Origin of the sequence: Streptomyces sp. NPDC002232 (assembly GCF_042890295.1) — a bacterium.
Lineage (GTDB): Bacteria > Actinomycetota > Actinomycetes > Streptomycetales > Streptomycetaceae > Streptomyces.
On record NZ_JBIARV010000002.1, the window covers coordinates 1,244,126 to 1,294,595 of the forward strand.

The window sequence follows — 50,470 nt, forward strand, 5'->3', positions numbered from 1 at the left end:
CGGCGTAGATCCGCTCGCCGGCGAGACGGGCGAGCGGCACCTCGGGCAGGGCGGCGAGGGGGTGGTCCTCGGGGAGGATCACGGCCATCGGCTCGTACCGGACGAACTGCGCGTCGAGCCGCGCCCTGAGCGCCGCGTCGAGTCCTCCGTACCGGCCGAAGGAGGTGTCGATCCGGCCGGCCAGGATGGACTGCGCGGCCCCGGTCAGTCCGCTCTCGTAGCGGGCCATCAGCTCCTGTTCCGGGGCGAGTTCTCGGGCCCGGAGGAGGACGCGCTCATGGACGAGGTCGGGGCTGTTGAGGTCGACGAAGAGCGGCCGGGGCGCGGCCCGGAAGGCCTCGGTGAGCTCGTCGTGGGCGGCCAGGACGCGGCGGGCGTACGGGAGGAGACGTTCGCCGTCGGGGGTGAGGGCGACCTGCCGGGTGGTCCGTACGAACAGCTCGGCGCCCAACTCCCGCTCCAGGCGCCGGATGTCCCGGCTGAGGGCCTGCTGGGCGACGTACCGCCGGGCGGCGGCGCGGGTGAAGTGCAGCTCCTCGGCGACGGCGGTGAAGGCACGCAGCAGGCGGGGGTCGGCGTCGTACGAGGAGGTGGTCACCGCGGCATTCAACAACACAGGTGCGTGAACGACCACCACGGCCTTCCGCGGCACGGGGGCGTGGACGACCACCACGGCCTTCCGCAACACGGAGGCGTGGACGGTCACCTCCGCCTTCCACACCACAGGTGCGTGAATGGCCGCCGCTCAGGTGTTGGACCGGCGGGATCGTGCCGACCCACCCTTGATCCATGCCGCAACCGGACCTCACCCTCACCCCGGCGGGCCCGGCCCTCGCCCCCCGCTACCGCGACCGCGCTCCCCGCGCGCTTCCCGCCGGCCCCTACCGCAGGCTCTTCGCGCACCCCGGCACCCGCGCCTTCACCGCCGGGAACCTGATCGCCCGGCTGCCCATGGGCATGTTCGGCGTGAGCGCCGTGATCATGATCTCGGCGGCGTACGGCTCGTACGCCCTGGCCGGCGCGGTGACCGCCACCGGCCTCGCGGTGGGCTCCGTGACCGGCCCGCTGATCGCCCGGCTCGTCGACCGGTACGGCCAGGCCAGGATCGCCGTCCCGGCCACCGCCCACGCGGTCCTCGGCAGCGTGGTCCTGGTGCTCTGCGTCCACGCGAAGGCCCCGGTCTGGGCACTGTTCCTCACGACCGCCCTCACCGCCACCACCCCCAACACGGGCGGGATGTCCCGGGCCCGGTGGGCGCACCTCCTCCGGGACGACCCGGACGCGCTGCACACCGCGAACGCCTTCGAGCAGGCCGCCGACGAGCTCTGCTACATGCTCGGCCCGGTGATCGCCGCCGTGCTCTGCTCGGCGCTGTTCCCGGAGGCCGGCACGCTCACCGCCGGCGCGCTCTTCCTCGGCGGCGTCCTCCTCTTCGCCGCCCAGCGCTCCACCCAGCCGCCGGTCGCCCCGCGCACCGCGGCGGGCTCGCCGCTGCGCACCCCCGGCATGGCGCCGCTGCTGGCGGTCTTCCTCGCCACCGGTGCGGTCTTCGGTTCCATGGAGGTGGTCACCCTGGCGTACGTGGACGGTCCCGTCGCGGGCCCGGTCCTCGCCCTCCAGGCGGCCGGCTCCTTCGCGGCGGGGCTGCTCTACGGCCGGGCCCGGCGCACCGCCCGGCTGCGCACCTGTCTGGCCGCGATGGCCGTCCTGATGGCGATGCCGCTGCTGGCCGCGTCGACCGGCTCCCTGGTGGCGCTGGCCGCCGGGCTCCTGGTGGCGGGGACGGCCACGGCCCCGACGATGGTGACGGGCATGGGCCTGGTCCAGCGCCTCACGCCCGCGGCGCAGCTGAACGAGGGCATGAGCCTCGCCGTGACGGCCCTCCTGGGGGGCATCGCGGCCGGTTCGGCGTCCGGCGGCTGGGCCGCCGACCACGCCCCCTTCGCCGCGTTCGGCTTCCTGATCCCGGTGACGGCGGCCACGACGGCCCTGGCCCTGTGCACGGCGACGGGCGTGGGCCGCCGGGCGTGACGCGGCCGTGCGGGACGGGCGCCGGACATGACAGAGGCCCGGCGGTCGCTCGCGCGACCACCGGGCCTCTGCCCACATGGGATGAGTGGAGATGGCGGGAATCGAACCCGCGTCCAACGGTGCGGAATCAGGGCTTCTCCGTGTGCAGTCTGGTGCGATTTTCTCAGCCCTCCGGATCACCCAGACAAGTCCGGAACGGGCTCAGTCACTGTTTGATTTCCCTCCTACCCCCGTGACCGGGGCAGGAGGTTTAGATCCCTGAATGACGCCAGGATCCGGGTCGGGACCACCCCCGGGCTGACGCTCCTCACAGAGGCTTCTTGTCGTTACCTAAAATTAGGCAGCGAGGGCGAAGCGGGAGTTATCGCTCTTGGTGTTGGCGATTATTGGTTGCGACATATGGTTTACGAGATCATTGCCGCTTCCTCGACACGCTTCCCACTGCTTCGACATCCGCTGTCGAAACCGATCATCCCCATGTTGTTTTTCAAAGGTCGCACCCTCGTCGGGGTGCGGTCCCCATCGTACGTGACCGACGGGTGCCGTCGCCAGCGTATTACCGGAGCTAGGCGCTCTGCGCCGCCCGCTGCTTCCGCTTCGCCGCCGCGATCGCCCGGTTCGTCTCGCGCGTGTCCTGCTTCTCCCGCAGGGTCTGCCGCTTGTCGTACTCCTTCTTGCCCTTGGCGAGCGCGATCTCGCACTTCACCCGGCCGTTCAGGAAGTACAGGGCGAGGGGCACGATCGTGTGACCCGTCTCCTGCGACTTCGACTCCAGCTTGTCGATCTCGGCCCGGTGCAGCAGCAGCTTGCGCTTCCGCTTCGCGTGGTGGTTGGTCCAGCTGCCCTGCATGTACTCGGGCACGTGGATGTTGTGCAGCCACGCCTCGTGGCCGTCGATCTGGACGAAGCCGTCGACCAGCGAGGCCCGGCCCATGCGCAGCGACTTCACCTCGGTGCCCATGAGCACCACACCGCACTCGTAGGTGTCGATGATGTGGTAGTCGTGCCGCGCCTTCTTGTTCTGCGCGATGAGCTTGCGCTCCGGCGCCTTGTCCTGGTTCTTCTTGGCAGGCTTGCCCTGCACGTTCACGAGTCCCTTTGCCATAGTGCGCTCATTTTCGCACTACGAGGCCCCTCCGAGGCCACTCAATACCGTTCTCGCCCGCTCCTCGGCCCCCGCGTCCGCCGTCAGGTCCGGCGTGATGCCCCGGCCGTCGACGGCGTGCCCGGCGGGGGTGCGGTAGTGGCCGACGGTCAGCTCGGCGACGGACCCGTCGGGCAGGGCGCTCGGCATCTGGACCGAGCCCTTGCCAAAGGTCCGCGAGCCGACGGTGACCGCCCGGCCCCGGTCCTGGAGGGCGCCCGTGAGCAGCTCGGCCGCGCTCATCGTGCCCCCGTCGATCAGCGCCACCAGGGGCCTGCCGGTGTCGCCGCCGCCCTCCGCGTACACGGCCCGCTCCTCGCCCGCCACGTCGTACGTGGCGACGAGACCGCCGTCGAGGAAGGCGGAGGCGGCGACGGCCGCCTCCGCGACCAGGCCGCCCGCGTTGCCCCGCAGGTCCAGGAGGACGCCGGCGCCGGCCGGGGCGGCCCGCACGGCGTCCCGCACGCGCGTGCCCGCGCCCTTGGTGAAGGCGGTGACCCGGATCAGCACGGCCCCGTCGTCGAGGCGGCGGACGGTGACCGGGTCCGTCGTCAGCCGGGCCCGGCGCAGGGTCTGCGTCCAGGCCGCGCGGCCGCGCTCGACGCGGAGGGCGACGGACGAGCCGGGAACTCCGTCGCCGCGCAGCAGCGCGACGACCTCGGAGATGGAGAGTCCGTCCACCGCGCGCCCGTCGACGGACACCAGCCGGTCGCCGGCCCGCAGCCCGGCCCGCTCCGCGGGTCCCCCGGGCCGCACCCGCGTCACCCGCACCCCGTCCGCCCCGGCCCGCCCGGCGGAGAGGCCCACCCCGGTGTACGTGCCGCCGAGGGCCTGCTCGAACTCCTCGTACTCCTTCTTGTCGTACACCGCGCCCCAGCGGTCCCCGCTGCGGCTGACGAACTCCTCGGCGGCCTTCTTGCCCGACTTCCCGTCGGCCATGGCCGCGGCGGCCGCCCGGCTGAGCGCGGCGCTGTCGACGGTCCCGCCGTCCGGAGCGGCCTGCGCGGGCCGCTCCGGACCCGGACGCTCCTGCCGGGGCAGCGCGCCGGTCGCGGCCGCGGTGGCCAGGACCCCGGTGAAGACCAACGTCAGAACGGCCCCGCGGACGACTCCGCGGGGCCGGATACAGAAGGGTGCGGGCCCGGCCGACATGCCGCCCACTCTAGGACAAGGCGATGGCGCCGCACGGGCTTTGGCCGCACGACGCCATCGGACGCGAGTGGTCTCTTCTCACACCTTGAGGTACTTGCGCAGCGCGATGAAGGCGGCCACGGCCGGCATGAGCAGGCCGATGGCGATCACCAGCGGCAGCTTGGCGAGGACGGCGTCCCATCCGATGAAGTTGACCAGCTGCATCTTCTCGGCGAGCGCGATGCCGTGGTCGATGAGGAAGTACCGGCCGACCAGCAGCAGCACACAGGCGACGCCGCCGCCGAGGAGTCCGGCGAACGCGGCCTCCATGATGAACGGCATCTGGATGTAGAAGCTGGACGCGCCGACGAGCCGCATGATGCCGGTCTCGCGGCGGCGGCTGAAGGCCGAGACGCGCACGGTGTTGACGATCAGCATCAGCGCGATGATCAGCATCAGGCCCATCACGCCGAGGGCCGCGATGTTCATGCCGTTCATCAGGTCGAAGAGGTTCTGCAGGATGTTCCGCTGGTCCTGCACCGACTCGACGCCGTCACGGCCGGCGAAGGCCGTGGCGACGACCTTGTACTTCTCCGGGTCCTTGAGCTTGACCCGGAAGGACTCCTGCATCTGGTCCGGCGTCACCACGGAGGCGATGGCGGTGTCGCCGTACTGCTCCTTGTAGTGCTTGAACGCCTCGTCGGCCGTCTCGTGCTGGACGGACTCGACGATGTCCATCTTCTTCAGATCGGCCTCGATCTGCTGCTTCTGCTGGCCCGTGACCGCGCCCTTGGAGCACTTGGCCGCGGTGGCCGCGTCCGCCTTGTTGCAGAGGAAGATGGAGACGTTGACCTTGTCGTACCAGTAGTCCTTCATCGTGCTGACCTGCTCGCGCATGAGCAGCGCGCCGCCGAACAGGGCGAGCGAGAGGGCCACGGAGACGATGACGGCGAAGGTCATCGTGAGGTTGCGCCGGAGACCGACACCGATCTCGGAGAGCACGAACTGAGCGCGCATGGTGTTCTGGTTCCCCCGCCGTCAGTGCTGGTATCCGTAGACGCCGCGCGCCTGGTCACGGACGAGGCGGCCCTTCTCGAGCTCGATGACGCGCTTGCGCATCTGGTCGACGATGTTCTGGTCGTGGGTCGCCATGACGACGGTGGTCCCTGTCCTGTTGATCCGGTCGAGCAGCTTCATGATGCCGACGGAGGTCTGCGGGTCGAGGTTGCCGGTGGGCTCGTCGGCGATCAGCAGCATCGGCCGGTTGACGAAGGCCCGGGCGATGGCGACGCGCTGCTGCTCACCACCGGAGAGCTCGCCCGGCATCCGGTCCTCCTTGCCGCCCAGCCCGACCAGGTCGAGCACCTGCGGCACGGCCTTGCGGATCTCGCCGCGCGGCTTGCCGATGACCTCCTGCGCGAAGGCCACGTTCTCGGCGACGGTCTTGTTGGGCAGCAGGCGGAAGTCCTGGAAGACGGTGCCCAGCTGGCGCCGCATCTGCGGCACCTTCCAGTTGGAGAGCCGGGCGAGGTCCTTGCCGAGGACGTGCACCTGCCCCTGACTGGCGCGCTCCTCACGCAGGAGCAGACGCAGGAAAGTCGACTTTCCGGAGCCGGAGGAGCCGACGAGGAAGACGAACTCCCCCTTCTCGATCTCCAGGGAGACGTCCCGGAGCGCGGGGCGGCTCTGCTTCGGATAGGACTTGGAGACATTGTCGAATCGGATCACGGATGCACCACGGTCGGCCGGGAGTAGGTGTGCGTGACCTTACGCGACCGGGGATCACCCGCGCAGTCGCGGTCCTGGCTTGCGACGTTTATCCTTTTCGCCCCGCGGGACCGAAGGCGGGCAATCCGGCGGGGCGCGCCGAAACGCCGCGGAGCTGGCACAGTGGTAGGGGGAACGTCCGGACCCCTCCGGGCGTTGTCCCGGGTGTGGACCCCAGTGCGGGAGGAGGAGAGCGCATGACCTACGACCGACTGGTGTGCGCCCATTGCGCGGCCCCGGTCGCCGAGGGCCGTTGCCCCGTCTGCCGCGCGAACCGGGAGCGTCTGACCCCCCAGGGGCCGTCCCCCGCGATGCTGCTGACGCTGGCGATCGCGCTGCTCGCGGCGATCGCCCTGCTCGCCGCCTTCCAGGCGGCCTGACCGGCGGAGGGCGGCCGGAGCCCACGCGGGCCTCACGCATGCGAAAGGGCCGGGGAGCGGACTCCCCGGCCCTTCGCCATGCGTCTACGCGGGTGCGTCAGACGGCGGCGCGGCCACCGCCGACGAGGCGCGGCAGCATCCGGAAGCCGATGCCACCGGCGATCATGGTCGCGGCACCGATGATCAGGAACGAGGTCTCGGCCGCACCGGTCTCGGCGAGCTCCTCCTTCGCCTGACCCTGCTGGACGGGCTGCGAGCCGGCCTGGTCGGTGTCGGTGTTGTTCGGGGTGTCCACGCACTCGGCACCGTCGAGGTCGACGGTGCAGGTGCCGCCGTCGGTGGACGAGCCACCGCCGGTGGCGGTGGAGCCGCCGGTGGTCGAGCTGCCGCCGTCGGTGCTGCTGGAGCCACCGGTGGTGCTGGAACCGCCCGTGGTGGTGGAGCCGCCGGTGGTGCCGGTCGAGCCGGAGCCGTTGGAGCCCGAGCCGTTGGAGCCGGAGCCGCTCGACGAGTTGCCGCCGTCGGTGGAGTTGCCACCGTTGGAGGAGTTGCCGCCGTCGGTGGAGTTGCCACCGTCGCTGCTGTTGCCACCGTCGGAGGAGTTACCGCCGTCGGAGGAGTTGCCACCGTCCGAGGAGTTGCCACCGTCGGACGAGTTGCCACCGTCACTGCTGTTGCCACCGTCGGCGGACGCACCACCGTCGGCGGCGGCACCACCATCGGCGGCGGCACCACCATCGGCGGCGGCACCACCGTCGGCAGCCGCACCACCATCGGCGGCCGCGCCACCGTCGGCGGCCGCGCCACCGTCGGCAGCGGCACCACCGTCGGCAGCCGCACCACCGTCAGCGGACGCGCCACCATCGGCAGCCGCACCACCGTCGGCAGCCGCACCGCCATCGGCCGCGCCACCGTCGGAGGCGCCGCCGGAGATCCCGCCGAGGATCGTGTTGCCGCCGTCGGTCTCACCCACGGACTGGACGCCGACCTCGGCACCCTGCGTCTGGTTCGAGTCTCCGAATCCGCCGACGGCCTGCGCGGCACCGGCCGCCGTCAGGGACGCACCGGCGATGATCACGGCACTGGCCGCGACCCGCACCAGGCGGACTCGCGTCTTGTTGGTCATCTGGCTGCTACCCCCAGTAGCTCATCTCGTCATGGGGCAGCGCTCGGGCACCTCGCGCAGCCGGGGTGCGTCACGACTGGACCGGCCCCCGTTCACACGCGTCCCAGAGAAGCGCATGCCAGTACGTCACCCTTCCGAGTTTCCGATGAGGCGTCAAGGTCGTTGCGCGTGCGATGCCCGAAAGATCACCAGGTGTCCGGCATGCGCTGATGCAACTGTGACGTAAGCCGGAACTCCGGGCCCTGAGGGGGCAGTTCCCTTGTCGACAAAGCGCTCCGACGGCCTCGCTTCCGCTTGCGTCAGCGAATGCGCGGGAATCCCGGAACGGCGTCGGGCCCCGCACCGAGAGGTGCGGGGCCCGACGCGTACGACCGGGGGGACTACTTGTCCTGCTGCTTGCGCCAGCGGATGCCAGCCTCAAGGAAGCCGTCGATCTCGCCGTCCAGGACGGCCTGCGGGTTGCCGACCTCGAACTCCGTACGGAGGTCCTTGACCATCTGGTACGGGTGGAGGACGTACGACCGCATCTGGTTGCCCCAGGAGCTGCCGCTGTCCTTGAGGGCGTCCATCTTGGCGCGCTCCTCCTGGCGCTGCCGCTCCAGGAGCTTGGCCTGGAGGACGTTCATGGCGCTCGCCTTGTTCTGGATCTGGGAGCGCTCGTTCTGGCAGGAGACGACGATGCCGGTCGGAAGGTGCGTGATGCGCACGGCCGAGTCGGTCGTGTTGACGCCCTGGCCGCCGGGGCCCGAGGCGCGGTACACGTCGACGCGCAGGTCCGACTCCTCGATCTCGACGTGGTCCGAGGACTCGACGACGGGCAGGATCTCGACGCCGGCGAAGGAGGTCTGGCGGCGGCCCTGGTTGTCGAAGGGCGAGATCCGGACGAGCCGGTGGGTGCCCTGCTCGACGGAGAGCGTGCCGTAGGCGTACGGGGCCTTCACCACGAAGGTGGTGGACTTGATGCCCGCCTCCTCCGCGTACGAGGTCTCGTAGACCTCCGTGGAGTAGCCGTGCCGCTCGGCCCAGCGCAGGTACATGCGCTGGAGCCGCTCGGCGAAGTCGGAGGCGTCGACGCCGCCGGCCTCGGCGCGGATGTTGACCAGGGCCTCGCGCTCGTCGTACTCGCCGGAGAGGAGGGTGCGGACCTCCATCTCGTCGAGGGCCTTGCGGACGGAGGTCAGCTCCGTCTCGGCCTCGGCGAGGGTGTCCGGGTCGTCCATCTCCTCGGCGAGCTCGAAGAGCACCGCGAGGTCGTCGATCCGGCCGCGCAGGGTCTCGGCCTTGCGCACCTCGGCCTGGAGGTGCGAAAGCTTGCTCGTGATCTTCTGCGCCGCCTCCGGGTCGTCCCACAGGGACGGGGCCGCGGCCTGCTCTTCGAGCACGGCGATGTCGGCCCTCAGCTTCTCGAGGTCCAGGACGGCCTCGATCGACCCCATGGTCGAGGAGAGGGACTTCAGCTCTTCGGATACATCGACGACTGCCACGCGTCCAGCGTAACGGCTCGCCGCCGCTCCTACGGCAGGGAGGACTGCTTGGAGTCCTGCGGCGGGGCGTCCGAGTCCCCCGAGACCGCCAGGTAGCCGCCCGCGCCGAGCGCCCCCGCGACGACGACCGCCGCGACGGTGAGGGTGATGCGGCGCTTGCGGACCGCCTTGTGGCGGGCCGAGCCGGGGCGGCGCGCACCGGCGGGGCGCGGGGCGCGGGCGGTGCCGAGGGGGCCGCCGGAGAGCTCGTCGGGAGCCGGGACCCTCATCGAGGTGTGGGTGTCGCGGTTGGAGTCGGCGGAGGCACCGGGGACCAGCGGGACGGCGGCGCGGCGCGGGCCGGGCTCGCCGGGGCCCGCGGCGGTGGCGTACGTGTCCTCCTCGTACGGCTCCGGGGCCGGCTCCGCGTCGGGCTCGTCGACGTCCAGCGGCGGGATGCCCTTGAGGAGCGGCAGGACGTCCCCCAGGCGGGCGGCGAGCTCGGAGGCGCGCAGCCGGGAGGCGGGGGCCTTGGCGAGGCACTGGACGATCAGCTGCCACAGCTCCTCGGGGATGCCGGGGAGCGGGACGACGGTCTCGGTGACGTGGCGGCGCAGGACGGCGCCGGGGTGGCCGCCGCCGAAGGGGGTGAAGCCGGCGAGCAGCTCGTAGAGGACGGTCGCGAGGGCGTAGATGTCGACGGCGGCGCGCGGCGGGAGGCCCTCGACGATCTCGGGGGCGAGGTAGTCGGGGGTGCCGATGATCCGGGTGGCCTTGGTGCGGCCGGGGGTGTCGATCAGCTTGGCGACGCCGAAGTCGGTGAGGAGGGCGGGGTGGGCGCCGGCGGGGCCGAGCGGGCCCTCCATGTCGAGCAGGATGTTCTCCGGCTTGACGTCCCGGTGGACGATGCCGGCCTTGTGGGCGACGGCGAGGGCCTCGGCGACGTCCTTGACGATCGCCACGGCGGCCTCGGGGGCGAGGCGGCGCTCCCGGTCGAGCCGGGTGCGCAGGTCCGTGCCGCGGACGAGGTCCATGACGAGGGCGAGGTCGTTGCCGTCGACGACGAGGTCGCGGACCTTGACCACCCGGGGGTGGTCGAGTCCGAGCAGGGCGGTCCGCTCCTGGACGAAGCGGCCGACGAGCTCCTGGTCGGAGGCCAGGTCCTCGCGCAGCAGTTTGACGGCGACGGGCCCTTCGGGTCCCTCGCCGAGCCACACCGTTCCGGCGCTGCCCCGCCCGAGGATCTGGTGGGCGGTGTAGCGGCTGCCGATGTTCCGTGCCAAGACTGCTCCCTCAGCGGCTGCGGTTCTCGACAAAGCTACGCGTCCCCGGCCGCCGGTCTCGACCTCCGAGGGGAAATCACCCCTCGGAAGTCGACAAATCGGCAGCGTTACTGCCCCGTACCGCCGGTAGTACCCCCGGAACCGGTGGAATCGGCGAGCGAGGAGACCCAGTCGGTGAAGGACGAGATGCCGTCGCCGATGGCCTCCCAGTAGCCCTTGCCCTGGGCGACCCAGTCCTGGAGCGGGGTGAGCTCCCAGACGAGCCAGCCGGCGACCACGAAGAGCACGATCATGATCAGGCAGCCCTTGAGGCAGCCGAGGCCGGGGATCCGGACCGGGTTGGCGCTGCGCTGGCGCGGCGGGCGCGGCTCGCGCGGCGCCGGGGCCTGGGGCGGCGGCTGCGGCGGCGTGTACTGCTGCTGGGGCGGGGCGTACTGCTGCTGGGGCGGCGGCGGGGGCGCGTACTGCTGCGGCTGCTGCTGGTACGGCTGCGCGGCGGGGCGCTGCGGGGCCGGGCGCTGCTGCTGGTAGGGCGGCGGCTGCTGCCCCTGCTGCTGGCCGTACGGGCCGGGCTGCTGCTGCGGCTGCTGGGGCCTGCGCTGCGGGCGGCGGCGCAGGGGGTCCTCGCTCGGGTCCAGGTACTGCACCTGGGTCTGCTCGTTGCGGTCGCGGACCTGGCGCAGCTGGCTCTGCCAGGGATGCGGGTCCTCGGCCGGAGGGTTCTGCGGCACGGGGGGCATGACGGCCGTCGGGTCGGCGGCGCCCGGGCCGCCGGTCGGCATGACGCTGGTCGCGGCGCCGGGATCGTACTGCGGGGGCATCCCGGCGGCGGCGCCGGTGGGCAGCACTTGGGTCGGGTCGGCGGCGCCGACCGCCGGGGCCTCGGGGGTGCCGGGGACCGGCGCGGGGTCAGGGTCCGGAGCGAGGAGCGCCCCGACGCCGTCCGCGGCCTCGATCTGGGCGGGGGTGGCGTGCACGCCGATGCCGGCGGCGACCGCGCGCAGGCCCCGGGCGAGGTTCACGGCGCTGGGCCGCCGCTCCGGGTCCTTGCTGAGGCAGCGCTCGATGACCGTCCAGAGCGGTCCGGGCACGGTCGAGGGGCGCCGCGGCTCCTCGCTGAGGTGCCGGTGCAGGACCTCCAGGGCGGTGCCGCCGGCGAACGGGGGCCGGCCGGTGACGAGCTCGTAGAGGAGGATGCCCGCGCCGTAGATGTCGACGGCGGAGGTCTGCGGGCGGCCCTCGGCGGACTCCGGCGCCACGTACGCCGGCGTGCCGACGAACTCGTGGGTGCGGGTCAGGCCCGGGGAGTCGGCGAGGCGCGCGATGCCGAAGTCGGTCAGCATCGGGTGCATCTGGCCGCCCTGCTCGGCGAGCAGCACGTTGGCCGGCTTGAGGTCGCGGTGGACGACGCCGTCGGCGTGGCTGGCGGCGAGCGCGTCGGCGATCTGGGCGGTGAGGAGCGCGGCGGCGACCGGGGTGAGCGGGCCGCTCTCCCGGATGTACCGGTGCAGGTCGGGGCCCTCGACGAGGTCCATGACGAGGGCGAGGACATCGCCCTCGACGACCAGGTCGCGGGTGCGCACGATGTTCGGATGGGTGAGCCGCAGCAGCACGGACCGCTCGCGCAGGAAGCGCATCACGATGTCCGCGTCGTTGGCCAGCTCCTCCTTGAGGACCTTGATCGCGACGGTCTCGCCGGGCTGGCCGGGCACGGCCGCCTCGGCGCCCGCCGTCTCCCGCTGGCGGGCTCGCCAGACGGTGCCCGTGGCGCCGCGTCCGAGCGGCTCCTCGAGCAGGTACTTGCTGCCGATAGGCCGCACGTCACGCGCTCCCTGCTGATCGTTGGTCCTGGGGTGCTTCCCGATGTGTCCCCGCGGTCCCTGTCCTCTGTTGTGACCCGTCCGGGTGTCCGACCCACTTTAGTGCCGCCGAACGGGTCACCGGCCGGTCGTCCACAGCCCGGTCCCGATGCCGTGCGGGCGCCCCTCCGGGCGCCCGGAGCGGGCGGGAACCGTCGTGAACTTGTCCGGAAGAAGACGCTCCACGGGGGACGACGGTTGCCACGCATGCTCCGAAGGCATGCCCAACCGGGCTATTTCTCGCCCACGGCCGACCATTCAAGATCACTTGTGACCGACCCGCGGGCGTGTTGTCGGCGGCAGGTGCGAGGATGCCTCCAGCACGTCGCGTCGACGGGGTCGGGAGCCCCCGTGCCGCCGTGCCGACCTGTACCGGGCGACGCGCGTCCGTGCCGGGTGGGGGGAGACACAGGGCGGTTCCCTCCTGCCGGGCCATCTCGCGCAGAAGGGACCGCTGACGGCGATGCAGATCCGGCTGACCGTCCTCGCGCCGTACGCCGGCCACGGCGCCGGGCGCACCTGCGACGTGCTCGTCACGGCGCCCGCCGGGACGGCCCTCGCCGCCGTGGCCTCGAACCTCGCCGCCGCCGTCACGGGACCCGACACCTCCGCCTCGGGCACGACCGTGCTCTACGCGGGCGCGGAGCGGCTCGACGGCCGGCGCTGCGTCCTCGGCGAACCGCCGCTGGTCGACGGCGCGGTCCTCTCCCTCCAGGTCCCGGGCCCGGACGACCGGTCCGACGAGACGGCCTCCGCCCGGCTGCACGTGGTCGCGGGCCCCGACGCGGGCGGCGTCCACCTGCTGCACGGCGGAGCGATCAGAATCGGCCGTTCCGTCGACGCCGACGTGCCGCTCGACGACCCGGACGTCTCCCGCTCCCACTGCACCGTGACCGTCGCCGACGACGGCCGCGTCACGGTCGCCGACCACGGCTCGACGAACGGGACGACGCTCGACGGCGCGCCCGTCGGCGACCGCCCCGTCCCGCTCCGCCCGGGCGCCCTGCTGCGCCTCGGCGAGTCCGCCCTCCGCCTGACGGGCCCCGGCGGCGCCCCCGGCGGCACGGACGTGGTGGCGACCGCCCCGGACGGGGAGGGCCATCTCCGGGTCGCGCACGCCACGGACCTGCCGGACCGGACCGACCGGGTCGGGCCCTCCGAGGACGCCACGCACGGCGGCGCGCGCGGGATCGCGTTCGGCGAGGTCCCCGAGGACGGGTACGCGCACGCGGGGCAGCCGGGCGGGACACACCCCGGCCACGACGACGCGCCGGACGCGACCCCCGGCCGGGGCGACGCGCCCGCGCCGCCCGTCCCGCCCGCGCGCGGCGGCAGGCGCGGGCTCGGGGCCTGGGCCAGACGGCTGGCCGGCGGGCGCGAGGAGCTCCCCGCCGAGGACGTCCGCGCCTTCCCCGACGCCCCGGACACCCACACCGGGATCCGCCCAGACTCCGGCGCCGGGGACGGCGCCCCCGGTGCCGTCCCGGCCCCCGGCACCTGGCCCGATCCGGCCACCGTCCTGCTCACCGCCCTCGGCCCCGGCCCCCGGCTCTGGGAGCGGGCGGCGGACCACCCCGAGGCGCTCGTCGTGCGGCTCGGCACGACGGACCGCGCCGACCTCTCCGGCGTGCCCGTCACCGTCGGTCTCCGCGAGGCCGGCTCCCTCGGCCTGGCGGGCCCCGGCGACCGGCTCACCGGGCTCGCCCGCTCGGTCGTGGCCCAGCTCGCCGCCCTGCACTCCCCCTCCGACCTGGAGATCGTGCTCATCAGCGCCGACCGGAACCGCTCCCTGGAGGAGCGGCGCCGGGCCTGGGGCTGGCTGGGCTGGCTCCCGCACGTCCGCCCGGCCCACGGCCAGGACTGCCGGCTGCTCCTGGCGTACGACCGCGAGCAGGCCCAGGCCCGCACGGCCGAGCTGACCCGCCGGCTCGACGACGGCCCGCTCGGGCCCGGCTGGCCCAGCGCCGACCGTACGTCCGTCGCCGAGGCGGCCGCCCGCCACGACGGGCCGACGACCGTCGTGGTCGTCGACGGCGACCCCGGCTCGGCGGCGCTGCGCGAGACGGTCGCCCGGCTCGCGGGCGTGGGCGCGGCGGCCGGCATCCACCTCCTGTGCCTCGCCGAGGCGCCCGCCGCCACCCCGGACTCGCCGGTGGCCGCCACCTACGAGGCCGCCTGCGCCGCCTCCCTCGCCTTCCGCGAGTGCGGCGCCGCCGCGCTCCTCAGCGGTGACGTGGCGACGGCGCTGCGGCTGCTGCGGACGGCCGGCGGGCGGCTCGCGGGGCACGGCACGGTCGGCGTCGTCGACGCGGTGTCCGTCGCCTGGGCCGAGCGCTTCGGCCGGGCCCTCGCCCCGCTGCGCCCCGAGACGGCGGCGGCGCCGCACGGCCGGAGCGCCGCGCTGCCCCCGTCGTCCCGTCTGCTCGACGAGCTCGGGCTCGCCCGCGCGACCCCCGCCTCCCTGATGGCCCGCTGGGCCTCCGCCGCGGACGGCACGGCCGTCCTGGGCGCGGGCCCGCGCGGTCCGCTGGCCGTGGACCTCACCCAGGAGGGCCCGCACCTGCTCATCGAGGGTCCGGCGGGCAGCGGCCGCACGGAGCTGCTCCGCTCGATCGCCGCCTCCCTCGCTGCGGGCGGCCGCCCGGACCGGCTCGGCCTGCTCCTCGTGGACGGCGCGGGCGGCGAGCGCGGCGAGGGCCTCGCGGTCTGTACGGAGCTGCCGCACGTCACCGAGCACCTGGTCGCCTCGGACCCGGTGCGGATGCGGGAGTTCGCGCAGGCGCTGGGCGCCGAGCTGAAGCGCAGGGCGGAGCTGCTGGGCGACGGTCACTTCGCCGACCGTCGGGGGGCGGCGCGTGCCGCCGACCGGCTGATCGGGCAGCGCGCCCCGAGCGCGGCGGAGTCCGTGCCGCCGGGTGTCCGCGCGACCGTCCGCGTCGCGGACGCCGACGGCGTCTCCGACCGTCCGAGCAGCCGCACCCTCCGCACCGGCGACGGCACGATCGGCTCGCTCCCGAGCGGCCGCGGCGGCCGCTCGCAGGACGCTCCCCCGCACGACCGCCCGAGCGGCCGGATCACGTACCCGGGCGGCGAGGACCTCACCGGCCGCCCGGGCGGGCGGGTCCCGTACCCCGGCGCGGAGGACGTGACCGGCCGCGCGAGCGGCCGGGTCCCCCACCCGGGCACGGGCGAGCTCGGCAGCCGCCCGAGCAGCCGCACCCTCCGCACGGGCGACGGCGCCCCCACCCCCTACCCGGGCGACCGGGCCGCGCAGCCGGGCGCGGACGACCTGACGGGCCGCGCGGGCGGGCGAATCCCGCACCCGGCCGGCGAGGACCTCACCGGCCGCCCGAGCGGGCGGGTCCCGTACCCCGGCGCGGACGACGTGACGGGCCGCCCGAGTGCCCGCGTCCCCCGCCCGGGCGCGGACGACCTCACGGGGCGCGCGAGCGGCCGGGTCCCGTACCCCGGCGCCGGAGACCTCCAGGACGGTCCCAGCGGCCGTGTCCCGCGCACCGGCGACCTCACGGACCACCCCAGCGGTCGCGTCACACGCACCGGCGACCTCACGGACCACCCCAGCGGCCGTGTCCCCCGCACCGGCGACCTCACCGACCACCCCAGCGGCCGCGTCACACGGGCGGGTGGGGAGGGGTTCCTGGCCGACACGCCCAGTGGGCGGCTGCCCCGGCGGGACGGCGGGGCCCTCGACGACCGGGCGAGCGCCCGCACCCTGCGTACCGGCGACGAGACGGCCGGCGGCCGGATCCCGCGGCCCGCCTCCGGGGAGCAGGCTCCCGCGCGGGCCGGGGGCGCCGGGCAGCTGCCCCGGCTCGTCGTCCTCGTCGACGACTTCGACGCCCTGGTCGCCCCCGCGCTCGGCTCCCCCGGCCGGCCGGCCGCCGGCTCCGTCGTGCGGGCCCTGGAGGCCGTCGCGCGGCACGGCGCGCGGCTCGGGGTGCACCTCGTCGCGACCTCGGCGCGCCCGGACCGCACCTCCGACACCGAGCTGGCCCACGGGGCCCGGCTGCGGATCGTGCTCGACGCGCCCCCGGTCACGGCGGGCCCGGACGTGCCGGCGGCCGGGCGGGGCCGGCTCGGGCATCCGGACGGCCGGGTGACCCCCTTCCAGGCGGGCCGCGTGACGGGCCGGATCCCCCGGACGGCCACGCTCCGCCCGACGGTGGTCCCGCTGGAGTGGGAGCGGATGGGCGATCCGCCCACCCGTCGGCCGGTCCGTGAGCTGGGCAACGGCCCGACGGACCTGGCCCTCCTGGCGAGCGCGCTGGACCGTGCGGCGCGCTCGGTCGAGGCGACGCCCGTGCCTCCGCTCACCCCGGCCGTGCACGGCTGACGGTACGTCACGAGGGCGTCACGATCGCCCTCTTGAGACCGGAGGCGGTATTGCGGGGCCCCCGTGGCCCGGCGTAGACCTGTCGGACGGACAGCGACACGCACGGGACAGCGATACGCACGGGAGAGACGGGGCAGCGATGCGTACAACTCTTCGTCCACGCAGGGCCGCGGGGAGCGTCACCGCGCTCACGGCGCTGGCCGCACTCGCGCTCGCGGGCTGCGGCGGCGGGGCCGACCAGGACAAGGGAGACCCCGCACCGGACCGCGAACTCTCCCTGAAGGGCGAGAAGATCGAGGTCGCCGCCGTCTGGACGGGCCCGGAGCAGGAGAACTTCACCAAGGTCCTGAAGGAGTTCGAGAAGCGCACCGGCGCGACGGTCACGTTCGTGCCCGCGCAGGACCCGATCGTGAACTTCCTCGGCACGAAGATCGCCGGCGGCTCCCCACCCGACGTGGCGATGCTGCCGCAGGTGGGCGCGATCCAGCAGGCCGCCGCCCAGAAGTGGCTGAAGCCGGCCGGGCCGGAGGCGAAGGCGCAGCTCGCGGCGAACTACTCGCGCGGCTGGCAGCAGCTCGGGGCGGTGGACGGCACCCAGTACGGGGTGTACTTCAAGGCCGCCAACAAGTCCCTGGTCTGGTACAACACCGCGGTCTTCGAGAACGCGGGCGCGGCCGAGCCGAAGACCTGGAAGGACTTCGTCGGCACCGCCGAGACGATCTCGGCCTCCGGCGTGACCCCGGTCTCGGTCGGCGGCGCGGACGGCTGGACCCTCACCGACTGGTTCGAGAACGTCTATCTCTCCCAGGCGGGCCCGGCGAAGTACGACCAGCTGGCGAAGCACGAGATCAAGTGGACGGACCCGTCCGTGGCCGCCGCCCTGAAGACGCTCGCCGAGCTCTTCGGCAAGCCGTCGCTGATCGCGGGCGGGGCGAGCGGCGCCTTGCAGACGGAGTACCCGGCCTCGGTCACCCAGACCTTCACGGGCGGCGACCAGCCGAAGGGGGCGATGGTCTTCGAGGGCGACTTCGCGGCCGTCAACATCGCCCAGACGAAGGCGGAGATCGGGAAGGACGCGAAGGTGTTCCCCTTCCCGAAGGTCGGCGACGCGGGCACCACGCCCGTGGTGACGGCCGGGGACGCGGCCGTGGCCCTGAAGGACACGAAGGGCGCGCAGGCGCTGCTCGCCTTCCTCGCCTCCCCGGACGCGGCGAAGATCTGGGCGGCCGAGGGCGGCTTCCTCTCCCCCAACAAGAACCTGGACCCGGCGGCGTATCCGAACGACGTCCAGCGGAAGATCGCCCAGGCGCTCATCGGCGCGGGTGACGACTTCCGCTTCGACATGTCGGACCAGATGCCGCAGTCCTTCGGCGGGACGCCGGGCAAGGGCGAGTGGAAGGCGCTCCAGGACTTCCTGAAGAACCCGAAGGACGTGGCCGGCACCCAGGCGCGTCTGGAGGCGGACGCGGCGAAGGCGTACCGGTCCGCCGCGAAGGGCTGAGGCGCCCCGATGCCGCGGACCCACGGCAGGAGCAGGACCGTGGCGGCGGGCTTCCTGCTCCCCGCCCTGCTCCTGCTCGGCGCGCTCGTCGTCTACCCGATCGGGTACTCCGTCCGGCGCTCGCTCTTCGACCGCTCCGGCGACTCCTTCGTCGGCCTCGACAACTACCTCTCGCTCGTCACGGACGACTCGCTCCGCACGGCCGTCCGCAACAACCTGATCTGGCTGGTGGTGGCCCCGCTGGTGGCCACCGCGCTCGGTCTGGTCTTCGCCGTGCTCACGGAACGGGTGCGCTGGGGCACGGCGTTCAAGCTGGTCGTCTTCATGCCGATGGCGATCTCGATGCTGGCCGCCGGGATCATCTTCCGGCTGGTCTACGAGCAGGACCCGGACCGGGGCGTCGCCAACGCCGTCTGGGTGGGGGTCCACGACACCTTCGCGGAGTCCTCCGGCTTCCCCCGGGCCCGGCCGCTGCCCGTGCACCCGCTGAAGGCGGCCGGCGGCGGCGCGTACGTCACCAAGGAGCCGGTACGGGCGGGGGTGCCGGTGCTGCTGCCGCTGGTCGGGGTGGCGCCGGGGCGGATGCCGCAGGACGCACGCCCGGCGCACGCGCCGGCCCGCACCGGCGCGGACATCACCGGGACGGCGTGGCTGGACTTCACCCGGGGCGGCGGCGGGAAGCCGAACGTGGTCGACCCGGCGGAGCTGGGCCTGAAGGGCCTGCGGATCGAGGCGGTGCGGGACGGGAAGGTGGTCGCCACGGCCACGGCGGCGGCGGACGGCAGCTTCGCCCTGCCCGCCGACCGCGCCGACGGGGCGCTGCTCCGGCTCCCCGCGAGCAACTTCCGCGAGCAGTACAACGGCGTGGAGTGGCTGGGCCCGACGCTCGTGACCCCGGCGGTGATCGGGGCGTACGTGTGGATGTGGGCCGGGTTCGCGATGGTCCTGATCGGCGCCGGGCTCGCGGCCGTGCCGCGTGAGCTCCTGGAGGCGGCGCGGATGGACGGGGCGAACGAGTGGCAGGTGTTCCGGCGGATCACGGTGCCGCTCCTCGCGCCGGTCCTCGTGGTCGTCCTCGTCACGCTGATGATCAACGTGCTCAAGGTCTTCGACCTGGTCTTCGTCATCGCGCCGGGCTCCGCGCAGGACGACGCGAACGTGCTGGCGCTCCAGCTGTACCGCTCGTCCTTCGGCACGGACGCGGATCTCGGGGTCGGTTCGGCCATCTCGGTCGTCCTGCTGCTCCTCGTGCTGCCGGTGATGGTGGTCAACATCCGCCGCATCCGAAGGGAGTCCCGCCGATGAGGGTCCTCGTCTCCCGCGTCGCGGCCCGGACGGCCGGGGGCGCCGTCCGGGTGTTCCTGCTGCTCGCGGGCCTGTTCTGGCTGCTGCCGACCGTCGGACTGCTGGTGTCCTCGCTCCGCTCGCCCTCCGACATCGCGGCGAGCGGCTGGTGGCAGGTGTTCACGGCCCCGGCGCGGCTGACCACCGAGAACTACGCGCATCTCCTCGCGAACGACACGATCACCGGCTCGCTGTTCTCGACCGTCCTGATCACGGTCCCGGCCACCCTGCTCGTCCTCGTCATCGGCTCGCTCGCGGGCTACGCCTTCGCGTGGCTGGAGTTCCCGGGGCGGGACTGGTGGTTCCTGGGCGTGGTCGCGCTCCTCGTGGTGCCGGTGCAGGTGGCCCTGATCCCGGTGTCGAAGCTCTTCGGCGCGGTCGGGCTCTTCGAGACGACGGTCGGGGTGGTGCTCTTCCACACGGCCTTCGGCCTGCCGTTCGCGATCTTCCTGCTGCGGAACTTCTTCGCGGAGATCCCGCGCGAGCTCCTGGAGGCGGCGCGGCTGGACGGCGCGGGCGAGATCCGCCTCTTCACGCGCGTGGTGCTGCCGCTCGGCGGTCCGGCGATCGCGTCGCTGGGGATCTTCCAGTTCCTGTGGGTGTGGAACGACATGCTGATCGCGCTGATCTTCGCGGACTCGCAGTCGCCGCCGATCACGGTGGCGCTCCAGCAGCAGGTCCGCCAGTTCGGCAACAACGTGGACGTGCTGGCGCCGGGGGCGTTCGTGTCGATGGTGGTGCCGCTGGTGGTGTTCTTCGCGTTCCAGCGGCAGTTCGCGTCGGGCGTGATGGCGGGCGCGGTGAAGTAGCCGACGGGACGGCGCGCCGAAGGCGACCCGAGGCCGTCGGACGAGACCGTGAGGCGCCCTGAGCGCCGCCCGGCACCCGGCTCCGTCACGCCCGCAGCGCCGCCACCGCCGAGCGGGCGAGCTCGTCCACGTACCCCTTGGGCAGCGGCGTGCGGACGACGACGAGTCGCCAGTAGAGCGGCCCCACGGCGAGGTCGAGGGCCTTGCCGGGGTCGGTGCCCTCGGGGAGTTCGCCGCGCGCGACGGCCTCGCGGACGACCTGGGTCATCACGCCCTGCTGCCCGTCGAGGAGCACGGCCTTCACCGTCTCGGCGATCTCGGGGTGCCGGGCGGCCTCGACGAGCAGGTCCGGGATGACCTGGGAGGCGACCGGGTGGCGCAGGGCGTGCGAGGCCACTTCGAGGAGGGCGCGCACGTCCCCGTACAGGGAGCCGCTGGAGGGGGCCGGCAGGCCCTGCGCGGCGAAGGCCCCGACGAGGTCGAGGACGAGGGACAGCTTGGACTTCCAGCGCCGGTAGACGGCGGTCTTGCCGACTCCCGCGCGGCGCGCGATGCCCTCGATGGACATCCGGGCGTAGCCGACGGCCGCGAGCTCCTCGAAGACAGCGGCGCGGATGGCCTCGGTCACGTCCTCGCGGAGCACGGCGGCTCCGGCGGGGGTTCGGCGGGGGGTCGGGGCGGTCATGAACTTCATCCTAACCAACGGCGATGCCCCGGTGCCGTGACGACGAGACGGTTGCGTTCCGACGCACCTCGCCCTAACCTCCCCGTAGCGACGATACGGACCCGTTCCGTCGTCGCCGCCCGCACGCGCCCCGCACCCCCGTCGAAAGCACCTGCCTGTGACCACGACCCTCGCCCCGCCCGCGCGGCGGGACGCCCCCGCGGAGGACCTCGGCGCCCTCGCCCGCCGCCACGGCCTGAGCGTCAGCGGCGCCCGCCCCTCCCTGCGTCTCTACGTGCGGCAGCTCTGGTCCCGCCGGGACTTCATCGCCGCCTTCGCGACCGCCCGGCTCACCGCCCAGTTCAGCCAGGCACGCCTGGGCCAGGTCTGGCAGGTGATGACCCCCCTGCTCAACGCGGCCGTGTACTACCTGATCTTCGGCGTCATCATGAACGCGAAGAACGGCGTGCCCGACTACGTCCCCTTCCTGATCACCGGCATCTTCGTGTGGACCTTCACGGCCAACACGGCGCTGGCCGGCACCCGGGCGATCAGCGGCAACCTGGGCCTGGTCCGCGCCCTGCACTTCCCGCGCGCGAGCCTGCCGATCTCGCTCGCGGTCCAGCAGCTCCAGCAGCTGCTGTTCTCGCTCGCCGCGCTCGTCGTGCTGCTGGCCTGCTTCGGCGAGTTCCCGACCTGGAGCTGGCTGCTCGCGGTCCCGGCGCTGTTCCTCCAGGCGCTGTTCAGCGCGGGCCTGGCGCTGGCGCTGGCCCGGGTCTCGGCCCGCACGCCGGACGTCAGCCAGCTGATGCCGTTCGTGCTGCGCACCTGGATGTACGCCTCGGGCGCCATGTTCTCCATCCAGAACCTGGCGGGCAGCGGGCGCTTCCCGGAGGCCGTCGTGCTGGCCCTCCAGTGCAACCCGGCCGCGGTCTACATCGACCTCATGCGCTTCGCCCTGATCGGGAGCTTCACCGCGGCGCAGCTGCCGCCGCACGTGTGGGCGCTCGCCGCGGGCTGGGCCGTCCTGGCCTTCGCGGGCGGTTTCATCTGGTTCTGGAAGGCCGAGGAGACGTACGGCCGTGGCTGAGACTCCCGCGATCCCCACCGTCATCGCCGACGGCGTCCACGTCACGTACACCGTCCACGGCGGGCACCCGGGCGGCCGGGGCGGGGCCACCGCCGCGCTGGGCCGGATCGTGCGCCGCCGGCCTACTCCGGCCGCCCGCCGGGTGCACGCGGTGAGGGGCGTCAGCTTCGTGGCGCACCGGGGCGAGGCGATTGGCCTGATCGGTTCGAACGGCAGTGGGAAATCCACCCTCCTGAAGGCCGTCGCGGGCCTCCAGCCGGTCGACCGGGGGTCGATCTACACCCACGGGCAGCCCTCCCTCCTGGGCGTCAACGCGGCCCTGATGGACGATCTGACCGGCGAGCGGAACGTGATCCTGGGCGGGCTCGCGATGGGCATGAGCCGCGCGGAGGTCCGCGACCGCTACGACGGGATCGTCGACTTCTCCGGGATCAACGAGAAGGACGACGCGATCTCCCGCCCGATGCGGACGTACTCCTCCGGCATGGGCGCCCGGCTGCGCTTCTCGATCGCCGCCGCCAAGAGCCACGACGTGCTCCTGATCGACGAGGCCCTGTCGACCGGCGACGCGCGCTTCCGCCGCCGCAGCCAGCGGCGCATCGACGAACTGCGGGCGGAGGCCGGGACGGTCTTCCTGGTCAGCCACTCGAACTCGACCATCACGGAGACCTGCGAGCGGGCGCTGTGGCTGGAGTCGGGAACGCTGCGGATGGACGGCCCGGCGAAGGAGGTGGTCGCGGCGTACGAGGAGTTCACGGCCCGGCCGAGCGCGAAGGAAACGAACAAATAAGACATTGAGGGCTAAAGTGCGGTGAGATGACGCACGATCACCCGCAGCCCGACCCCGTCCGGCCGCCGACCCCGTCCCGGAGCGAGACCCCGGCCCTCACCCGGTCTCCCTTCGAATCCGACACCTTCACCTCCGCCACCTTCGTCACCGTCGGCCGCGGCCCCTCCCTCGCCCTCGGCGTCGTGTGGCTCCTCACCCGGGCCGGGATGCTGCTGCTCCTCGCCCGCGACGACCTCGGCATCGGCGGGGTGGGCCGCGAGGTGGCCCTCTACCAGCACTGGTACGGGAAGTTCGCCGACGGCACCTTCCCGCCCGGCGACGTCACCTGGCAGTACCCGCCCGGCGCGGGACTCGTGATCATGTCGCCGGGCGTCCTCCCCTGGCTCAGCTACTTCCAGGCCTTCGTCACCCTCACCCTCCTCGCCGACGCTGTCGTCACGGTCGCCCTCGCCCGCGCCGACAGCGCCCGCCTCACCCACGGCGCCTGGATCTGGGTCGGCGGCCTCCCGCTCCTCCTCCACCTCCCGCTCGCCCGGTACGACGTGCAGACCACGGCCCTCGCCGTCCTCGCCCTCCTCGCCCTGGGCGCCCGCTCCACCGCCGCCCACCAGCTCGGCGGAGCGCTCGCCGGAATCGGCGCCATGGTCAAGGTCTGGCCCGCGCTCGCGCTGATCGGCACGCCCCGCGGCCGCACCAGCCGCGAGGCCTGGACCGCCGCCGCCGTCACCGCCCTCGCGCTCCTCGCCACCCTCGCGCTCTTCTTCTCCGACTCCCTGGGCTTCCTGCGCCAGCAGGGCGGCCGAGGCATCCAGATCGAGTCCCTGGGGGGCACCGCCCTCGCCGTGGCCCGGGCCTCCGGCGCCTGGCCGGGCGGCGTCGAGTTCCGCTACGGCGCCTTCGAGTACGCCGGCCCGTACGTCTCCACCCTCGGGCACGTCGCCCTGCTGCTCACCGTCATCGCCTTCTGCTGGCTGCTCCTGTGGCGCCTCGCGGCGCACCGCTGGACCCCGGCCACCCCGTTCGACGCCACCCTCGCCGCCGTCCTGCTCTTCACCGTCACCAGCCGGGTGATCAGCCCCCAGTACATGATCTGGCTGCTCGGCCTCGCCGCGGTCTGCCTGACCTCCCGCCACACGGTGATGCGCCCGGTCGCCCTGCTGCTCCTGCCGGCCGCCGCCCTCAGCTCCCTCGCGTACCCCGTCCTCTACGACGAGGTCGTCGCCGGCACGCCCACCGGCCTGACCGTCATGGTGCTCCGCAACGGCCTGCTCCTCGCGGCGTCCCTGCTCGCCGCCCGCCGCCTGTGGACCTCGACGACCGGCGGCCCGCCCGCCTCCTGAGGCCGCCCGGAGACGGGGAAGGGCCCCGCCGGATCTCCGGCGGGGCCCTTCCTCACGCGCGCGGTCAGCTGTGCGTGCGCAGCAGCGTGCGCATCGTCCGCATCGCCACCGACAGGTTCGCCAGGTCGAAGGTGTCCGAGCCCTGGATCTCCTCCAGGGTCGTCCGCGCGCGGCCCAGGATCGCCGCGTTCTTCTCCTCCCAGGCCTTGAACCGCTCCTCGGGGCTCGTCGTGCCGTTGCCGACCGTCAGGACGTCGGCGGTCAGCGCCGCGTGCGCCGCGAAGAGGTCCTCGCGGATCGAGGCGCGGGCCATCGACTGCCACCGGTCGCTGCGGGGCAGCTCGATGATGCGGTCCATGAGGTCGGTGATCCGCAGCCGGTCGGCCAGGTCGTAGTAGACCTCGGCGACCGCCAGCGGCTCCTTGCCCGTGCGGTCCGCGATCGCGACGATGTCGAGCGTCGGGAAGGCGGAGGAGAAGCCGGCGACCCGCAGCGCGACCTCCTCCGGCACGCCGACCTCGGTCAGCTCGGCCAGGATCGACCGGTACCACTCCAGGTCCGAGCCGCGCAGCAGCTGCGGCAGCTGGGCCCAGACCTCCTCGACACGGTCGGCGAAGAACTCGATGGTCTCGGTGAGCTGGAGCGGCTGCGGCCGGTTGTTGAGCAGCCAGCGGGTGCCGCGCTCGACGAGCCGGCGGGAGTGCAGGCGCATCCGGGTCTGGACCTCGGCCGGGACCCGGTTGTCGAGGGCCTCGACGGCGTCCCAGACCTGGCCGAGACGGAAGACCATCCGGGCGGCGGTCTGCGCGCGGACGATCTCCTCGATCGACGCGCCGGTCTCCTCGCGGAGGCGGTGCAGGAAGGTCGAGCCACCGGTGTTGACGGTGTCGTTGACCAGGACCGTGGTGATGATCTCGCGGCGCAGCGCGTGGTTGTCGACGGCCTCGGTGAACTTCTCGCGCAGCAGCGACGGGAAGTAGGCGTGGAGCAGCCCGCGCAGGTAGGGGTCGTCCGGCAGCTCCGTACCGATCAGCTCGTCGGCCACCGTGATCTTGGTGTACGCGAGGAGGACGGCGAGCTCGGGCTGGCTCAGGCCCTTGCTGTTGTTGAGCAGGTCGCGGATCTGCCGGTCGTTGGGCAGGAACTCCAGGGACCGGTCGAGGGCCCCGTCGCGGCCCAGGCGGCGCATGAACCGCTGGTGGGCGTGGAGCAGGGACGGCGACTGGGCGACGGCGTTGGCCAGGGCGGTGTTCTGCGCGTAGTTGTTGCGCAGGACGAGCGCGCCGACCTCGTCCGTCATCTCGGCGAGGATCTTGTTGCGCTGCTTGACGGTCATGTCGCCCTCGGCGACGAGCCCGTTGAGCAGGATCTTGATGTTGACCTCGTGGTCGGAGGTGTCGACGCCGGCGCTGTTGTCGATGGCGTCGGTGTTGACCTTGCCGCCCTCGCCCTCGGGACCGCCGGTGCGGGCGAACTCGATGCGGCCCAGCTGGGTCGCGCCGAGGTTGCCGCCCTCGCCGATGACCTGGGCGCGGACGTCCTGGCCGTCGACGCGGATGGCGTCGTTGGCCTTGTCGCCGACGTCGGCGTTGGACTCGGCCGAGGACTTCACGTAGGTGCCGATGCCGCCGTTCCACAGCAGGTCGACGGGCGACTGGAGGATCGTCTTCATCAGGTCGGCCGGGGTCATCTTGGTGACGCCCGCCTCGATGCCGAGGGCGGCCCGCATCTGCGCGTTGACCGGGATGGACTTGGCGGTACGGGGGTGGATGCCGCCGCCCGCCGAGAGCAGCGAGGTGTCGTAGTCCGCCCACGAGGACCGCGGCAGGTCGAAGAGCCGGCGGCGCTCCGCGTAGGAGACGGCCGCGTCCGGGTTCGGGTCGACGAAGATGTGCCGGTGGTCGAAGGCGGCGACCAGACGGATGTGCTCGGAGAGCAGCATGCCGTTGCCGAAGACGTCGCCGGACATGTCGCCGACGCCGACGACGGTGAAGTCCTCGGTCTGGGTGTCGTGGCCCAGCTCGCGGAAGTGCCGCTTGACGGACTCCCAGGCGCCGCGGGCGGTGATGCCCATGCCCTTGTGGTCGTAGCCGGCGGAGCCGCCGGAGGCGAAGGCGTCGCCGAGCCAGAAGCCGTACGACTCCGCGACGCCGTTGGCGATGTCGGAGAAGGTGGCGGTGCCCTTGTCGGCGGCGACGACGAGGTACGTGTCGTCCTCGTCGTGTCGGACCACGTCGACCGGCGGCACGACCTCGCCCGCGACCAGGTTGTCGGTGATGTCGAGGAGCGCCGAGATGAACGTCTTGTACGAGGCGATGCCCTCGGCCATCCAGGCGTCGCGGTCCACGGACGGGTCCGGGAGCTGCTTGGCGACGAAGCCGCCCTTGGCGCCGACCGGCACGATGACGGTGTTCTTCACCATCTGCGCCTTGACCAGGCCGAGGATCTCCGTACGGAAGTCCTCACGGCGGTCGGACCAGCGCAGACCGCCTCGGGCGACCTTGCCGAAGCGCAGGTGGACGCCCTCGACGCGCGGGGAGTACACCCAGATCTCGAAGGCCGGGCGCGGGGCCGGCAGGTCGGGGATGGCCTGCGGGTCGAACTTCATCGACACGTAGGAGTGCGGCTTGCCGTCCGTCGCGGTCTGGAAGAAGTTGGTCCGCAGGGTCGCCGTGATGACGGTGAGGAAGGACCGCAGGATCCGGTCCTCGTCCAGGCTCGCGACCTGGTCGAGGGCGGCGTCCAGCTCCTCCAGGAGCGCGTCGATCAGCTCGGTGCCGGCGCGCTGGCGCTCCGGGGCCATGCGGGCCTCGAAGAGGTTGACCAGCAGCCGGGTGGTGTGGACGTTGTTGCGGAGGGTGTCCTCCATGTAGTCCTGGCTGAAGGTCGAACCGGCCTGGCGCAGGTACTTGGCGTAGGCGCGCAGCACCATCGCCTCGCGCCAGTTGAGGCCGGCGGACAGGACGAGCGAGTTGAAGTTGTCGTTCTCGGCCTCGCCCGTCCAGGTGGCGGCGAAGGCCTCCTGGAAGCGCTCGCGGGCGTCGTCGGCGAGGTAGTCCCCGTTGCCCGAGGTGACCGGCATCCGCAGACCGAAGTCGTAGATCCAGGCGTGGGCGCGGTCGGCGCAGCGCAGCTCGTACGGGCGCTCGTCGGTGACCTCGACGCCGAGCCGGTTGAGGACCGGCAGGACGGCGGACAGGGAGATCTGGTCACCCGTCTTGTAGATCTTGAAGCGGCGCTCGCCGGGGCCGGCGACGACCGGCTCGTACAGGGAGAGCGCGAAGTCCTTGCCGCTGCTGGCGAGGGCCTCCAGGTGGACCAGGTCGGCCACGGCCGCGCGCGGCGAGTGGTCGGCCTTGTAGCCCTCGGGGAAGGCGTTGCCGTAGCGGCGCAGCAGCTCGGCGGCGCGCTCCTCGCCGCACTCGGCGTTCAGCGCCTCGCCGAAGCCGTCGGACCAGGAGCGGGCGGCCTCGACGAGCCGGGCCTCGATGCGGTCGACGTCGGCGTCGGTGAGCTTGGCCAGCTCGGTGCCGGGCTCGACGCGGACGACGAAGTGCAGCCGGGAGAGGATCGACTCGGTGTTCCAGGCGGTGAAGTCGACGCTGGTGCCGTCGAGCTCCTCCTTCAGGATGTCGATGAGCCGCAGCCGGACGCGGGTCGTGTAGCGGTCGCGCGGCAGGTAGACGAGGGCCGAGTAGTAGCGGCCGTACTCGTCCTGGCGCAGGTAGAGCCGCAGCCGGCGGCGCTCCTGGAGGTACAGGACGCTGGTGACGATCGACTGGAGCTGGTCGACCGGGGTCTGGAAGAGCTCGTCGCGCGGGTAGGTCTCCAGGATCTGGAGCAGGTCGCGGCCGTCGTGGCTGTTCGGGGAGAAGCCGGCGCCCGCCAGCACCTCCTGGACCTTGCGCTTGACGACGGGGACCCGGCGGACGGACTCGGTGTAGGCCGCGGACGAGAAGAGGCCGAGGAAGCGGCGCTCGCCGATGACGTTGCCGTCGGCGTCGAACTTCTTCACCCCGACGTAGTCGAGGTACGAGGGGCGGTGCACGGTCGCCCGGCTGTTGGCCTTCGTCAGGATCAGCAGCTTGTGCTCGCGGGCCTTGGCGCGGGCGTCGGCGGGCAGCCGGCTGAAGGACGGCGAGACGGGGTGGGCGTGGTGGCCCTGGTCGTCGGCGCCGTGCAGCGGGTCGGAGCGCAGGATGCCGAGGCCGGTGCCGGGCACGGCGGACAGGGCGTCGCCGTTCACCAGCTCGTACTCGCGGTAGCCGAGGAAGGTGAAGTGGTCGTCGGAGAGCCAGCGCAGCAGCTCCTGCGCCTCCTCGACCTCGGTGGGCCGCAGGTCGGGGGCGGTGGGCTCGGCCGGGAGGCCCTCGGCGATGCGCAGGGCGGCGTCGCGCATCTTGTCCCAGTCCTCGACGGTCTCGCGGACGTCGGACAGGACGCGCAGCAGGTCGTTGGTGATCTGCTTGAGGTCGGCCTTGTCGGTCTCGCGGTCGATCTCGACGTGGATCCAGGACTCGGTGAGCGCGTCGTGCGGCAGCTCGCCGTGGATCTGCGCGGCCAGGACCTCGATGAGCTTGCCGGCGACGTCACGGCGGACGAGGACCTGCGGGTGGATCACGACGTGGATGCCGCGGCCCTGGCGGGAGAGCTCGTTGGTGACCGAGTCGACGAGGAAGGGCATGTCGTCGGTGACGACCTCGACGACGGAGTGGCTGCTGGTCCAGCCGTTCTCCTCCACCGTCGGGGTGTGGACGCGCACGCTCGCGGTGCCCTGCGGGCGGTTCTCCGCGAGCCGGTAGTGAGAGAGCGCGGCGCCGAACACGTCGACCGGGTCGCGGTCGGCGAGGTCCTCGGGCGCGGTGTGCAGGTAGTAGCGCTGGAGGTACTCGAGCACCGTGTCCCGGTCCGGGCTCTTGCCCGCGCCCTCCGGGCCCGTCGGAAGTCGCCCCCCGACCGGGCTGTGCTCAGCTACCCGGGCGGCCCTCTCGAGCAGCTCGGCCTTGGCTTCGTCCAGCTTGGTCTGCATGTCCTCTGACTCCTGTCGCGCGCCGTTGCGTGACGTCGGTGGAAGAAAGGACACAACGCCTCGACGCGGTGATTCCGGTCGCGGTCGACGTTATGCCCGGATGAGAGATGCCCAGGTCGTTATCGGCCACGGAACGTGGCGCGCCCGGACGGAGAGGATCGGCGAACGCACGGTCGGCCCGGCCGCTGTCGCGGACCGGGCGGCAGCCGGGGGCTTCACTGCCCCCCTGGCGTATCGCGCTGATCACGGCAAAAGCCTATCGCTCATGACCCCCGAACCGTCATGAGCCGTATGCGTACAAAAGAGCGGGCGAAGTTTGACGATATGGACAGCGACACGCGTCCTCCGGCCAAACCTCCCCGCCGGGGGCTGCCGGTGCGCGAGCATGGGCAGAGCACGACGGACCGACCATCTGTGACCTGGGAGAGCCATGGCGAAGATCCTGATCGTGACCGGGGACGCGGCGGAGTCGCTGGAGGTGATGTACCCCTACCAGCGGCTTCTGGAGGAGGGCTACGAGGTCGACATCGCGGCCCCGCAGCGCAAGACCCTCCGCTTCGTCGTCCACGACTTCGAGCCGGGCTACGACACCTACACGGAGAAGCCGGGGTACACCTGGCCCGCCGACCTGGCCTTCTCGGAGGTCGACCCGGGCGCGTACCTGGCGGTGGTGGTACCGGGCGGGCGGGCGCCGGAGTACCTGCGCAACGACCCGGAGCTCCGCAAGATCCTCAAGGCCTTCTTCGACGCGGACAAGCCGGTGGCCCAGATCTGCCACGGTCCCCTCCTGACGGCGGCGGTCGGCGGCCTGGAGGGCCGCCGCGTCACCGCGTACCCGGCCCTGGAGCTCGACATGCAGGCGGCGGGGGCGACCTTCCAGGACAGCGCGGCCGTGGTGGACGGCCTCCTGGTCTCCTCGCGCGCCTGGCCGGACCACCCGACCTGGATGCGCGAGTTCCTGAAGGTCCTCCGCGCGAAGGGCTGACGCGCGAGGGCTGACGCGCGGAGAGCCGGGTCCCCGGGAGCCGTACCGGCTCGGGGACCCCGGCTCCGCGCCGCCCGGCCCGATCGGACAGGGCGTCGCTAGACCAGTTCCTCCGCCACGGCGACGGCCTCCGCGAGCGAGTCCACCACCGGGACCCCGACCCGCTCCAGCGAGGCTCGGCTGTGCGACCCGCCGGTGTACAGCACCGCCCGCGCGCCCACGTGCGCCGCGGCGATCGCGTCGTCCGCCGCGTCACCGATGACGACCACCCGCTCGGCGGGAACGGCCAGCGCGGCCAGGTGCCGCACCATGTGACCGGACTTCCCGTCCGTCGAGGCGTCCACCCGCCCGTCCATGCGGACGAACCGCTCGGCGATCCCGTGCCGCCGCACGAGGGGTATCAGCTCGGCGTGCGGCGCGAGCGAGAGCAGCGACTGCGTGAAGCCGGACGCCTGCCGGGTGGCGAGCAGCTCCGCCGCGCCGACGGTGAGCCCGCAGGACTCGGCGCGCTGCCAGTAGTGCCGGTGGAAGGCGCCGTCCATGACGAGCCATTCCTCGTCCGTCGGCAGGCGCCCCATCAGCCGCTCGTAGAACTTCGGCACCGGCACCGTGTACAGCTCGCGGTACCGCTCCAGGGTGATCGCCGCGAGTCCGAGCTCGGCGAAGGCCGCGTTCGTCGCGCCGATCACCGCGCCGGTGTCGTCGAGCAGCGTGCCGTTCCAGTCCCAGACCAGGTGTTTTCCGTGCTTCCCCATGGAGAGACGGTACCGGGCGGCTCAGCCGAGCAGGGAGGGGATCTCCTGCACTCCGAACCACAGGAGCTCGTGGTCCTCCGCGCCGTCCACGACGAACTGCGCGTCGTCGTCGCCCTGGTCCGCCGCGCCCAGCGCGCCCGCCGCCGCCGTGACGTCCGCCTCGGCGTCGTCCGCGTCGGCGTGCACGGCCGCGGCCCGGGTCAGCGGTACGGCCGCGGCGACGCGGACCTCGCCGATCGAACCGGCGTCGAGGCCCCGGTCGGGGTCGACGGTCGCGTCCTTGTCGGCCACGTCGACGGCGACGACGATCCGGCGCCGGGGCGCCCCGGGGTCGCCGGCGAGGAGCCGGAGGGAGGCGGAGGCGGCGCGGTTGAGCGCCGCGTACTCCAGCTCCTCGATGTCGTCGGAGACGTACCACTCGCGCAGCGCGGGGGTGACGGCGTAGGCGGTCAGGGGCCCGGGGCCCAGCTCGCCCGCCTTGTGCGCCTGTGCGAGACCGGGGAGGGTCAGGGGGACGTAGACGCGCATGGCAGGCCGCTTTCGTAGACGGAGAGGCCCTCAGGATACGTGCGGAGTCCCCCTTCGGGGTGGCGGGCCGGACGCGCCGTCCGTCCACCGCGGAAGGCCGCCCGCCGGGCCGCCGGAGACACGATTTCCGACCGCGTCACCCGGATAGGTGATCCGGTTCCGGAGCCGTTCCGGCCCGCGGGAGCCTTGCGGGGCCCCGAAGTCCCCCCGTACAAGATCCCCAACGGAAGTTACTCACTAGTATTGACCGGTCACGCAACGTCAGGGGTCCGCCATGAACGCCACGCTCACCGCCACGCCCTCCCCGCTGCCCCGGCCCCGCACGGCCCCCGGCGGCCCGGCCGGCACCCGGCCGCGCGGCGCCGCCGGATCCCGCCCCCGCGGCACGGGCGGGACCCGCCCCCGCACCCCTGCGCAGGGCGGCCCCGCCCGCACGCCGGCGCAAGCGCAGGGCGGCCCCGCCCGCACCGCGCCCCGCGCGCTCCCCCCGCACACCGTGTTCGCCGAGCGCCTGCTCGCCGTGCTCAGCGGGGAGCGGCCCGTGCACTGGATGCTCGGCCACACCGTCGGCGACGCGTACGAGCAGCTCGTCCGGCTCGCCCCGGAGACCCCCCTGCGCTCGCACGGCCCCCGTCCCGTCCTGCGGCGCTGCTCGGTCCAGGTGCACGCGCCGCAAGGGGCCCTCGAAGCCTTCGCGACCATCGCCACCGGCGCCCGGCTGCGGGCCATGGCCTTCCGTCTGGAGCGCGGCGAGGACCAGCGCTGGCGCTGCGCCGCCGTGGAGCTGGACGGTCTCGGCACGGCCGCCCACCGCGCATGACGGAGGGGCCGGCCGCCACCCGGCGACCGGCCCCTCCGTCAGATCAGTCGGAAGACGTCACTTCTTGCGACGACGCCCGCCGCCCGCGTTCTTCTGGGCCTTGCGACGCTCGGCGCGGGTCAGCCCGTCGCCGGAGTCCGCGTCGTCGGAGGCGAAGTCGCCCTCGACGACACCGCCGTCCCCGTCCACGGTCGGCGCGGAGAAGTGGAGCCGGTCCGGACGCTGCGGGGCGTCGAGCCCCTTCGCGCGGATCTCCGGACGCCCGGCGGCCGCCGGAACGGCGTCCTCCTTGTCCAGCGACGGCGCGGACGCCTGCACCGGGACCTCCTCGACCTGCTGCTCGACCTGGACCTCCAGGTTGAACAGATAGCCGACGGACTCCTCCTTGATGCCCTCCATCATGGCGGTGAACATGTCGAAGCCCTCGCGCTGGTACTCGACCAGCGGGTCCTTCTGGGCCATCGCGCGCAGGCCGATGCCCTCCTGGAGGTAGTCCATCTCGTAGAGGTGCTCGCGCCACTTGCGGTCGAGGACCGAGAGGACCACGCGCCGCTCCAGCTCACGCATGATGTCCGAGCCGAGCTGCTTCTCGCGGGTCTCGTACTGCTCGTGGATGTCGTCCTTGATGGACTCGGCGATGAACTCGGCGGTGATGCCCGCCCGGTCCCCGGCCGCGTCCTCCAGCTCGTCCACGGTCACCTTCACCGGGTAGAGCTGCTTGAAGGCGTTCCACAGGCGGTCGAGGTCCCACTCCTCCGCGAAGCCCTCGGCGGTCTCCTGGCGGATGTAGTCGTCGATCGTGTCGTCCATGAAGTGCTGGACCTGCTCGTGCAGGTCCTCGCCCTCCAGGACGCGGCGGCGCTCGCCGTAGATGACCTCGCGCTGCCGGTTGAGGACCTCGTCGTACTTCAGGACGTTCTTGCGGGTCTCGAAGTTCTGGGTCTCGACCTGGGACTGCGCGGAGGCGATGGCACGGGTGACCATCTTGTTCTCGATCGGGACGTCGTCCGGCACGTTGGCCATGGCCATCACGCGTTCGACCATCTGCGCCTTGAACAGACGCATCAGGTCGTCACCGAGCGACAGGTAGAAGCGGGACTCGCCCGGGTCGCCCTGACGGCCGGAACGACCGCGCAGCTGGTTGTCGATACGGCGCGACTCGTGGCGCTCGGTACCGAGGACGTACAGCCCGCCGAGGTCCTTGACCTCCTCGAACTCCGCCTTCACGGCCTTCTCGGCCCGCTCCAGGGCGCCGGGCAGGGCCGCGGCCCACTCCTCGACGTGCTCGACCGGGTCCAGGCCCGCCTGGCGCAGCTCGGCCTCGGCGAGGTCGTCCGGGTTGCCGCCGAGCTTGATGTCGGTGCCTCGGCCGGCCATGTTCGTGGCGACGGTGACGGCGCCGCGGCGGCCGGCCTGGGCGACGATGCTGGCCTCGCGCTCGTGGTGCTTGGCGTTCAGCACCTCGTGCTGGATGCCGCGCTTGGAGAGCTGCTGCGAGAGGTACTCGGACTTCTCCACGGAGGTCGTGCCGACGAGGATCGGCTGACCCTTCTCGTGCTTCTCCGCGATGTCGTCGACGACGGCGGCGAACTTGGCGACCTCGGTCCGGTAGATCAGGTCCGACTGGTCCTTGCGGATCATCGGCCGGTTCGTCGGGATCGGGACGACGCCGAGCTTGTAGATCTGGTGGAACTCGGCGGCCTCGGTCATGGCCGTACCGGTCATGCCGGAGAGCTTCGAGTACAGGCGGAAGAAGTTCTGGAGGGTGATCGTGGCGAGCGTCTGGTTCTCGTCCTTGATCTGCACCCCCTCCTTCGCCTCGATCGCCTGGTGCATGCCCTCGTTGTAGCGGCGGCCGGCGAGGATACGGCCGGTGTGCTCGTCGACGATCATGACTTCGCCGTCCATGACGACGTAGTCCTTGTCCTTCTTGAACAGCTCCTTCGCCTTGATGGCGTTGTTCAGGTAGCCGACGAGAGGGGTGTTGACCGACTCGTAGAGGTTGTCGATGCCCAGCCAGTCCTCGACCTTGGCGACGCCCGCCTCGTGGATCGCGACGGTGCGCTTCTTCTCGTCGACCTCGTAGTCGCCGGTCTCCTCGATGCCCTTGAGCGGGTTGCCGGGCTCGCCCTTGCTCAGGCGCGTGACGAGCTTGGCGAAGTCGCCGTACCACTTGGTCGCCTGGTCGGCCGGACCGGAGATGATCAGCGGCGTACGGGCCTCGTCGACGAGGATCGAGTCGACCTCGTCGACACAGGCGAAGTTGTGGCCGCGCTGGACGAGCTCGTCCTGGGACCACGCCATGTTGTCGCGCAGGTAGTCGAAGCCGAACTCGTTGTTCGTGCCGTACGTGATGTCGCAGCCGTACTGCTCGCGGCGCTGGGCCGGCGTCATGTTGGCCAGGATGCAGCCGACGGTCAGGCCGAGGAACTTGTGGACCCGGCCCATGAGCTCGGAGTCGCGCTCGGCCAGGTAGTCGTTGACCGTGATCAGGTGCACGCCCTTGCCGGAGAGCGCGTTGAGGTACGCCGGGAGGGTACCGACGAGGGTCTTGCCCTCACCGGTCTTCATCTCGGCGACGTGGCCGAGGTGCAGGGCGGCGCCGCCCATCAGCTGGACGTCGTAGTGGCGCTGGCCGAGGACGCGCTTCGCGGCCTCGCGGACGGTCGCGAAGGCCTCGGGCATCAGGTCGTCGAGGCTCTCGCCGTCGGCGTACCGCTGCTTGTACTCCTCGGTGAGCGCCCGCAGGTCGGCGTCGGAGAGGTTGACGAAGTCCTCTTCGATGGAGTTGACCTGGTCCGCGATGCGGTGCAGTTTGCGCAGGATCTTGCCTTCGCCTGCACGCATGAGCTTGTTGAAGACGGACACTGAGGCTGGTCTCCTTGCCGGTCGGGCCTGGCACTGGGTCTTGTGATGGACGCGAGCGCGGGCACGGCAGGTGGTCCCCACCGCAACGGCCATCGTAAGCGAGACCGCCCTCGCGCAGGGAGGCCCGCAGTGCCCGAGCCGTACGTCCGCCCGCAATGAGAACGCACGAGGTGGGCGGAAGGTGCCGCCCCACCCGAAAAGTGTTCGCTTCCGGCGCCCGCGGTCACCACAATCCCGGCATGGATCCCATCATCCTCACCACGGACCGCCTGCGGCTCCGCTCCTTCGTCCCCGAGGACGCGGACGCGGTGTACGAGATCTGCCAGGACCCCGACATCCAGCGCTGGACCGTCGTCCCCTCCCCGTACGAGCGGGAGGACGCCGAGCTCTTCGTCCACCGGCTGGTCCCGGACGGCTGGCGCGAGGACACCGAGTACGCCTTCGCCGCCGAACCCGTGGAGGGCGGCCCGCTGCTCGCCGCGGCCAGTCTGACCAGCCGGGGCCTGGGGAACTGGGAGATCGGCTACTGGCTGGCGAAGGAGCACCGCGGCGCCGGACACATGACGGAGATCGTCCGCGCGCTCGCCCACTGGGCCTTCACCGGCCTGGGCTGCACCCGCCTGATCTGGCGCGCCGAGGCCGGCAACGCCGCCTCGCGCGCGGTGGCCGAGCGGGCCGGCTTCCTGGTCGAGGGCCTCCAGCGGGCCGGTCTTGCCAACAAGGGGACCCTCCGGGACGCCTGGGTCGGCGCCCTGCTCCCCTCCGACTTCGGCCTGCCCAGCCCCCTGCCGTACCTCCCGGCGCCGGAGCGCTCCACCGGCGGCTGAAACGCGGCCCGGTGTCAGTGCCGGGGCCTAGGGTGCGGTCCATGACGACTGCGCCGCGCCCCGCCGCCGAACTGTCCGCCGACGAAGCCCGCAGGATCGCCCTGCGTGCCCAGGGGTTCCTGGGCGCCCCCGACCGCGGGGCCGGAGTGCGCGGGGTCCTCCGGTCGCTCGGCCAGGTCCAGCTCGACACCATCTCGGTCCTGGCCCGCTCGCACGAGCTCATCCCGTACGCGCGTCTGGGCGCCGTGGGCCGCCCGGCGGTGGAGGACGCCTACTGGACGGAGTCCCACGCCTTCGAGTACTGGTCGCACGCCGCCTGCGTCCTGCCCGTCGAGGAGTGGCCGCACTTCGCCTTCCGCCGGCGCGCCTACCGCGCCCGTCCGCACTGGGGCCACGAGCTGTCGGCCGGGGCGTACGACAAGGTGATCGACCAGCTGCGGGACCAGGGGCCGCTGACGGCGACGGAGCTGGGCGGCGCCAAGAACAAGGGCGAGTGGTGGGACTGGTCCGACTCCAAGATCGCCGTCGAGCGCGCCCTGATGTACGGCGAGGTGGTCGTCACGGAGCGGCGCGGCTGGAAGCGGGTGTACGACCTGGCCGAGCGGGCGATCCCGCCGGAGCTCCTCCACGACGACCTGGACGACGCCGCGTGCGTGCGGCGCCTGGTGCGGCAGGCGGGCGAGGCCCTGGGCGTCGGCACGCGCGCGGACATCGCGGACTACCACCGGATCAAGGGCGAGCAGTTCGACGCGGCGGTCGAGGCCTCGGGACTGGTGCCGGTGACGGTCGCGGGCTGGGGGAAGCCCGCCTGGGCGGATCCGGCGGCGCTGGCCACCGAGCCGCGCGGCCGGCACCGCACGACGCTGCTCTCGCCGTTCGACTCGCTGATCTGGGAGCGGGCGCGCACGGAGCGCGTCTTCGGCTTCACGCACCGGCTGGAGGCGTACGTGCCGAAGCAGAAGCGGATCCACGGGTACTTCGCCATGCCGGTGCTGGCGGGGGGCCGGCTGGTCGGCCGGGTGGACCCGGCCCGGGAGGGCCGGACGCTGGTGGCGAAGCAGGTCTCGCTCGACGGCCCGAAGGCCGTTCCGGCGGTGGCGCGGGCCCTGCGCGAGGCGGCCGCGTGGGTGGGCTGCGACGCGGTGGCGGTGGAGCGCCTGGACCGGCCCGAGCTGCTGCCGGGGCTGGTCGCGGCCCTCGCCTGAGGGTCAGCGGATCTCCAGGATCTTCTCCCGCATCGCGTAGACCACGGCCTCCATCCGGGAGTGCAGCTGGAGCTTCTCCAGGATGTTCCGGACGTGGTTCTTCACGGTGTTCTCGGAGATGAAGAGCTCCTTGGCGATGTCCCGGTTGTTCATTCCGGTCGCGACGAGCTTGAGGACTTCCAGCTCGCGGTCGGTCAGCCGGGGCGCGGGCACGAGCCGCCGCTCGTCGGTGCGCTGGATCATCGACTTGAACTCGGTGAGCAGCTTGGACGCCATCGACGGGCTGATCTGCGACTGGCCGTCGGCGACCGCCCGGATCGCGGTGGCGACCTCGTCGGTGGAGATCTCCTTGAGGAGGTAGCCGGTGGCGCCCGCCTTGATCGCCTCGTAGAGGTCGGCCTCCTCGTCGCTGATCGTCAGCATGATGATCTTCGCGCTGGGGGCCACCTCCTTGATGGAGGTGCACGCCTCGATGCCGCCGCGCCGGGGCATCCGCACGTCCATCAGGACGATGTCGGGGAGCAGGTCGGCGGCCTTGTCGACGGCCTCGGCGCCGTCACCCGCCTCGCCGACCACCTGGATGTCCTCCTCCTGGGCGAGGACGATCTCCAGTCCGCGGCGGAAGAGGGCGTGGTCGTCCACGACGAGGACCCGGATCGGCTCTTTGCGAAATGCCCCGCTGTCCGATTCCGATCCCTCCGGGATCGCACCACCGTGCTCGCGCCCGCTGAGCACCGGCCCGAAGCTGTCCGCCATCGTTCCTCCCCCTGAAGGCCGTGGCCTGAATTCGTTTCCGGTCCTCCAACCCGTACGCGTTCGGCACCGGTTGGCGTGCACGCATGATTTCATGCCCCGGCGCCCTCGGGGTGATACGCGGGGGCACGAGGGTGCCCCTGGGGGCGCGAAGAGCGCTCCAGGGGCACCGAGAGGGACACCTCAGTTTCGGAGGCGGTGACGCGTCGGCGGATCAGCCGCCGAGGGCACCGCCGGCGCCGCCGCCCTCGGCGAGCGGGTCGCTCTCCAGGTGGATGACGCCGTAGTCGTAGGCGTGTCGCCGGTAGACGACGCTCGGCTGCTTGGTGTCGGAATCGACGAAGAGATAGAAGTCGTGCCCGACCAGCTCCATCTCGTAGAGCGCCTGGTCGAGCGTCATCGGTGCGGCCCCGTGGGTCTTCTCGCGGACCACGAGGGGGCCTTCGCCCTGGACCTCGATGGAACCCATCATCGTGGTGGGCACCTTGTCGGTCTCGTCGACGGCCAACTGGCCGTCTCCGTTGAGCTTCGCGGCGCCGGGGACCACTTCCCCGACCTCCGCGGCGGACAGCCGGCCGTTCCCCCGGCGGGTGTACCGCTTGTCGTGCTGCTTGCGCAGTCGTGCCTCGAGCTTGTCGCTGGCGAGGTCGAGCGCTGCGTACGGGTCGCCGGCTGCGGCTTCGGCCCGGATCACCGGGCCTCGGGAGTGGAGGGTGATCTCCACGCGGTCGGACCGGTCGGCCTGCCGCGGGTTGTGCTCCTTGGACACCTCGACGTCGAGGCTGATCACCTTGCCGTCGAGCTTCTGGATCTTCTCCAGCTTCAGCTTCTCGGCCACGTGCTTGCGGAACCGCTCGGGCACCTCGGTCTTGCGGCCCTTGACGACGATGTCCACGCAGAACTCCGTTCCCGGATCGCCCTGTTCGGCTCCTTGGCCGCAGGGCATCTCCCTTTGCACCAGCTCCGGTCGGTCACCGGAGCTCGGACTTGGCGACTTCGCCCTCCTCCTGCCCCGTCGACGAGATCTCCACCCCATCGACAAGAGGTTGATTCGCCCTGAACTCCTGTCCTGTAGGCGCAACCATATTCCTGGTGAGGCGATGGCATTCGCCATTCCTCACAACCGAACATAGCCCCTTCGGACGGGTGTCGGCACCCGGTACCGCGACATACCTCCGGACGGGTGCTTTCACCTCTCACCACCTGCAACGATCCAACTTTCCGACGAGTTCCGGTTTATTTCGAACGAAGCGGGAGAGGATGCGATCACAGCCGCTGCCCGGTGTTCGATTTCGCGCTGCGCCGAACCGGCCGGTAAACCGTGCGGTATTCCAGGAATGAACGATCGGTGTACGGCTCCGAGGGCGCGCGCCGCCTCCGCGAGCGAGGCACCCGTGGTCATCAGGTCGTCCACGACGATCACCCTTCCCTCCGTCAGGAGCCGCGCCCCGCCCGGCACCACCTCCAGCGCCCCGGACAGGTTCGCCAGGCGCCCGCGCGCACCCAGCCCCGCCTGGTCCGCCACCCGGCGCCGCTGCCGCAGCACGGGCACGACCCGGGCCGGCCTGCCCGCCCGCCGCAGCCGGGCCGCGGCGGCCAGCGCGATCCGCCGCGTCGGATCATGGCCACGTGCCCGTACGGAACGCCGCGAGGACGGCACCGGTACGAGGAGCAAGGGGCGGCCCTGCGGACCCGTCCAGGGCCCGGCAGCGGCCTCCACGGCCCCGGCGAGCGCGCCGCCCAGGGGTCCGGCGAGCGGTAGCGCGCCGCGCTCCTTGTGGGCGAGGAGCAGCTCCCGCACGGCGTCGGCGTACGGCGCCGCCGCGTGCACCGCGGGCAGCCCGGCGGGCTCGGGCGCGGGCCTGACCCGGCGCGGCGCCGTCCCGGCGAGGGCGTCGGCGCAGACCGGGCACAACTCCGTCCGCGGTCTGCCGCAGCCTCCGCAGGCGACGGGCAGCACCAGTCCCGCGATCTCGCGCCACCACCCCCGCATGGCTCCACTGTGCGCCTCCGGGCCCCGCCCGGCCACCCCTGTGGAAAACCCGCAGAGTCCCCGCAGAGTCCCCGCCGAGTACGTCAGGTGGGCCCGTCGCGGGGACCCCGGAGGCATCCGCCCGGCTATCCCGGATAGACCGGCGAGATGCCCTTCTTCGCCACCGGCTGCCAGTTCGTCCCCGGTGCCAGCCGGACGATGCCGTCGTTCCCTGAGTCGGCCACCACCGGCGCCCGGTCCGTGTGCGGCGCCGCCACCGAGGTCACCCCGTTCAGGCCGGGGAGCACCGACGTCGTCGAGGTCGATCCGTCGGTCTGGAGGTAGCGGATCTGCTGGACGCCGCCCGCCTCCTTGCCGACGACGACGAGCCGGCTCGGCCCCGCCCAGGAGACGGCCGTGACCGACTCCATGCGGGGCGCGGCGGGCTGGAGGTCCAGGACGGACACGACGGGCTCCTCGCCCGTGTTCTGCCGCTGGATCCGCCCGATCTGCAGGGTCGTGCGCTCGCCCCGCGTGACCACCAGGGCGATCCGCACGCCGTCCGCGGAGACCCGCAGGGAGTCGATGCGGGCGTCGTCGCCGAGCCAGGGCGTGCGGACCTTGACGGGGTGGCCGGTGCCGTCCGGCACCATCCACAGCTGGGGCGCGGCGGGGTCCCGGTCGGCGACCCACAGGTCTCCCCTGCCGTCCCAGCTGGGCGCGGACAGCCGGTCGGCCGGCTTGGCGGCCCGGCTGGTCAGGACCGGCGGCAGCGGGTCCTGCTCGGTGCCGAGGGAGGAGACGTAGAGCTCGCGGCCGGACTGCCCGACCCCGGCGGCCCGGGTCTCGCCCCGGTCGACGGCGACCGAGCGGAGCGGCACCGTGCCCTTGCCGAACGGGCCCGGCACCTCCACCGGCGCGTTCGGCTCCTTGGAGCCGACGAGCAGCATCATCAGCCGGCCCTGCTCGTCGACGAAGTACGGGTTCTCGTCGCGGTCGGTGTTGCGCACCGCGGCGAACTCGACCGCCTGTCCCCGGCCCAGCCGGCACAGCGACTGCCCGCCCGACCCGAGGAGTTCGACCTGCTCGACGTTGACGGAGGTCAGATCGCGCAGGGTGAACAGCAGCTGCGCCGCCATCCGCCGGCACGCCTCGCCGCTGGCCCGGTCCGCCTTGCTGTTGAGCGGCACCCGGAGCGTGGACTGGTCGTCCGTGGCCAGCGTGGTGACCCCGCTCTTCAGCTCCGTACCGGAGGGGAACTGGGAGTCGACGGCCGGCTTCAGCCAGTTCGTCGGGCCTTCGAGGAGCGCCCTGACCGTCTGCGTCACCGGATCCATCCGGGTGACGGGGTCCTGCCGCTGCCGGATGTAGACGGGGTCCGCGACGACCCAGTTCTCCCCGGAGGCGAAGTAGTACTTGTTGACCGACCGGTAGTTGCGCAGGAAGTCCGCCTCGCCGAGGACCAGGCCGGGCGGGAGGCTGTCGATGCGCCACTCCTTGCCCTTGCCGTTCGCGCTCGGCTGCTGCACGACGTGGATCGCCTGCGTGTACTCGGCGGGGCTGACCGGCTGGTAGGCGTGCCGGGCGTCCACGGTCGCGATCTTGCGGCCGAGGAGCGGGAAGGCGCGCCCCTGGTTCTCGGGGTCGACGTTGTGGTCGGCCTGCTCGCGGTCGGGCGCCGTGGTGAGGACGGTGATGCTCTGCTCGGGCCGCCAGCTCTGCGCGGCCTTCTTCGTGAGGTACTTGCGGGCGGTGGCGAACCCGGGGTCGTCACTGGTCATGGCTTCCAGGAAGCCGTCGACGATCTCGTCCGGGTCGGCGTTCTCCCGGGGGGCGACGGCGTAGACCCGCACCTGCGAGTCGCCGGTGCCGGCTCCCTTCACCGGCTGCACGTCCCCGCTGTCGGGCATGGTCGCGCACCCGGTCACGAGGAGCCCGCCGCAGGCGGCCAGCACCATCGCCCGTGTCCCGCGTCCCCGCCCCGCGTGCTCCGCTCGGGAGTCAGCGCCCACGTGTCCCGTCCTCCCGCTCCAGTCGTCCGTTCCCGCCGGCCGTCGCCGGGCCCGCCCCTCCGCCGTCTCCGGCCGCCGCCCGCGGCACGACCCGTGCGCCGCTGCCGGGCAGGGCCGTCGGGTCGACGGTCGCCCGCGCCGCCGGCGCGGGCAGCCTCGGCGGTACGCCGAGTGCCGTCCGGTCACCGGCGGGCTGCGCCGGCACCGAGGTGAGCCGGCCGCTCTCCTGGTCGCGTCCCGCCGCCGCCTGCTCGCGGTTGCGCCGCGAGTCCTCGGGCTCCAGCGGGATCGGGGAGCCCCGCAGCGGCTCGTCCGCGGTGCGCGGCAGCGTGAGCCGGAACTGCGAGCCGCCGCCCGGCTCGCCCCAGGCCTGGAGCCAGCCGCCGTGCAGCCGTGCGTCCTCGACGGCGATCGACAGGCCGAGGCCGGTGCCGCCGGTGGTGCGCGCGCGGGCGGGGTCGGCGCGCCAGAAGCGGTTGAAGACCCGCGTGGCCTCGCCGGGCTTGAGTCCGACGCCGTAGTCGCGGACGGCGACGGCGACGGCCCCGCCGGCGGCGGCGAGCTTCACGATCACGTCCCGGCCCTCGCCGTGCTCGACGGCGTTGACCACGAGGTTCCGCAGGACCCGCTCGACGCGGCGGGCGTCCGCCTCGGCCACCACGGGCTGCTGGTCGCCGAGGACCACGATCCGGGTCCCCTTGCGCTCGGCGAGGGGTTCGGCGCCGCCGATGACCCGGCGGACGACCTGGCGCAGGTCTATCGGCTCGGCCTCCAGGGCGGCGGCGCCCGCGTCGAAGCGGCTGATCTCAAGGAGGTCGGAGAGCAGCGACTCGAAGCGGTCGAGCTGGTCGCCGAGGAGCTCCGCGGAGCGCGCGGTGATCGGGTCGAAGTCGACGCGGGCCTCGTGGATGACGTCGGCGGCCATCCGGACGGTGGTCAGCGGGGTGCGCAGCTCGTGCGAGACGTCGGAGACGAACCGCCGCTGCATCCGCGACAGCTCCTCCAGCTGCTGGATCTTGAGCTGGAGGTTGGAGGCCATCTTGTTGAAGGCCTCGCCGAGGCGCGCGATGTCGTCCTCGCCGGTGACCTTCATGCGCTCCTGGAGGCGCCCGGCCGAGAGTCGTTCGGCGATTCCCGCGGCCATCCGCACGGGCGTGACGACCTGGCGCACCATGAGCCAGGCGATGGCGCCGAGGAGGACGCAGACGAAGAGCCCGGCGGTCGCCAGGGTGCCCTTGACCAGGGTGAGGGAGTCCTCCTCCTGGGTCAGCGGGAAGAGGTAGTACAGCTCGTACTGGTCGCCGTCGGCGTCGTTCAGCCGCTTGCCGATCACCAGGCCGGGCTCGGACGCCTTGCCGCTGGTGTAGTGGATGCGCGTGAACTTCTGGAAGGTCCCGGTGCCCTGGGCGACCGACTGCCGCAGCTCGGCGGGGATGCTCGTGGTCGGGTCGACCTCGCCGGAGGCGCGGGCGCCCCGGCTCGCGGTGTCACCGGTGTCGAGGGAGAGCGCGACCACGTTGAACGCGCTCTGGCCGCCGCTGGCGAGCTGCTCGACCAGCGTGGAGCGCCAGTTCACGGACGCCCCGGCCCGTCCGCCGTCCTGCTGTCCGGACGCCGAGGGAGTGGTCGCCGCCCGGTCCTGGGCGGCGGAGAACCCTCCGGCGGCCTGGCTCTGGGCGGCCCTCTCCTTGGCGTCGAGCAGGCCGTTGCGGACCTGCCCGATGACGACGATGCCGAGCAGCAGCACCACTCCGAGCGACATCAGCAGGGTGCCCGCGACGATCCTGAGCTGGATGTTCCGCCGCCACAGCCGCACGGCGGGCAGCAGCGGCCGGCGGACCCAGCGCGCGAAGAGCCGGAGGACCGGTCCACCGCGCACCCCGTCCCGGAAGAGCCGTCCGCCGCGCAGCAGACGGCCGAAACGCGAGCCCCCCCGCCCCGGTCCGGCAGTCCGCCCCGTACGGACTCCCGGGTCCCCGGGCTTCGGAGCAGTACTGCCCGTACTCATGTCAGCTCGGTCCCGCCTTGTAGCCGACACCGCGGACGGTCACCACGATCTCCGGGCGCTCGGGGTCCTTCTCGACCTTCGAGCGCAGCCGCTGGACGTGCACGTTCACCAGCCGGGTGTCGGCCGCGTGCCGGTAGCCCCAGACCTGCTCCAGGAGGACCTCACGGGTGAAGACCTGCCACGGCTTGCGCGCCAGCGCGACCAGCAGGTCGAACTCCAGCGGCGTCAGGGCGATGGACTGGCCGTCCCGCTTCACGGAGTGCCCGGCCACGTCGATGACCAGGTCCCCGATGGTGAGCTGCTCGGGAGCGGGCTCCTCGGACCTCCGCAGCCGCGCCCGGATGCGGGCGACGAGCTCCTTCGGCTTGAACGGCTTCACGATGTAGTCGTCGGCGCCGGACTCCAGGCCCACGACCACGTCCACCGTGTCGCTCTTGGCCGTGAGCATGACGATCGGCACACCTGACTCGGCCCTGATGAGCCGGCACACCTCGATGCCGTCCCTTCCGGGCAGCATCAGGTCCAGCAGCACCAGGTCGGGCTTGGCCTCTCTGAAAGCGGCAAGCGCCTTGTCACCGTCCGCGACGAACGACGGCTCGAACCCTTCACCCCGCAGCACGATGCCGAGCATCTCGGCCAGTGCGGTGTCGTCGTCGACGACAAGAACGCGTCCCTTCATATCGACATCATCCCATTAGCCAATCGTTACCTGCCGTGACCTGTCCCACAGCCCCACCCTTGCCCGATCCGCGTTCTCGTCGACAGACGGCCCGCTCGGCCCGCCGGCGCACGGTTCGCGCGACCTGATCGGGCATCCGCACAGTGTGCCGTCTGCCGCCCGGACAATGAAGGTCCGGACGAACGTACGAAGGAGATCACCGCTCCGGCCCACGGGCGGGCCCCGCGTGGCACGATGGCACCCGGCCCGCCGCCGTGTGAGGTGTCGGCCGCCGTGACCGAGCCGGTTCGCCGATCCGGCACCGCGACCATTCCTCCGAGGTGGACGACCGTGAACGACACTCCGGGCTGGACCTCGCCCGGATCCGCCCCCTCCGACGGCCCGGACGGCTCCCGGATCCCCGGACCCTCCGCGCCCGCCGACGCGAACGGCTCCGCCCAGTGGTCGAAGGACCAGCCGCCCGCCGGCCAGTGGTCCCCGCCGACCGACCGGACCCCGTCCCCCGGCCCGGGCCAGAACTGGGGCACTCCGCCCCCGAACGTCCACTGGGGCAGGCCGCCGGCCGCGCAGCCCGGCATCATCCCGCTGCGCCCGCTGGGCATGGGCGAGATCCTCGACGGCGCCGTGAAGACCCTCCGGTCCTACTGGCGCACGGTCCTCACCGTCACGGTCACGGTCGCGGTGATCTCCCAGATCGCCAACATCCTGGCCGAGCGGTACCTCGTGCCCGCCGCCCCGGAGCTCAACGCCGACGCCACCCCCGCCGAGCAGCTGGAGCAGTCGCTCGAAGCGGCCCAGGCCTCCCTGATCAGCCTGGGACCGGCACTCCTCGTGACGATGACGGCCTCGCTGGTGAGCGCCGCCCTGCTGACCGTCGTCGTCAGCCGCGCGATCCTCAACCGCCCGGTCTCGGTGGGCTCCGCCTGGCAGGAGGCCCGACCCCGCCTCCTCCAGCTGCTGGGACTGACCCTGCTGCTCGCGGCGATGGCGGCGGCCCTCGTGACCGTCGGCCTGCTCCCCGGGATGCTGATCGGCGGCGCCGCGGGCGTCGCGCTCACCTTCCTCGGAGGTCTCGGCGCCATCGCGGCCGCCGTCTGGCTGTGGATCCGCTTCAGCCTGGCGTCGCCCGCCCTGATGCTGGAGCGCCGGGGGGTCGTCCAGTCGCTGAAGCGCTCGGCCAAGCTCGTGCGGGGCTCGTGGTGGCGGATCTTCGGCATCACCGCGCTGACGCAGCTGCTGATCTTCCTCTTCGTCATGATCATCGCGATCCCGTTCACGATCATCGGCTTCGCGGTCGACGGCGAGAGCTTCACCAACCTCCTCGCCGGCACCTCCTCCACCTTCGGCTGGCCGTTCCTGATCGTCACGGGCATCGGCGGCGTGATCACCAGCGCGATCACCTACCCGATCTCGGCGGGCGTGACCGTGCTTCTCTACGTGGACCAGCGCATCCGCCGCGAAGCCCTGGACCTCGAACTGGCCCGGGCCGCGGGCCTTCCCGGCTACGGCCCCACGCCGGGCACCGACGCCGTCGGGGGCTGATGCGGTGACCGTCACGGGGGGAACGGTCGCGGCACTGGTCCTGCTGCGCGCCGACGGCGACGTACCGGTGGACACCTCCCGCGTCCCCGCCCGCGAGGCGGCGGAGCGGGAGCTGTCCGACCCGAGGTACCACCAGAACGACCCGAACCTCCTCCAGCGCGGCCTCGACCGCTTCTGGGAGTGGCTCGGCGACCTCTTCGGAGCCGCTTCGGGCGCCACCCCGGGCGGCGTCATCGGCCTCCTCGTCGTCGCCCTGGTCGTGATCGCGCTGGTCGCCGCCCTCTGGTGGCGCCTCGGCACCCCAACCAAGGCCCCCGGCGGCACCGGCGACTCGCTCTTCGCCGACGGCCCCCGCGCCGCCCGCGACCACCGGACGGCCGCCGCGCGCCACGCCTCCGCCGGCCGCTGGAACGAGGCCGTCCAGGAACGGATGCGGGCCATCGTCCGCTCCCTCGAGGAACGCGCCCTCCTCGACCCCCGCCCCGGCCGCACCGCCGACGAGGCCGCCGCCGAAGCCGGCCGCACCCTCCCCTCGCACGCGGACGACCTGCGCCTCGCGGCCCGCACCTTCGACGACGTCACGTACGGCGGCCGCACCGCCGACGAGGCCGCGTACCGCCGCCTGGAGGACCTGGACACCGCCCTGGAACGCACCAGGCCCACCCTCGACACCGCCTCCACGGGGACGCCCGCATGAGCCGACCGGCCACCGGCACCACCTCGACCGCCCCCACCCCCCGCCAGGTGTGGGGCCGCGTCCGCGGCGCGGCCCTCGTCCTCGCCCTGGTCCTGGCCGGCGGCCTCGCTCTCGCGACGCTCCGCTCGACCGACGACCACGGCGCCCTCGACCCGCGCTCCGCCGACCCCCACGGCAGCCGGGCCGTCGCCGAGCTCCTCAAGGACCGCGGCGTCACCGTCACCCTCGTCACCACCCTCGCCGAGGCCACCACCGCCGCGAGCACCGGAACCACCCTCCTGGTCACCACCCCCGACCTCCTGACGGACACCCAGCAGGCCTCCCTCCGCTCGGCCATGGACGCCTCCACCGGCCGTACGGTCCTCCTCGGCGCCGGTCACGCCTCCCTCCCCACGCTCGTCCCGGGCGTCACCGGCGCCCCGAGCACCCCGGTGAGGGAACGCGCCCCCGCCTGCACCCTCCCGGCCGCCACCCGCGCCGGCAGCGTCGACCTCGGCGGCGAACGCTACGAGACCTCCCCCGCCACCGCCTCCGACGCCTGCTACCTCTCCGACGGCCTCCCGACCCTGCTCCGCCTCCCCGGCACGGGCAGCGGCGCCGGCGACACGGTCCTCCTCGGCTCGTCCGACGTCCTCTACAACTCCCGCCTGGACCAACGGGGCAACGCCTCGCTCGCCCTGCAACTCCTCGGCTCCCGGCCCCATCTCGTCTGGTACCTCCCCTCCCTCTCGGACACCTCGGCCACCACCGACACCCCCGCCGACGGCACCACCGGCAACTTCCTCGCGCTCATCCCCTCCGGATGGCTGTGGGGCACCCTCCAACTCGCCGTCGCCGCCGTGCTCGCCGCCCTCTGGCGCAGCCGCCGCCTCGGCCCGCTGGTCACCGAGCGCCTGCCCGTCACGGTCCGCGCCTCCGAGGCCACCGAGGGCCGCGCCCGCCTTTACCGCAAGTCGAACGCCCGCGACCGCGCCGCCTCCGTCCTGCGCACCGCGACCCGTACCCGGCTCGCCCCACTGCTGGGCGTCCCCGTCCAGGACGCCCACTCCCCCGACCGCCTCCTCCCCGCCCTCTCCGCCCGTCTCCCCGAGACCACGGCGGACCCCAGGAACCTCCTCTTCGGCCCGGCTCCCGCCGACGACGCCACCCTCATCCGCCTGGCGGACCAACTCGACGCCCTCGAAAGAGAGGTACGCACCTCATGAGCGCCCCGACCCCCGAGACCGCCACGGACTCGGACAGCGCCCGCGCCTCCCTGGAGGCCCTGCGCACCGAGATCGCGAAGGCCGTGGTCGGCCAGGACCCCGCCGTCACCGGTCTCGTCGTCGCCCTGCTCTGCCGGGGACACGTCCTCCTCGAAGGCGTCCCGGGAGTCGCCAAGACCCTCCTGGTCCGCACGCTCGCGGCCGCCCTAGAACTCGACACCAAGCGCGTCCAGTTCACCCCCGACCTGATGCCGAGTGATGTCACCGGCTCCCTGGTCTACGACACCCGCACCGCCGAGTTCTCCTTCCAGCCCGGCCCGGTCTTCACCAACCTGCTGCTCGCGGACGAGATCAACCGCACGCCCCCCAAGACCCAGTCCTCCCTCCTGGAGGCGATGGAGGAGCGGCAGGTCACGGTCGACGGCACCCCCCGCGCCCTGCCGGAACCCTTCCTGGTCGCGGCGACCCAGAACCCCGTCGAGTACGAGGGCACGTACCCCCTCCCCGAAGCCCAACTGGACCGTTTCCTGCTGAAGCTGACGGTCCCTCTGCCCTCACGCGCGGACGAGATCCACGTGCTCACCCGCCACGCCGAGGGCTTCGACCCCCGCGACCTGAAGGCCGCCGGCGTGCGCCCCGTCGCGGGCCCCGCCGAGCTCGAAGCGGCCCGCAACGCAGTCGCCAAGGTCTCGGTCTCCGCCGAGATCGCCGGCTATGTCGTCGATATCTGTCGTGCCACGCGTGAATCCCCCTCGCTCACCCTCGGGGTCTCTCCCCGAGGCGCCACCGCCCTGCTCTCCACCGCCCGCGCCTGGGCCTGGCTCACCGGCCGGGACTACGTCACCCCGGACGACGTGAAGGCCCTCGCTCTCCCCACCCTGCGTCATCGCATCCACCTGCGGCCCGAGGCCGAGATGGAGGGAGTCACCCCCGACTCCGTCATCAACTCGATCCTCGCCCACGTCCCCGTACCCCGCTGAGAACGGCGCCCCATGGCCCTCACCGGACGAACCGCGCTGCTCGCCGCCCTCGGATCGCTCCCCGTCGGCATCCTCGCCCCCAGCTGGGCGGGGATGCTCGCGGTGAACGCGCCCCTCTCCCTCGCAATTCTGTGCGACTACGCCCTGGCGGCGCCAGTGCGAAAGCTCCAATTCACCCGAAGTGGTGACACATCCGTTCGACTCGGTGACGAGGCCAAGGTCCAGCTCACCGTCACGAATCCATCCGCACGCCCCCTGCGCGCCCAGCTCCGCGACGCCTGGCCGCCCAGCAGCTGGCTCCCCGGCACCGAACAGGCCCTTTCCCGCAGCAAGTTGACCGTCCCGGCAGGGGAACGCCGCCGCCTCACCACGCACCTGCGCCCGACCCGCCGCGGCGACCGCCGGGCGGAGCGGATCACGGTCCGTTCCTTCGGCCCCCTCGGTCTCGCGGCCCGTCAGGGCCACCACGAGGCCCCCTGGACCGTCCGTGTCCTGCCACCCTTCACCAGCCGGAAGCACCTGCCGTCACGTCTGGCCCGGCTCCGCGAGCTCGACGGCCGCACCAGCGTCCTGACCCGGGGCGAGGGCACGGAGTTCGACAGTCTCCGCGAGTACGTCCCCGGGGACGACACCCGCTCGATCGACTGGCGGGCCACGGCACGCCAGAGCGCCGTCGCCGTCCGCACCTGGCGCCCCGAGCGCGACCGCCACATCCTGATCGTCCTCGACACGGGCCGCACCTCGGCCGGCCGCGTCGGCGACGTCCCGCGCCTGGACGCCTCCATGGACGCCGCCTTGCTCCTCACCGCGCTGGCGTCCCGCGCGGGGGACCGCGTGGACCTCCTCGCCTACGACCGCCGTCTCCGCGCCCAGGTGCAGGGCCGTTCCGCCGGCGACGTCCTGCCCTCGGTCGTCAACGCCCTCGCCCCGCTGGAGCCCGAACTGGTGGAGACCGACGCCCGCGGCCTGGCCGCCACGGCGCTGGCCCGCGCACCACGCCGCTCCCTGATCGTCCTCCTGACCAGCCTGGACGCGGCCCCTGTCGAGGAGGGCCTTCTCCCGGTACTCCCGCAGCTCACCCAGCGCCACACGGTTCTGCTGGCCTCCGTGGCCGATCCCCAGGTGAGGCGCATGGCCGAGGCCCGCGGGACGATCGACGGCGTCTACGAGGCTGCGGCGGCCACGCAGACGCAGTCCCAGCGCGCCCGGACAGCAGAACAGCTCAAACGTCACGGCGTCACGGTCGTCGATGCCACCCCCGAATCCCTCGCCCCCGCACTGGCGGATGCCTACCTCGCGCTGAAGGCCGCCGGCCGCCTCTGAACACGACACGAGACGCCTCTACCGGGAAGGGGAGAGCGTCTCCGTGCCGTAAACGCAGAAAAGCCCCGCACCAGAAGGTGCGGGGCTTTCCCACAATGATTGTTCGGCGGTGTCCTACTCTCCCACAGGGTCCCCCCTGCAGTACCATCGGCGCTGAAAGGCTTAGCTTCCGGGTTCGGAATGTAACCGGGCGTTTCCCTAACGCT

38 protein-coding genes, 1 rRNA gene and 1 other RNA gene (1 of these 40 only partly in view) are annotated in these 50,470 nt (G+C 72.8%); 18 read left to right on the top strand and 22 right to left on the bottom strand.

Annotated elements, in window-relative coordinates:
• Positions 1-598 carry the 5' portion of a LysR family transcriptional regulator gene (locus tag ACFYXU_RS12360; RefSeq protein ID WP_376516965.1) on the bottom strand. It extends 368 nt beyond the left edge of the window, so the window shows 598 of its 966 coding nt (coding positions 1-598); its start codon is at positions 596-598; its stop codon lies off the left edge, out of view.
• A 191-nt stretch (positions 599-789) separates the two neighbouring features.
• On the opposite strand from ACFYXU_RS12360, the gene ACFYXU_RS12365 reads away from it, so the two are divergent.
• Positions 790-2,031, top strand: coding sequence for an MFS transporter (locus ACFYXU_RS12365; protein ID WP_389457530.1), 1,242 nt, complete (start codon positions 790-792; stop codon positions 2,029-2,031).
• Between the two features lie 83 nt (positions 2,032-2,114).
• Here ACFYXU_RS12365 and ssrA read toward each other — a convergent pair.
• The 5 genes from ssrA to ftsE form a co-directional block, all read right to left on the bottom strand.
• Positions 2,115-2,508: a transfer-messenger RNA gene (gene ssrA / locus ACFYXU_RS12370) on the bottom strand.
• An 88-nt stretch (positions 2,509-2,596) separates the two neighbouring features.
• Positions 2,597-3,136, bottom strand: coding sequence for an SsrA-binding protein SmpB (gene smpB / locus ACFYXU_RS12375; protein WP_229842970.1), 540 nt, complete (start codon positions 3,134-3,136; stop codon positions 2,597-2,599).
• Between the two features lie 18 nt (positions 3,137-3,154).
• Positions 3,155-4,327, bottom strand: coding sequence for a S41 family peptidase (locus tag ACFYXU_RS12380; protein ID WP_389457532.1), 1,173 nt, complete (start codon positions 4,325-4,327; stop codon positions 3,155-3,157).
• Positions 4,328-4,405: 78 nt separating this feature from the next.
• Positions 4,406-5,323 carry a permease-like cell division protein FtsX gene (gene ftsX / locus ACFYXU_RS12385; protein ID WP_361393369.1) on the bottom strand — a complete coding sequence of 306 codons (918 nt, stop codon included), beginning with the start codon at positions 5,321-5,323 and terminating at the stop codon, positions 4,406-4,408.
• 21 nt (positions 5,324-5,344) lie between these two features.
• Positions 5,345-6,034 carry a cell division ATP-binding protein FtsE gene (gene ftsE, locus ACFYXU_RS12390; protein ID WP_030692056.1) on the bottom strand — a complete coding sequence of 230 codons (690 nt, stop codon included), beginning with the start codon at positions 6,032-6,034 and terminating at the stop codon, positions 5,345-5,347.
• A 236-nt stretch (positions 6,035-6,270) separates the two neighbouring features.
• Here ftsE and ACFYXU_RS12395 point away from each other — a divergent pair, with 236 nt between their 5' ends.
• A complete protein-coding gene (locus tag ACFYXU_RS12395) occupies positions 6,271-6,453 on the top strand; it encodes a hypothetical protein (protein WP_329850295.1) in 183 nt (60 codons plus the stop codon).
• 97 nt (positions 6,454-6,550) lie between these two features.
• On the opposite strand, the gene ACFYXU_RS12400 is transcribed toward ACFYXU_RS12395, so the two are convergent.
• The 4 genes from ACFYXU_RS12400 to ACFYXU_RS12415 form a co-directional block, all read right to left on the bottom strand.
• Entirely contained in the window at positions 6,551-7,579 is a 1,029-nt protein-coding gene (locus tag ACFYXU_RS12400) for a hypothetical protein (RefSeq protein WP_389457534.1), read from the bottom strand.
• A 380-nt stretch (positions 7,580-7,959) separates the two neighbouring features.
• Positions 7,960-9,063: a peptide chain release factor 2 gene (gene prfB, locus ACFYXU_RS12405; protein WP_329850293.1), complete on the bottom strand. Its 1,104-nt coding sequence runs from the start codon at positions 9,061-9,063 to the stop codon at positions 7,960-7,962.
• A gap of 29 nt (positions 9,064-9,092) precedes the next feature.
• Positions 9,093-10,325 carry a serine/threonine-protein kinase gene (locus tag ACFYXU_RS12410; RefSeq protein ID WP_376514013.1) on the bottom strand — a complete coding sequence of 411 codons (1,233 nt, stop codon included), beginning with the start codon at positions 10,323-10,325 and terminating at the stop codon, positions 9,093-9,095.
• A gap of 107 nt (positions 10,326-10,432) precedes the next feature.
• The gene (locus ACFYXU_RS12415; protein ID WP_389457536.1) at positions 10,433-12,145 is read right to left on the bottom strand and encodes a protein kinase; all 1,713 of its coding nucleotides are present in this window, start codon (positions 12,143-12,145) and stop codon (positions 10,433-10,435) included.
• A gap of 502 nt (positions 12,146-12,647) precedes the next feature.
• Here ACFYXU_RS12415 and ACFYXU_RS12420 point away from each other — a divergent pair.
• The 4 genes from ACFYXU_RS12420 to ACFYXU_RS12435 all read left to right on the top strand — a co-directional run bounded on the left by ACFYXU_RS12420 (position 12,648) and on the right by ACFYXU_RS12435 (position 20,192).
• Entirely contained in the window at positions 12,648-16,538 is a 3,891-nt protein-coding gene (locus ACFYXU_RS12420; RefSeq protein WP_389457539.1) for an FHA domain-containing protein, read from the top strand.
• Between the two features lie 139 nt (positions 16,539-16,677).
• Positions 16,678-18,039 (top strand): ABC transporter substrate-binding protein, encoded by a 1,362-nt coding sequence (locus ACFYXU_RS12425; protein WP_389457541.1) that lies wholly within the window; start codon positions 16,678-16,680, stop codon positions 18,037-18,039.
• A gap of 9 nt (positions 18,040-18,048) precedes the next feature.
• The gene (locus tag ACFYXU_RS12430; protein WP_389457543.1) at positions 18,049-19,344 is read left to right on the top strand and encodes a carbohydrate ABC transporter permease; all 1,296 of its coding nucleotides are present in this window, start codon (positions 18,049-18,051) and stop codon (positions 19,342-19,344) included.
• Positions 19,341-20,192 (top strand): carbohydrate ABC transporter permease, encoded by an 852-nt coding sequence (locus tag ACFYXU_RS12435; RefSeq protein ID WP_376514023.1) that lies wholly within the window; start codon positions 19,341-19,343, stop codon positions 20,190-20,192. Before ACFYXU_RS12430 ends, ACFYXU_RS12435 begins: the two co-directional genes overlap by 4 nt.
• Before the next feature lie 85 nt (positions 20,193-20,277).
• Here ACFYXU_RS12435 and ACFYXU_RS12440 read toward each other — a convergent pair whose 3' ends face one another.
• Positions 20,278-20,877 (bottom strand): TetR/AcrR family transcriptional regulator, encoded by a 600-nt coding sequence (locus ACFYXU_RS12440; RefSeq protein WP_329850284.1) that lies wholly within the window; start codon positions 20,875-20,877, stop codon positions 20,278-20,280.
• Positions 20,878-21,034: 157 nt separating this feature from the next.
• On the opposite strand from ACFYXU_RS12440, the gene ACFYXU_RS12445 reads away from it, so the two are divergent.
• The 3 genes from ACFYXU_RS12445 to ACFYXU_RS12455 are packed head-to-tail and all read left to right on the top strand — an operon-like array spanning position 21,035 to position 24,076.
• On the top strand, positions 21,035-21,946 hold the full coding sequence (locus ACFYXU_RS12445) for an ABC transporter permease (RefSeq protein ID WP_361393362.1): 912 nt from the start codon (positions 21,035-21,037) through the stop codon (positions 21,944-21,946).
• Positions 21,939-22,736, top strand: coding sequence for an ABC transporter ATP-binding protein (locus ACFYXU_RS12450; protein WP_389457546.1), 798 nt, complete (start codon positions 21,939-21,941; stop codon positions 22,734-22,736). Before ACFYXU_RS12445 ends, ACFYXU_RS12450 begins: the two co-directional genes overlap by 8 nt.
• 26 nt (positions 22,737-22,762) lie before the next feature.
• A complete protein-coding gene (locus ACFYXU_RS12455) occupies positions 22,763-24,076 on the top strand; it encodes a glycosyltransferase 87 family protein (RefSeq protein ID WP_389457548.1) in 1,314 nt (437 codons plus the stop codon).
• 64 nt (positions 24,077-24,140) lie between these two features.
• Here ACFYXU_RS12455 and ACFYXU_RS12460 read toward each other — a convergent pair whose 3' ends face one another.
• Positions 24,141-29,105 carry an NAD-glutamate dehydrogenase gene (locus ACFYXU_RS12460; protein ID WP_389457550.1) on the bottom strand — a complete coding sequence of 1,655 codons (4,965 nt, stop codon included), beginning with the start codon at positions 29,103-29,105 and terminating at the stop codon, positions 24,141-24,143.
• 430 nt (positions 29,106-29,535) lie between these two features.
• On the opposite strand from ACFYXU_RS12460, the gene ACFYXU_RS12465 reads away from it, so the two are divergent.
• The gene (locus ACFYXU_RS12465; protein ID WP_329850278.1) at positions 29,536-30,090 is read left to right on the top strand and encodes a DJ-1/PfpI family protein; all 555 of its coding nucleotides are present in this window, start codon (positions 29,536-29,538) and stop codon (positions 30,088-30,090) included.
• A 98-nt stretch (positions 30,091-30,188) separates the two neighbouring features.
• On the opposite strand, the gene ACFYXU_RS12470 is transcribed toward ACFYXU_RS12465, so the two are convergent.
• Positions 30,189-30,845, bottom strand: coding sequence for an HAD family hydrolase (locus tag ACFYXU_RS12470; RefSeq protein WP_389407063.1), 657 nt, complete (start codon positions 30,843-30,845; stop codon positions 30,189-30,191).
• Between the two features lie 21 nt (positions 30,846-30,866).
• The gene (locus ACFYXU_RS12475; RefSeq protein WP_329850275.1) at positions 30,867-31,373 is read right to left on the bottom strand and encodes a DUF6912 family protein; all 507 of its coding nucleotides are present in this window, start codon (positions 31,371-31,373) and stop codon (positions 30,867-30,869) included.
• Between the two features lie 274 nt (positions 31,374-31,647).
• Here ACFYXU_RS12475 and ACFYXU_RS12480 point away from each other — a divergent pair, with 274 nt between their 5' ends.
• Positions 31,648-32,193, top strand: coding sequence for an Rv3235 family protein (locus ACFYXU_RS12480; protein ID WP_376514033.1), 546 nt, complete (start codon positions 31,648-31,650; stop codon positions 32,191-32,193).
• A 57-nt stretch (positions 32,194-32,250) separates the two neighbouring features.
• Here the strand turns inward: ACFYXU_RS12480 and secA are convergent, their stop codons facing one another.
• Positions 32,251-35,061, bottom strand: coding sequence for a preprotein translocase subunit SecA (gene secA, locus ACFYXU_RS12485; protein ID WP_329850272.1), 2,811 nt, complete (start codon positions 35,059-35,061; stop codon positions 32,251-32,253).
• A 239-nt stretch (positions 35,062-35,300) separates the two neighbouring features.
• Between secA and ACFYXU_RS12490 the strand changes: the two genes are divergently transcribed.
• Both ACFYXU_RS12490 and ACFYXU_RS12495 read left to right on the top strand, forming a co-directional pair.
• The gene (locus ACFYXU_RS12490) at positions 35,301-35,888 is read left to right on the top strand and encodes a GNAT family N-acetyltransferase (protein WP_376514035.1); all 588 of its coding nucleotides are present in this window, start codon (positions 35,301-35,303) and stop codon (positions 35,886-35,888) included.
• Between the two features lie 41 nt (positions 35,889-35,929).
• A complete protein-coding gene (locus ACFYXU_RS12495) occupies positions 35,930-37,093 on the top strand; it encodes a winged helix-turn-helix domain-containing protein (protein WP_389407061.1) in 1,164 nt (387 codons plus the stop codon).
• A 3-nt stretch (positions 37,094-37,096) separates the two neighbouring features.
• On the opposite strand, the gene ACFYXU_RS12500 is transcribed toward ACFYXU_RS12495, so the two are convergent.
• From ACFYXU_RS12500 to mtrA, 6 genes are all read right to left on the bottom strand, one after another.
• Positions 37,097-37,849, bottom strand: coding sequence for a response regulator transcription factor (locus ACFYXU_RS12500; RefSeq protein ID WP_329850267.1), 753 nt, complete (start codon positions 37,847-37,849; stop codon positions 37,097-37,099).
• Positions 37,850-38,060: 211 nt separating this feature from the next.
• Positions 38,061-38,741, bottom strand: a complete 681-nt coding sequence (hpf, locus tag ACFYXU_RS12505) for a ribosome hibernation-promoting factor, HPF/YfiA family (protein ID WP_376514039.1) — start codon at positions 38,739-38,741, stop codon at positions 38,061-38,063.
• A gap of 294 nt (positions 38,742-39,035) precedes the next feature.
• Entirely contained in the window at positions 39,036-39,839 is an 804-nt protein-coding gene (locus tag ACFYXU_RS12510) for a ComF family protein (protein ID WP_376514041.1), read from the bottom strand.
• Between the two features lie 125 nt (positions 39,840-39,964).
• On the bottom strand, positions 39,965-41,776 hold the full coding sequence (locus ACFYXU_RS12515; protein ID WP_376514043.1) for an LpqB family beta-propeller domain-containing protein: 1,812 nt from the start codon (positions 41,774-41,776) through the stop codon (positions 39,965-39,967).
• 43 nt (positions 41,777-41,819) lie between these two features.
• Positions 41,820-43,838: an MtrAB system histidine kinase MtrB gene (mtrB, locus tag ACFYXU_RS12520; RefSeq protein WP_361393354.1), complete on the bottom strand. Its 2,019-nt coding sequence runs from the start codon at positions 43,836-43,838 to the stop codon at positions 41,820-41,822.
• A gap of 1 nt (position 43,839) precedes the next feature.
• Positions 43,840-44,517, bottom strand: a complete 678-nt coding sequence (gene mtrA / locus ACFYXU_RS12525) for a two-component system response regulator MtrA (RefSeq protein WP_010356958.1) — start codon at positions 44,515-44,517, stop codon at positions 43,840-43,842.
• A gap of 330 nt (positions 44,518-44,847) precedes the next feature.
• Here mtrA and ACFYXU_RS12530 point away from each other — a divergent pair, with 330 nt between their 5' ends.
• The 5 genes from ACFYXU_RS12530 to ACFYXU_RS12550 are packed head-to-tail and all read left to right on the top strand — an operon-like array spanning position 44,848 to position 50,264.
• A complete protein-coding gene (locus ACFYXU_RS12530) occupies positions 44,848-46,059 on the top strand; it encodes a hypothetical protein (protein ID WP_389457554.1) in 1,212 nt (403 codons plus the stop codon).
• Between the two features lie 4 nt (positions 46,060-46,063).
• On the top strand, positions 46,064-46,756 hold the full coding sequence (locus tag ACFYXU_RS12535; protein WP_389457556.1) for a DUF4129 domain-containing protein: 693 nt from the start codon (positions 46,064-46,066) through the stop codon (positions 46,754-46,756).
• Positions 46,753-47,961 carry a DUF4350 domain-containing protein gene (locus ACFYXU_RS12540; protein ID WP_389457558.1) on the top strand — a complete coding sequence of 403 codons (1,209 nt, stop codon included), beginning with the start codon at positions 46,753-46,755 and terminating at the stop codon, positions 47,959-47,961. The genes ACFYXU_RS12535 and ACFYXU_RS12540 overlap by 4 nt, the downstream gene beginning before the upstream one ends.
• Complete coding sequence (locus tag ACFYXU_RS12545) at positions 47,958-48,941, top strand: AAA family ATPase (protein ID WP_376514050.1); 984 nt, start codon at positions 47,958-47,960, stop codon at positions 48,939-48,941. The genes ACFYXU_RS12540 and ACFYXU_RS12545 overlap by 4 nt, the downstream gene beginning before the upstream one ends.
• A gap of 12 nt (positions 48,942-48,953) precedes the next feature.
• On the top strand, positions 48,954-50,264 hold the full coding sequence (locus ACFYXU_RS12550) for a DUF58 domain-containing protein (RefSeq protein ID WP_389457560.1): 1,311 nt from the start codon (positions 48,954-48,956) through the stop codon (positions 50,262-50,264).
• Between the two features lie 101 nt (positions 50,265-50,365).
• On the opposite strand, the gene rrf is transcribed toward ACFYXU_RS12550, so the two are convergent.
• A 5S ribosomal RNA gene (gene rrf / locus ACFYXU_RS12555) occupies positions 50,366-50,470 on the bottom strand; the annotation flags it as partial.

What these genes read in the sequence shown, in the direction of transcription:
- ACFYXU_RS12365 (WP_389457530.1), top strand. Translation starts at nt 790, where the DNA reads ATGCCGCAACCGGACCTCACCCTCACCCCGGCGGGCCCGGCCCTCGCC.
- smpB (WP_229842970.1), bottom strand. Translation starts at nt 3,136, where the DNA reads ATGGCAAAGGGACTCGTGAACGTGCAGGGCAAGCCTGCCAAGAAGAAC.
- ACFYXU_RS12380 (WP_389457532.1), bottom strand. Translation starts at nt 4,327, where the DNA reads ATGTCGGCCGGGCCCGCACCCTTCTGTATCCGGCCCCGCGGAGTCGTC.
- ftsX (WP_361393369.1), bottom strand. Translation starts at nt 5,323, where the DNA reads ATGCGCGCTCAGTTCGTGCTCTCCGAGATCGGTGTCGGTCTCCGGCGC.
- ACFYXU_RS12395 (WP_329850295.1), top strand. Translation starts at nt 6,271, where the DNA reads ATGACCTACGACCGACTGGTGTGCGCCCATTGCGCGGCCCCGGTCGCC.
- ACFYXU_RS12400 (WP_389457534.1), bottom strand. Translation starts at nt 7,579, where the DNA reads ATGACCAACAAGACGCGAGTCCGCCTGGTGCGGGTCGCGGCCAGTGCC.
- ACFYXU_RS12420 (WP_389457539.1), top strand. Translation starts at nt 12,648, where the DNA reads ATGCAGATCCGGCTGACCGTCCTCGCGCCGTACGCCGGCCACGGCGCC.
- ACFYXU_RS12425 (WP_389457541.1), top strand. Translation starts at nt 16,678, where the DNA reads ATGCGTACAACTCTTCGTCCACGCAGGGCCGCGGGGAGCGTCACCGCG.
- ACFYXU_RS12430 (WP_389457543.1), top strand. Translation starts at nt 18,049, where the DNA reads ATGCCGCGGACCCACGGCAGGAGCAGGACCGTGGCGGCGGGCTTCCTG.
- ACFYXU_RS12435 (WP_376514023.1), top strand. Translation starts at nt 19,341, where the DNA reads ATGAGGGTCCTCGTCTCCCGCGTCGCGGCCCGGACGGCCGGGGGCGCC.
- ACFYXU_RS12440 (WP_329850284.1), bottom strand. Translation starts at nt 20,877, where the DNA reads ATGACCGCCCCGACCCCCCGCCGAACCCCCGCCGGAGCCGCCGTGCTC.
- ACFYXU_RS12455 (WP_389457548.1), top strand. Translation starts at nt 22,763, where the DNA reads ATGACGCACGATCACCCGCAGCCCGACCCCGTCCGGCCGCCGACCCCG.
- ACFYXU_RS12460 (WP_389457550.1), bottom strand. Translation starts at nt 29,105, where the DNA reads ATGCAGACCAAGCTGGACGAAGCCAAGGCCGAGCTGCTCGAGAGGGCC.
- ACFYXU_RS12465 (WP_329850278.1), top strand. Translation starts at nt 29,536, where the DNA reads ATGGCGAAGATCCTGATCGTGACCGGGGACGCGGCGGAGTCGCTGGAG.
- ACFYXU_RS12470 (WP_389407063.1), bottom strand. Translation starts at nt 30,845, where the DNA reads ATGGGGAAGCACGGAAAACACCTGGTCTGGGACTGGAACGGCACGCTG.
- ACFYXU_RS12475 (WP_329850275.1), bottom strand. Translation starts at nt 31,373, where the DNA reads ATGCGCGTCTACGTCCCCCTGACCCTCCCCGGTCTCGCACAGGCGCAC.
- ACFYXU_RS12480 (WP_376514033.1), top strand. Translation starts at nt 31,648, where the DNA reads ATGAACGCCACGCTCACCGCCACGCCCTCCCCGCTGCCCCGGCCCCGC.
- ACFYXU_RS12490 (WP_376514035.1), top strand. Translation starts at nt 35,301, where the DNA reads ATGGATCCCATCATCCTCACCACGGACCGCCTGCGGCTCCGCTCCTTC.
- ACFYXU_RS12495 (WP_389407061.1), top strand. Translation starts at nt 35,930, where the DNA reads ATGACGACTGCGCCGCGCCCCGCCGCCGAACTGTCCGCCGACGAAGCC.
- ACFYXU_RS12500 (WP_329850267.1), bottom strand. Translation starts at nt 37,849, where the DNA reads ATGGCGGACAGCTTCGGGCCGGTGCTCAGCGGGCGCGAGCACGGTGGT.
- ACFYXU_RS12510 (WP_376514041.1), bottom strand. Translation starts at nt 39,839, where the DNA reads ATGCGGGGGTGGTGGCGCGAGATCGCGGGACTGGTGCTGCCCGTCGCC.
- ACFYXU_RS12515 (WP_376514043.1), bottom strand. Translation starts at nt 41,776, where the DNA reads ATGGTGCTGGCCGCCTGCGGCGGGCTCCTCGTGACCGGGTGCGCGACC.
- mtrB (WP_361393354.1), bottom strand. Translation starts at nt 43,838, where the DNA reads ATGAGTACGGGCAGTACTGCTCCGAAGCCCGGGGACCCGGGAGTCCGT.
- mtrA (WP_010356958.1), bottom strand. Translation starts at nt 44,517, where the DNA reads ATGAAGGGACGCGTTCTTGTCGTCGACGACGACACCGCACTGGCCGAG.
- ACFYXU_RS12540 (WP_389457558.1), top strand. Translation starts at nt 46,753, where the DNA reads ATGAGCCGACCGGCCACCGGCACCACCTCGACCGCCCCCACCCCCCGC.
- ACFYXU_RS12545 (WP_376514050.1), top strand. Translation starts at nt 47,958, where the DNA reads ATGAGCGCCCCGACCCCCGAGACCGCCACGGACTCGGACAGCGCCCGC.
- ACFYXU_RS12550 (WP_389457560.1), top strand. Translation starts at nt 48,954, where the DNA reads ATGGCCCTCACCGGACGAACCGCGCTGCTCGCCGCCCTCGGATCGCTC.